Genomic DNA, 57671 nt, shown 5'->3' with positions numbered 1-57671 from the left:
CTTCGCGGCGTGATGCGGTGGCGGGATGCGGCGTTCCCCGGCGCTCAGGCAGGCGCAGCCGCCCGGGCGGCGTAGGCGCGGACGTCCGCGTCCGGGTCCAGGACCGCCGAGGCGAGCGCCGTGCGGGCGGCCTCGTGCGACGCGTGCCGGAGGAGGGCGAGGACCGCGGCCTTGCGGACGTCGGCGTTGGGGTCGGCGAGTGCCGTGGGCAGGGCGGGTACGGCGCTTTCGGGGTCGGCCGCGCCCAGCGCCGCCGCCGCGCCCGTGCGGACCTGCCAGGACGGGGCGGCCAGTGCGTCCACCGCCCTGACGTCGTACGGGGTGGGGCAGCCCACGGATGCCAGGGCGGTGAAGGCTGCCGCGCGGACCAGGACGTCCGCGTCGTCGAGCAGGGGGGCCAGTGCCTCCGGGGTGTCGAGGCCGCGTGCCACCGTGACGCGCACCTCGCGGGCCGGGTCGACGGCGGCGCGGGCGACCGTGGTGACGGCGCCGACCGAGACCAGGGCGCGTACCGACGCGATGCGGACCTCGATGTCCGGATCGGCGAGCGCGGGGGCGTACGCGGCGGCCTCACCGAGGCGCAGGGCGCGCAGGACGTCCAGCGCGGTCGCCCGGACCACGGCGTCTCCATGGCCGAGGGCGTTGAGCAGGCCCCGGGACAAGTCCGGCTCCGGGGGCAGGACTTCGACCAGTTCGCGCAGGGACGCGGCAGCGGCGCCGCGTACCCCCGGATCCGTGTCCGCCAGTGTCTCGGCGAGCGCCGGGCCCGTTCCCGTGGGGACGGTCTCGGTGAGCGCGGCCACGGCCGCACGGCGCACGGCGGGGTCCGGGTCGGTCAAGAAGGGCCTCAGCAGAGGGAGTTCGGGCTCGGTGTCGCTGAGAGCCAGCAGTTCCAGGATGCGTGGGGAGTGAGAGGCCGTGGTCTCCCGTGAGGGTGTGCTGGTGCGGGTGCCCGATCCGACCGGGGCCACGTCACGCTGCCCCGCGGTGGCCACCTGCTCCGGGTGCACCTCGCCCAGATGGCGCGACGCTCCGCCGCCCGGCGTGAACTCCGCGACCGGGACCAGGTAAGGCTCCACCGGTCGTGCCGTGAACTCCATCGCCCCGGATGGGGACTTGCGCAGATCCAGATGGTGCAGCCAGCCGTCGTCGTCGCGCTTCGGGTGATCCGTGCGTTCGTGGTAGAGACCCCAGCGTGACTCCGTGCGGGCCAGCGACGACCGGGCCGCCATCTCGGCGCAGTCCCGGATGAAGTGCACCTCGGCGCAGCGCATCAGCTCGTGCGGGGTCTGCGCGCCCATCTCGTCGATCTCGCCGCGCATCCGCTCGAAGTGGTCCACGGCCAGGGAGAGCCGGGCGCCCGACTTGGGCGGGGCGACGTAGTCGTTCACGAAGCGGCGCAGTTTGTACTCGACCTGTGGCTGCGGCGGTCCGTCCGGGTTGCGCAGCGGACGGTAGATCAGTTCGTGGGCGTCCCGCACTTGATGCTGCGGCAACTCACCCTCGTACGAAGGGAATTGGGCAGCGTCCGCGCCCGCCAGGTCGCCGAAGACGAACGCGCCGATCATGTAGTTGTGCGGTACGCAGGCCAGGTCCCCGGCGGCGTACAGACCGGGCACGGTCGTGCGGGCGTGGTCGTCCACGCGGACGCCCGATGCCGAGTGGCCGCCGCACAGGCCGATCTCGGAGATGTGCATCTCGATGTCGTGGGTGCGGTAGTCGTGGCCGCGGTTCGCGTGGAAGGTGCCCCGGGTCGGGCGCTCGGTGGAGTGCAGGATGTTCTCGAGCGAGCTGATGGACTCTTCCGGGAGATGGCTGAGCTTGAGATACACCGGACCGCGGTCGGAGGCGAGTTCGGCGGCGAACTCCGCCATCATCTGCCCCGACCAGTAGTCGGAGTCGACGAAGCGCTCGCCGTGCCGGTTGACCTGGTAGCCGCCGAAGGGGTTGGCGACGTAGGCGCAGGCCGGGCCGTTGTAGTCCTTCATCAGCGGGTTGATCTGGAAGCACTCGATGCCGGTGAGCTCGGCGCCCGCGTGGTAGGCCATCGCGTAGCCGTCGCCTGCGTTGGTGGGGTTCTCGTAGGTGCCGTAGAGGTAGCCGCTCGCCGGGAGGCCGAGGCGGCCGCACGCGCCCGTCGCGAGGATCACGGCTCCGGCGCGGACGGTCACGAACTCGCCCGTACGCGTGTTGAATCCGGCGGCGCCGACCGCCCTGCCGTCCGCCGTGAGCACCCGGACGGGCATCACGCGGTTCTCGATGCGGATGCGCTCGCGCATCTCGCGGCGGCGCAGCTGCCGGTAGAGGACCTTCTTCACGTCCTTGCCCTCGGGCATGGGCAGGACGTACGAACCGGAGCGGTGCACCTGGCGCACCGCGTACTCACCGTGCTCGTCCTTCTCGAACTTCACGCCGTACGACTCCAGGCGCTGCACCATCGAGAAGCCGCGGGTCGCCGTCTGGCGGACGGTGGACTGGTCGACGATGCCGTCGTTGGCGCGGGTGATCTCGGCGACGTAGTCGTCGGGTTCGGCGCGGCCGGGGATCACGGCGTTGTTGACGCCGTCCATGCCCATGGCGAGGGCGCCGGAGTGGCGGACGTGCGCCTTCTCCAGGAGCAGGACGTCCCGGCCCTGCTCGGCCGCGGTGAGCGCCGCCATCGTGCCGGCCGTTCCGCCGCCGATGACGAGGACGTCGCAGGAGAGCTCCTGGGCGTCGGTGACTGCGGGGATCTGCATGGTGGAAGGGCCTCTCAGGCGCAGAGGGATCAGGCGCCGATGGGATCAGGCGCCGAGGGACGTCAGTACGGTGCGGCGCAGCTCGACGGTGGCGGGGTCGCCGTGGGACGTGCGGTCACGCGGGCGCGGTACGTCGAGGACGCGGCCGGTGCCGGTGCCGGTGCCGGTGCCGAGCAGGGCGACGCGGTCGCCGAGGAAGAGTGCCTCGTCCACGTCGTGGGTGACGAAGACGACGGTCGCGCCCGTGCCGCGCAGCACATCGGCGAGGAGCTGCTGCATCCCGGCCCTGGTCTGCGCGTCAAGGGCGCCGAACGGCTCGTCCATGAGCACGGCGCGGGGCTCGCCCGCGAGGGCACGGGCGAGCTGCACACGCTGCCGCTGCCCACCCGAGACGCGGTGCGGCAGCTTCGCCCCGTGCCCGCCCAGGCCGACACGCTCCAGCCAGCCTTCGGCCTGCGCGCGACGCTCGCTCCGCCCCAACCCCTTGATCGCCAGCGGCAGTTCGACATTGGCGCGCAGCGTCCGCCAGGGCAGCAGCGCGTCGTCCTGGAAGATCAGCGCACGCTCGGCGTGCGGCGCGGTGATCGGCCTCCCGTCCTGCTCGACCTCCCCGCCCAGCGGGGGCAGCAGCCCGGCGAGGGTGCGAAGGAGGGTGGACTTCCCGCACCCGGAGGGGCCGACGACGGTGAGGATCTCGCCCGGCGCGACGTCGAGTTCGAGCCCGTCGAGGACGACGGCACCCTGCCGCCCGATCGACGCGTCGCGCAGCGTGAGCCGGGTGCCGCGCGGCGGGGCGAGGACGGGGGCGGGGCCGACGGTGGTCTCGGGGGGTGTGGTCATGGGGTCACGCCTCCTTGTGGACGCGGTCCGGCGTGCGTGACGCGGACACTCTGGGCACGGCCTCGTCGGCCTTCGGCCTGTCTGAGCCGGGGTGCGGAGCCGCCCGTGGATACCGGCGCGACGGCACCGGCGCCTCGCCGCGGAACTCCGTCCGTGGCAGCCACCGCGTCACACGGCGGCCGAGCACCTCCACCGCCGTCGACGTCATCCACCCGAGCGCGCCGATCGTCACCATGCCGACGAAGACGCCGGGGTAGTCGACCACCGTGTAGTCCTGCCAGGTGCGGTAGCCCACCCCGTACTCGCCGGAGATCATCTCCGCCGAGATCACGCAGATCCACGAGACGCCGATGCCCACGGAGAGCCCGCCGAGGATGCCGGGCAGCGCCCCCGGCAGGACCACCGAGCCGAGGACGCGCCACCGGCCGCCGCCCATCGTGAGGACCGCCTCCTCCCAGACCGGGGTCAGGGCGCGCACCGCGTGCCGGGTGGAGACCATGACGGGGAAGAACGCCGCGGTGAAGGTGATGAAGACGATCCCCTGTTCGTTGCTGGGGAAGAGCAGGATCGCCACCGGCACCAGGGCGATCGCCGGTATGGGCCGCAGCACTTCGAGGACGGGGCCGAGCAGGTCGGCGGCCAGGCGCGAGCGGGCGATCGCCGTGCCGACGGCCACCCCCGCGGCCGCCGCGAGCACGAAGCCGGTGACGATGCGGCTGAGGCTGTCGGTGAGGTCCTGCCAGTACGCCTCGCTGCCGATGCGCCGCCCGAACTCCCGCGTGACGTCGACGACCGTCGGGAACTGCTCGAAGCGCAGCCACAGGTTGACGTCGAGCGCGGTCAGGAGCTGCCACAGGCCGAGCGCTCCGGCGAGCGACAGAAGGCGCAGGAGGTGACGCACCGTCATGATGCCTGCTTCAGGGCCTGGTTGTACGAGATGGTGCGAGCGCCCGGATGCGCGGTGGTGTAGGCGGCGGCGGTGGCGGGAGTGACGAAGGGCAGCAGTTTCGTGCCGTCGGCCACCCACACGGCCTTGTCGGCGAACCAGGGCGTCCCGGTGGTGGCGTCGGGGACGTACGCGGCACGCACCCTGCCCTGCCGGGCGGCTGCCTGGCGCAGCATCTCGGCCGGGGTGGCGAAGGGCCGGGTCCTGTCCTCGCCCTTCAGCCAGAGTTCGCTGCGCGGCGGCTTGGGGGTGGCGGCCAGCGCGGTCGCGTATCCGTCGCCGTACGCCTTCTTCACGTACCGCTCGTCGACGAAACGGTCCACGTCCACGTCGCCCACCAGCTTCGCCGACTTCAGCACGGGCACGTCCTTCTTCAACGCGGCCACCAGAGCGGGTTTGACCGTGGTGTCGAACGTGGCGATGCCGTGCGCGCCGTTGTAGAGGTAGACGACCTCGGGCGGAAGACCGGTGGCCTTCGCCACCGACTCGGCGGCGGCGACAGGACGCTTGTTGAGGTAGTCGGTCGCCTTCGCCTGGGCGCGCAGAAAGTCCTCGAGGACCCCGGGCCTCTTCTTCGCGAAGTCCTCGCGTGCGGTGACCCCGTGGAAGGTCGGCAGGTTCAGCTCCGCGCCGTCGTACAGCGCTCGGGCCCGGCCCTGAAAGGCGAGAAGACCGGGCCACGCGACGAACTGCGACAGCGCGTCCGCGCTGCCCGCCTGGAGCGCCGAAGCACCCACCGCGGGCTGCTGGTTGAGCTTGCGGATGTCGTCCTCGGGGTCGATGCCCGCCTGTCGCAGCGCCCGTACGAGAGTGCCGTCGGCGGCCGAGCCGACACTCGTCGAGACTTTCTTGCCGCGCAGGTCCTTGATCGACGAAAGGTTCGAACCGGTGCCGGTGACCACGGTGTTGAGGCCGCCCCGGAGGTTGTAGCCGGTGACGGAGACGAGTTTCGTCGGCCGGTTCAGCTGTGTGCCGCGGGCGGCGTTGATCAGGAGGGGAAAGTCGCCCATCGAACCGATGTCGATCTTCCCTGCGGTCATCTGCGCGGTGATCGGCGCACCGGTGGCGTAGTCCTGCCACTTCACCTTGTAGGTGACGCCCTCACGTTTGCCGCGCTCGGCGAGCTCGCGCTCGAAGTAGCCGAGCGACCGCAGCAGCGTGCCCGCGGTGACGGTGTTGATCGTCTTGGACTGGTAGCCGATGGTGACGGTGACCGTGCCGGAGTCGTCCGCGCTCGCCCCGCCGCAGCCCGCCAGGGGGAGAACCAGCAGGGCGGCGAGGGCGGCGTTGAGTGCCGTGCGTTTCATGGGAGTGGGGAACCTCTCGGCCTTCGCCGGCTTCACCGGAGCAGATAGGGCATGTTGACCGTGACCGCACCCGTGGGACAGCGGGCCGCGCACGGGCCGCAGTACCAGCACTCGTCGACGTGCATGAAGGCCTTGCCGCTCTCCGGGTTGATCGCGAGCGAGTCGAGCGGACACATGTCGACGCAGAGGGTGCAGCCGTCGATGCACTTCGACTCGTCGATGGTCACGGGCACGTCGGCGCGCTGGGGGGCCAGAGGCATGGCTGTCTCCCGGAAAGAGGTGGCGGGTGAGGAATCAGAGGGCCCGGTGGAGCAGCCCGCTCATGGAGATGCGGTCACCGCGGAAGCGGATGAACTCCAGGTCCACGGGGCGCCCGTCGGACAACGAGGTGAGGCGTTCCAGCATGAGTACGGCGACACCGCGCGGGGCCTCGAGAACGGCGGCGGAGTGCACGTCGGCGTTGACGGCCTCCAGAGTGATCTCGGCCGTGCCGAGCGGCTGCCCGGTCAGGGTCTCCAGGAGCCGGAACACATCGGTGTTCTCCAGGTCGCAGCCGATGAGACCGGCGCCGATGTCCATCGGGACGTAGGTGAGATCGAGGGAGAGCGGCAGGCCGTTCAGCCGGCGCAGCCGCTCGATGTAGAGCACGTCGGTGTGCTCCACCAGGCCAAGGCGCCGGGCCACGGGTGCGGGCGCCGGGACGGGACCGACCGTACGGACTTCGTTGGTGACGTCGCCGTGTTCGTGCAGGGTCTCGGCGAGGCCCTGCAGCCGGTCGAGGCCGTGCGGATACTTCTCGGACACCACGACCGTGCCGACCCCGGGCTGCCGTTCGAGCAGCCCTTCCGTGCGGAGGAGGTCCAGCGCTTGCCGGACGGTGTTCCGGGAGACGTGGTAATCGCTGCCGATCGCACCCTCGAGCGGAAGGACGCCGCTGGGGAAGCCCCCCGTGCGCACCTGGTGGCGCAACAGGTCGGCGAGCTGCCGCGCCTGGTCCGCGCGCAGGCGGCGCCGTCGTGCGGCGGCGACCGGCACAGTGTGCTCGCGGATACGTTCGGCTGGCATGCGAGGGACCATACCGACGTGTTCACGGCCGTGGTGTTGCCGGAGTATTGCGCCACTCAACGCACCACGCGCACCGCCTCTGACCTGCGTGTTCGCGAGGCTTTCGGAGAGATCTGCCAGGGGGAGCCCTGGATTGCGCACCGTCGGCCGGGCGTGGGGCATCCCCCACGCCCGGCCGACGAGCCCGAGCGGCAGCTGCCGCTGCCGCTGCTAGTTCGAGCGCAGCCGGTCCCGGACCAGCGAGACCGCCACGACCAGCGCGGCCACCAGCATGGAGAGGATCACCTGATCGCGACCGGCGTCATCGGTGAGCATGTAGACCAGGACGAACGAGATCATCGCGATGGTCACCCACGTCAAGTACGGGAAGAGCCACATCCGCACGACCAGCTTCTCCGGCGACTCGCGCAGCAGGATGGGGCGCATCTTCAGCTGGGTGAAGCAGATGACCAGCCAGACGAACAGCGCGACGGCGCCGGAGGAGTTGAGCAGGAACAGGAAGACCGTGTCGGGCCACTGGTAGTTGAAGAAGACGGCGACGAACCCGAAGACGACCGAGCCGAGAATGGCGGCCTGCGGCACGCCCCGGCTGTTCGTGCGGGCGAAGGCCTTGGGCGCGTCGCCGCGCTCGCCGAGCGAGAAGGCCATGCGTGAGGCGGTGTACAGGCCGGAGTTGAGACAGGACAGCACGGCGGTGAGCACGATGACGTTCATGATCTGTCCGGCGTGCGGGATCCCGATGACGTCGAGCGCGGCGACGTACGAGCCCTTCTCGGCGATCGCGGGGTCGTCCCAGTCGAGCACGGACACCACGATCAGGATCGAGCCGAGGTAGAAGATGCCGATCCGCCAGATCACGCTGTTGGTGGCCTTGGTGACGGCGCGGCGCGGGTTCTCGGACTCACCGGCGGCGAGGGTGACGATCTCGCTGCCCATGAAGGAGAAGACGACCATCAGGATGCCGGTGAGGATCGCTCCGGAACCGTTGGGCAGGAAACCGCCGTGGCCGGTGAGATGGGTCAGGCCCACGGCTTCGTGGCCGGAGCCGGGCAGTACGCCGAAGACCGCGAGACCGCCGATCACGATGAAGGCGGCGATGGCGACGACCTTGATCCCGGCGAACCAGAACTCGAACTCGCCGTAGGAGGCGACCGAGGCGAGGTTGGTCGCCGTGAGGACGACCATGACGATGAGGGCCCAGCCCCACTGCGGGACCGCCGGGATCCACCCTTCGAGTATCTTCGCGCCGGCCGTGGCCTCGACGGCAAGGACCACGACCCAGAAGAACCAGTAAAGCCAGCCGATGGAGAAACCGGCCCAGCGGCCGAGCGCCCGGTCGGCGTAGGCGGAGAACGAGCCGGACGAGGGGCGGGCCGCCGCCATCTCGCCGAGCATCCGCATGACGAAGACGACCATCGTGCCGACCAGGGCGTACGACAGCAGGATGCCGGGCCCGGCGGCCGCGATGCCGGAGCCGGAACCGACGAACAGGCCGGCGCCGATGACACCGCCGATCGCGATCATCGACAGGTGGCGGTTCTTCAGTCCGGCGCGGAGGCCGTCATCGGAGGGCGTTCGGCCGGCGTCACGGGGTGGCGATGCCACGTCGGTGTTCGTGGGTTGCGCGCTCATGTTCAGTCCTTCTGGGGGGACGAAATGGGGCCATGGCCGGTCTGGTGGTGGGGGCTGTCCACGTGCCGAGCGCGGGTGGGACGACGGTGGGTGCGTGCACCAGCTGGGCCGATCCCCGATGGCAGGCCGTGGATCACCCGGCGTGCGGGATCGGGGTACGCAGAAGAGGTACGCAGAAGATAGGAGCGAAGGCGGCCGGGTCACCATGGACACATGTCACGCGCGACGGAGCGCTCTTCAGACACATGCTCAAACGCGGTCGAGGGCAGGCAGGATCTCGCGCTCCTGCGGGTGATCGCAGCGGTCCGCGAGCGGCCAGGGCACGAAGGCCCCGTCCGCGCGCTGCACCAGGAGCCGCTTGCCGTGGGTCACCACGCCTCGTGGCCGCAGCCCGCTCAGGCTCGCGGTCGTGTACGCGGCGGTCAGGCTGTTGAGGTCGTGCACGTGCCCGATCCGGAACAGGGAGCGGGTCTCCGCGATGGCCTCGTGCTCGCCCGCGCGCATGACCACCCGCAGTTCGGGCGCGACGGCCAGGGCCGCCACCGACACCGCGATGTTGTCCAGGTCGTCGGAGGCCACGGCGGCGAGTGCCTGCGCCTGTCCGAGGCCGAGCGTGCTCAGGACGAACCGGTCACTGGCCTCGGCGACGACCACGGGCACGCCGAGAGCCCTGGCCAGGCGCAGGTTCGGCGCCGCCGGGTCCCGCTCGACCGCGATCACGCCGATGCCCAGGGCCCGCAGCTGGGTGCACAGGCGCAGGCCGACCTGCCCGAGCCCGACGACGACCACGTGGCCGGACCGCGGCAGGGCGCGGGAGCCCACGATGCCGACCGCACGCGGTCCCAGCAGGCGTTCGACCATGCCCGCCGTGAAGACCGCGGTGAAGACAATGGTGACGAGCATGGCGACGGCGGAGAAGAACAGATAGGTGTGCGAGCCGTGGGCCGCGGCAGGGCCGACGGCGGACACCGTCCGCGCCGCCTCGAACAGTGCCTCGACGGGCGAGCGGTGGTGGAAGGCCACGGCCCAGGCCCAGTCGGCGAGCAGCACCGTGAGCAGCCCGGCCAGGCCCGTCAGCATGATCCGCGAACTCCCGTCGTGCGGTCTCAACTGCCCCTGGATCCTGCCGATTCGGGCCCGGTACCGCAGCGAGCGCGGTGGCCGCCACGCCTCCAGGCGCACCGCGTCGTCCTGCCAGCGGGCGCCCATGTGCCCCGTGGATGCCCGGGTGAGGCTCAGCAGACCGGGCTGGAGACAGGCGGCGAGGAGAACGGGCGCGGCGACATCGGCCGGCGAGGTGACCTGGCAGTTCGGGAGCACGCGCAGGAGCTGCTCGCTGACGGTGCGGTCGAAGACCGTCACGACCAGCTTGACGTTCGGGTGGATGTGCTCGACGGCCAGCGCGTAGCGCAGGGACTCGACGTCGTCGTCGAGGAGGACCGCGACACCGGCCACGTCGCGCCGCAGCGCCCGGCGCAGATCCTCGTCCGTGGGTCGGTCGAGATGACGCACCAGATGTCCGGCCGTTTGCAGCTGCCCGCAGACCCTGCGCGCCATGTCGCTGCCGATCACCACGAAGTACCGCTGCGGCGCTGAGTTCTCGGGCATCGCGTACGTGCTCCCTCGCCTCTCGGGTGGTGAGAACGCTAAGGGGGCCGACCGCCCGTGTACTCGAGCAGTTGTCTGACATCGAGAGCCGTCAGTCGTACGACTGCACAAGGCCGCGCATGCGACTGCACGAGGCCGTGCCCGGCGCCCGCCGCGATGCGGGAGGGATCAGCGTTCGGGGTCGAGCAGGGTGTGCGCGACGGCGCCGTCCAGGACCTGGCGGGCCACATCGGAGAGCTTGAGCTGCCGGTTGCGGGCATACGTCCGCATGCGGATCAAGGCCTGGTCCGCGGTGCAGCCGCGGGAGTTGGAGAGGAATCCCTTGGCCTGCTCGATGGCGATCCGGGATTCCAGGGAGCCCTGGAGCTGTGCGATCTGCGTGGTCTGTCCTTGCAGCACCTGCTGCTGGATCACGCACATGGCGGCGGTGTCCGCCAGCGCCTTGGCCAGCCGGAGCTGAACGTCGTCCAGCGGTCTCGGCCGGTCGTGGAGGAGGCTCAGGGCGCCGACCACCGTGTCCTGGCAGCGCAGCGGTACCGTCGCGACCGAGGTGAAGCCGAGGAGCAGGGCGCGTGGTGTGAACCGCGGCCACCGTGGACAGGCGTCGTCGGCGTCCAGCCGGGTCTCCGAGACGTGCGCCGGGGGGCGGCAGCAGTCCAGGCTCGGGCCTTCGTCCCATTCGAGGCCGAACAGCTCCAGTGCACGGGTGTACTCGTCGGAGGCCACGACCTCCACACCCGGGCCGTGCGGAACGTCGAGGAGGACCCCGGCCGCCGAGACGTCAAGGAGGTCCACGCAGTGCTGGGCCAGGGTGTGCAGGACGGCGGTCACGTTCACGTCCCGTACCAGTGGGCCGGCGAGATCCGTGAACGCGGACGCGAGCCGCTTCTCGTGCTGCCTCTCGGACATGGCGGTCATGCCGCTGCTCCCTTCGCCCGATGCCGGCAACAGAACTGGGTTCATGCTCCAGTTGGGGAATTCACGGAATCCTCTCCACGCTACCGCGATCGGTCGTCGCATGTCGGACACGGCACGATCCCATGTGGTCGTTTTATGGCAAGGATCGAAATTGGCCGACTGTCGCTCTTTCCCTCGGTTGAAAGCGGGATTGAATTCCCGTCAACCCCCGCCCCTTGCCGCGGCCCATTTAGGGCGCTCGTGGTGGCCTCGGAAAGAATCCGCTGGTGCGCTTCCGGTAGGCGGCGTAACCGGGCCGGTCCGCCATGTGCCGTTCGAGGAGCGCCTTGCCGCTGCCCCGTGTCAGCAGGTACGTCATCACCAGCGGGCCGATGACCGTGGCGGCGGCCGCCGCGGGTGCCTCGCAGGTGAGCAGGAAGAGGCCCCACCAGACACAGAAGTCACCGAAATAGTTCGGATGGCGCGTCCAGGACCACAGGCCGCGGTCCATGAGACGGCCCTTGTTGGCCGGGTCCGCCTTGAACCGGGCGAGTTGGAAGTCCCCGACCGACTCGAAGACCAGACCGACTAGCCACAGGAGTGCTCCGGCGGCGGCGAGCGCACCCACCGGTCCGGAGATGTAGGCGGCGGCCTGCACGGGCAGGGACACAAGCCAGACCAGACCGGCCTGCAGCAGATAGACCATGCGCAGGGCGTACGCGCCCTTGCTGCCCGGAGCCTTGGACAGCAGCCGCTCGTAGCGCGGATCCTCGCCGTGGCCCCGGGCACGCCAGGCGATGTGCCCCGCGAGCCGCAGGCCCCACACCACGGTCAGGGCCGTCACGAGGAGCCGTCGCCCCTCGTCGCCGTGCCCGGACGAGAGGGCGTACGTCATGAGGGCGACGGCCGCGAAGGCGATCCCCCAGGCGATGTCCACCACACGGTGCAGTCCACGGCGCAGCGCGAACGCGAAGGTGGCCAGGAGCATGGCGAGGGCGGTGAGCGCGGCGAAGGCGAGGTTGACGCCGAACGCGCCCCAGGCGAAACCGTTCACGACGCGCCCTCCCCGCGGTGCAGGGCGGCCGTCGTGGCCGGCATCCCCGACCAGCCCAGGTCACTGGTGCGTACGGCGAGAATCTGGTCGACGCCCATCCGCCGCTCCTCGAACGCGAGCGATCCGCCCACCAGGTACAGCCGCCAGGTCCTGGCCGCCTCCACGCCGACAAGACCGACGAACTCCTCCCAGCGCTCCTCCAGCGTGGCACGCCAGGCGGTGACGGTGCGCACGTAGTGCTCGCGCATCGACTCGGCCGAACGCACCTCGAAGCCCGCCCCCTCCCACAGGCCGATCGTCTCGCCGAGGGGGCGCATGTGCATGTCCGGCGCGATGTACGACTCGATGAAGGCGCCACCGCCGGGCGCCGTGGACCCGCGGGACATCTGCTGGACGAGTATCCGGCCCTGCGGCCGCAGCAGGCCGTGCAGTTGGGATGCGAACCCCGGATACTCCGCGTCCCCGACGTGCTCGCCCATCTCGATCACGCTGATCGCCTCGTACTGTCCGCTCTCGATGGCGCGGTAGTGCCGAAGCTGTACGTCGACCTGGTCGCCGAGGCCGTGCTCGCGCACCCGCGCCCGGACGACGTCCCGCTGCTCGCGCGACAGCGTCACGGCCGTGACCTGCGCCTTGTGCTCCTGTGCCGCGTACAGGGCGAGCGCTCCCCAGCCGCAGCCGACGTCGAGCAGCCGGGAGCCGGGGGCAAGGCCCAGCTTCCGGCAGACGAGTTCCAGCTTGGCGCGCTGGGCCCGCGCGAGGCCGTGGCGCGGATCCTCGCTCTCCCAGTAGGCGCAGGAGTACGCCATCGAGGGGTCGAGCAACAGCTCGTAGAAGCGGTGGGAGACGTCGTAGTGGTGGCTGATGGCCGCACGGTCCCGGGCGGTGCTGTGCCGCACGCCCCGCAGCCGGGCGCGGCCCGCGGGCGCCTTCGGAGGCGGCCCCACGGCGCCGAGCCGGACCGCGGTCGCCAGGGCGGACGCCCATTGCCCCGCGCCGGGTCGGACCGGTGCGAGCCGCTGCTCCCGGGCTCCGGCCCACATGGCCCGCAGCCCGTCTGCGAGGTCGCCCTCGATGTCGAGGTCACCGGTGATGTACGCCTCGGCCAGGCCGAGTTCGCCCGGCTGCCACAGCAGACGGCGCAGCGCCCGGCGGGAGCGGACGATCACGACCGGGGTGCCCGGCGGTCCGCACTCACTGCCGTCCCAGGCGCGCAGCCGAAGCGGCACGGGTCCGCCCAGCGCGTCGGCGAGGAGTCCGTTGAGTCGTTCGGCGGTCGAGGTCACTGTCCTGCTCCCTGTCCGGTCAGCTGGATCTGGTGCACGTCGAGGTAGCCGGAGCGGAAGCCCGCCTCGGAGTAGGCGAGGTAGAAGTCCCACATGCGCCGGAAGGTGGCGTCGAAGCCCAAGTCGCCCACGGCGACGTCCTGTTGGGCGAAGCGCTCGCGCCACAGCTCCAGCGTCTGCGCGTAGTGTGCGCCGAATCCGTCGCACGCGGTGACCCGCAGCCCGGTGTGGGCGCGTGCGGTCTCCTGGACGGCGCGGACGGAGGGCAGCTGACCACCGGGGAAGATGTACTTCTGCACCCAGGTGTAGGTGCTCCGGCTCGCGAGCATCCGGTCGTGCGGCATGGTGATCGCCTGGAGCGCCACCGAGCCGCCCGGCGCGAGCAGGGAGTCCAGGGTGCGGAAGAACGTGGGCCAGTACTCCGCCCCTACCGCCTCGATCATCTCCACGCTCGCGATCGCGTCGTATCTGCCGCGCACCTGGCGGTAGTCGCACAGCTCGATGCGGACCCGGTCCTCGTGGCCCGCCGCACGCACCCGTTCCCGGGCGAGGTCGCGCTGCTGGGCCGAGAGGGTGACCGAGTGGACGCTCGCTCCCCGCGCCGCCGCGCGGACGGCCAGGGCGCCCCAGCCCGTGCCGATCTCCAGCAGCCGCGTACCGGGTCCCACACCGCACAGGTCGAGCATGCGGTCGATCTTGCGGTGCTGGCCCGTCTCCAGATCGGACCAGGCCGCGGGCAAGTCGTCGAAGAGCGCGGAGGAGTAGCTCAGGGAGTCGTCGAGGAACAGGGCGAACAGGTCGTTCGACAGGTCGTAGTGGTGCTGGATGTTGGCCTGTGCGCCACGGGGGGTGTTGCGCTGCTCAGCCGGCTGCCTGGGGGCCCAAAGGGCGCGCAGCCGCTGCAGCGAGGGCGGTACCAGCGTGGCCGTGTGCTCGGCGAGCACGGTGAGCACCGCGACCAGCTCCCGAGCGTCCCACTCGTGCGCCATGTACGACTCGCCGAAGCCGACGAGCCCGTGCGTCGCGATGCGCCGCAGGAAGCTGTCGGGATCGCGCACCTCCAGCAACGGGCCGCCCCTGCCCAGGAGTTCACCGCCGCCCATCGCGACCTGGAGCGGCAGACCGTTCAGTGCGCGGCGCACGATGGCCCGGGTCAGTGCCTGCCGCGCCGCGGAACACCGCGGAACGGCCACGACATCGGGCCACCGCTCGGCGTCGACCGCGACCCGTGCACGGGAATCGCCGGGCACACCGGACGCGCCGGACGCACTGGACACACCGGTTGTGGACGTACTCACTTCAGGCCCTCCTGGGGACGATGACGGGGTCGCTTCTGCACGGGCAGACCACGCAGCCACAGCGCGATGCCGTGCCGCCGGATGGCCGCCGATACGGCGACCGTGGACCAGGGGTGGCGGACTGCAGCCCGCAGCAGCACACCGGTGGTCGCGGGGCGGCGCTCGCCGCGCACGGTCGCCGTGAACTTCCGGTGGCCGCCCTGGTCGAAGTGCAAGGTGACGGCGAGGCGTTCGCCCGGCGTGGGAAGCCGCATCCGGTACGCGCCGTCGACCGGGAAGAACGGCGAGACGTAGAACTCCTTGGGCACCTCGAACTCCTGGGGCGCGTCCGCGCTCCGCGCGGCGTCGGGGCCCAGGAGGTAGCAGTGCCGCTCGCCGTAGGTGTTGTGCACCTCGGCCACGACACAGCGCAGCTCACCGCCGGGTCCGTGACACCAGTACAGGGACAGCGGATTGAAGACGTGCCCGAGGACCCGGGCATGGGCGAGCATCAGCACGCGCCCGCCGTCCAGCGTGATCCCGCGCGTGGCGAGGAAGGCATCGAGCCCCGCCCTGATGCCGGTGGCCGTGCCGCCGAAGTGGTCGCGTCCGTCGAAACGGGCCAACGGGCGCAGCAGGAAGGGAAGTCGGGGAGGTGCGTCCAGGTCGATCAGCCACAGGTACGTGCGGTGCGTGAGCCGGTAGTGACGCGGGCTGGTGCGGACGTGGGTGATGACGCTCGGATACAGCGCGGGCACCTGGCCGGGGGAGGCGTTCACCAGCGCACCCCCATCGCCAGGGCCGCCTCGACCCCCGAGCGGCAGCCGTCCTCGTGGAAACCCCAGCCGTGATAGGCGCCCGCGAAGGCGGTGACGGGGCCGTTCAGGGAGGAGAGCCTGCGCTGTGCGGCGAGCGACTCCGGGGTGTAGACGGGGTGTTCGTACGCCATCTCGGCCAGCACCCGGTCGGGGCTGACCTCCTCCTCGCCGCCCAGGGTCACCACGTACGTCTCGGGGGCGTCGAGCCGCTGCAGACGGGTCATGTCGTAGCTGACCCGCACGTGGTCGGTCGTGGCGCCGCACGAGGGGAGCAGATAGTTCCACGAGGCGCGCGCGGCGCGGCTGCGCGGCAGCACCGTGGTGTCGGTGTGCAGCAGGGCCGGGTTGCGGGAGTACCGGAAGGCTCCCAGGATCTCGCGTTCCTCGGTGGACGCGTCCGCCAGCAGACGCAGCGCCTGGTCCGGGTGGACCGCGACGACCACGGAGTCGTACGTATCGGTCGTGCCGTCCACGGTGGTGAGGGCCACGCGGCCGTCACCACGGCGCACGGACCGCACCGGCATGGATGTGTGAACGGCCTGGAGCTGCTTGCCGATCCGCTCCACGTACTCCCTTGAGCCGCCCGCCACCGTGCGCCAGGCGGGAGATCCGGTGACCGTGAGCATCCCGTGGTGGTCCAGGAACCGGAACAGATAGCGGGCCGGATAGCGCAGGGCCGTGCCCGGCGGGCAGGACCACACCGCCGAGACGAGAGGCACCGCGAAGTGGCGCACGAAGTAGGGGGAGAAGCGGTGGCGCGTGAGGAACGCGCCGAACGTGTCGTCGCGTCCGGTGTCGTCCCCGCCGTCCGGGTTCTGTGTCAGGGACTCCGATGCCCTGCGGTGGAAGCGCGGTATCTCGGAGAGCATCCGCAGGTAGGGGCCGCGCAGCGCGTTGCGCGGCTGCGCGAACAGGCCGCGCGGGCCCCGCGCGCCCGCGTATTCGAGACCGCACCCCTCGCACCGCACGGACATGCTCATCTCCGTCGGCTGCGAGGTGACGGCCAGTTCCCGGAACAGGCGGAGCAGGTTCGGATAGGTGCGGTCGTTGTGCACGATGAAGCCGGAGTCCACGGCGCGTGTCCTGCCGTCCGACCCCGGGACGTCGTGGGTGTGCGCATGACCGCCTAGGCGGTCGTCCGCCTCGTAGAGGGTCACATCGTGTGCGGATCGCAGGATGTACGCGGCGGTGAGCCCCGCCACCCCGGATCCCACCACCGCCGTACGCCGTCGCTGTTCTCTCATGCCGTCCCATCTCCTCGTCCGGACCCGCCGGACGTGCTCTGGAGATGATTCGGAGCGGGACGTGCCGCGGCTTGGTCAAGAGCGCGACGATCTCCGGTACCGCGTCACAGCGTCACCGTGACGCACTGGCCGTCACCGCGACGTACTGGCAGTCACCGCGACGTGCTGGTGGGAGGAAACTGTTCGGAGATCACCGCGGGGAGCTCGGCGAGGCCCAGGAACCCGGCCACGGCCCTGCCGGTCAGGTCGTGCCACGCGGTGGCCCGGCTCAGCATGGCGTGGCCGCTGCCGTACATCAGCACGGTGGCCGCGTCTGCGCCCGCGGCGCCTGCCCGCGCCGCGAAGTCCAGGGACGACCTGGGATCGGTCGTACGGTCCTTGTCGCCGTGCAGCAGCACCACGCGCCGCCCGCGCAGGTGCGCCACGGGCTCCCCGGTGGGGCACCAGGGTGCGAGGCCGACCACCCCGCGTACCAGCGGGTCCCCGGCGGCCGCCAGTGCGGCGCGGGCCCCCATCGAATGCCCCACCAGGACGGTCGGCACCTCACCCGCGAGCAGTTCCAGCTCACGCAGGGCGCGGCGGGCATCCTGCGCCGCGTCCTGGCGCTCTCCATTCCAGCCCCGGACGCGATAGCGCACCCGCCCGAGGAGCACGGCGTCCTGCGACGTGGACCGCCGGATCGCGCCCCGGATCGCGCCCTCGAAGAGACGCAGGCGCGCACCCGGCAGATTCCACGGCGGCGGCGCGGTGGTCCCGTGCTCACGGCCGCCGTGCAGCAGGAGCACGGCGGCACGCGGCTTCTCGACCGGCCCGCTCAGTTCAAGGGCCGGGCGGTGGCCGTCGCGGATGGGCACGGGGACTCCTCGACATGTCGGTGACCGGCCGGAGCCGGTGGCCGGCCGAACGTGGCGGACACACGTGATTCGGAGCCGCGCCGGTGCCGGATGGGTCGTACGGCACGGCTGCCTCCGCCGCGGCCGCTCGTCGGCTCCGTGCGGTCCGCCTAGCGCGCGGGGCGCGAGCCGACCTCGTCCAGGGTCTCACCGTCGGTCAGGCGTGCCCGCACACTCACGCCGGGGTCCTTGGGAGCCTTGACGGCCAGTGTGCGCCCTCGCTCGGTCTCCTCGACCTCACCGGTCACCTCGATGCCGGTGACCTCGCGACTGCCCGCGGCGAGGAGGTAGTGGCGTCCGGAGCCCGCCGTCCAGGGGGTGCTGGCCACGATGTGCTGGCCGAACCGGCTGCAGGCAGCGGTCGAGCGTGCCTGCCCGACGACCTTCGCCGGAGCGGTGGCGGACGCCGTGGACGTGCGGAACTGCACGAGGACGTCGCCGGGGCCGCGCCAGGTGGAGGCACGGGTGCAGGACCACACCGCTCGGCCGCCTTGCTCGGGCAGGTCCTGCTCGGCGAAGTCCCACTGGTTGACGGACCGCACGCCGCCGCCCCGCATCTCGGGGAGCTGGCACGCGGTGCGGGCCCAACTCCGCAGCGCCGCGCTGCTGGTGGCCTCGCGGGGCTGCCGGGGAGGGGCTCCGGTGCCGGGCAGGGGCGTGTAGCTGAGATGCGCGGGAGTCAGGTCGCCCAGGTCGGTGACGAGGAAGGCGTGCTTCTCCACGATCTTGCTGGAGGAGCGCAGCTGCATGACCGGCAGGCTGTCGCACGCTCCCTTGCCCGGCGGCCGGCCGACGGCATCGGTGACGCCCTCGTCCGACACGCCGAGCGGACGGCCGGGGGAGTTGGGGGTCAGCAGATCGCGCGTCTGCGCCTCGGCGATCCAAGGGGCGGTCAGATAGCGGATCTTGCCCGCCCCGCGGCTGAGGACGAGTGCGGCCGCCGTGGTCACATCGGCCTCGTCGGAGCGGGTGATGTCCAGGGATGCGGCGCCCCGCGACGAGATCGGTTCGCCGTAGCGGACGACGCGCCGGCCGTCGTGGAACAGCACGACCGCCTCCCGGCCGACGACACCGGCGTACAGCAACTGGGTGTTCCTGGGCGGCGGTTCGGCGGTGGTGGCCTTCGCGACGCCGACCCTGGTGCCGCGTGGCGGGTCGGTCCACGTGGCGAGCGCTCGGTTGATCAGTTCGTCGTCGCCGGTACGTGCGCCGCGTGCGGGCCAGGCGGTGAAGTCCACGCGTGAGGTGTCGGCCCAGGTGTCGCCCGGGGTGCGGAGCAACTGGGCGGGGCTGATCGCGGGGCGGATGCCGGCAGTTCGGGAGGGCTCGGCCGGGGGCGTGGCCCAGATGCCGGTCAGCAGCACCGCACATGCGAGGGCGACGAGGCCCGCGCTCACCCAGGCGAGCTGGTACCGGCGTCTGCGGCGCAGCAGATCGGTCGGGCGGGTCTGTACGGAACAGGCGTCGAACTCCCGCGAACGCAGGAGCGTTTCCGTCGCCCCGGCCGCGGTCGCGCCGCCCGCTGCCGCCTCCACGTCGCAGGCGGTGCGCAGCGCGTGCTCCGGCTCGGGCACATCGGCGGCGGTGAGCAGCTCGACGACCTCGGAGCGGGACAGGCCCTCCAGCTGGAGCAGCACGAAGGCCGCACGGGCGGGTGCGGGGACCTCGGAGAGGACCTGGCCAAGGGCGATCTCCTCGCCTCCGCCGGCGCGCGGGAAGAGACGCAGCCCCCAGACCACCGGGAGCGTGGGGCGCAGCGTGCGGGGAGGCGGCAGGAAACCAGGCCAGCCGCGCGGGCGGCGGTCGTGGGCCAGCGCCGAGCGGACGACGCGCGCTCGCACGCTCGCCACCGCGGGGTCGGGCCTGCCCCGCTGTGCGGGCACCCGGGGTGTGGCCCGTCCTATGCGGAAGCCGGGCAGGGCGCGTTGTACCAGCGAATGGGCGACGAGAACCCGCTGGTGCCTGCTGAGGGTGTGGGGGAGCGTGAGGTAGGCGAGGCGTACGAGGCGGGTGTACTGGTCGACGATGACGGCTTCGGCCTGGTCAAGGGCCACCCGCCCGGACTCCGTGGCCGACCGCCGTTGCGATGTGCTCATCGATCAAGAAGCCTTCCAAAGGCTGACGACGTTGCGTCCTGACCAGGTTCAAACGAGTGAATCGTGCGATGGTCACAGCGAGGGCGAGGGCGAGGGCGAGGGCGAGGGCGAGGGCGAGGGCGAGGGCGGAGGCGAGGGCGAGGCGAAGGTGAGGCGGAGGTGGCGACGGCGGAGTCCGGGCGGAGGAGGCTCAGGCCTCGACACTCCGCCGGGACAACGTGCGCCCGTCACCACCTCCGTGCGTCCGGAAGGTCCCTCACAGCCCCGTCGGACATAGGCGATTCGTCGACGATCGCATGATGGATTGGCCTCGGTGGTGACGAAGTCGTGCTTGAGCCCGGCTCAGCGACCTCGACGCCGACGGAGAATGCAAGAGCGCCCCCCTGCACGCCCCCCATCGTGCCCTGAATTGCGCCCCCCGATGTTCATGGAACGCGCTTGCTGTGCAGGTCAGAACGCGCCTTCCAGGAGAAGGCGCCGCGGCGCGCGTCTCCCTCGCTTGGCTGATTACGCGCGGTTCCGCGCGTCCCCAATTCTGATCTCCGTCGAGCGGATGGAGGGGCGACGCGTGTATCCGGCACCTACGGGTGGCCAGGGGAGCGGCAACCCCTCTGATCGGCCACGGCGTCCCGGAACGCCCGACTCCGGGGAGTCATCTCCCGCCCCGTGCCTGTCATTTCGTACCGCTAAGGGTTCGCCAGCATTTTTCCGCCAGGTTTCACAGAATCCGCACAGACCCCACAGGTGGGACGCACTATGTGACGCGTCAGAGCGACACGGACACACACTGCGATGGTGTCCGTGTCGTTGGGGGGCGGGCCACGGGGTGGAGACATCCCCTGTGCCCGACCGCGGAGGGGACCACACACCGCATGAATCACACCGCGCGAGCGGCGGCTCTCGGCGCCGGCGCTCTGCTTCTCGCGCTCTCGCTGCCCGGCACTCCGGCCTCGGCCGCCGAGCTGCCGCGCATCGACCTGCGCGTCCTGGTGGTGACCGACGGAGGCCCTGCCACCGCCGCGCTCACCGCCGAACTCGACGGCCAGGGAACGCCGTACACGACCGTCGACCTGCGGCAGAGCGGCCGTCCAGTGATCAACGCCGCGTTCCTCGCGGACAGCGTGGACGGCAGGGCCCGCGCCAAGTTCCAGGCCGTCGTGCTGCCCAACGACAATCCGTTCGGCGCGGGATCCGCCGAAATGGCCGCCCTGGCCGCCTACGAGCAGACCTACGCCATCCCGCAAGTCGATGCCTACACCTACGCCAGGCCCGAAGCAGGCCTCCAGACACCGGAGTTCAGCGGATCCCTCGACGGGGTGCGGGCCCAGGTGACCGCATCGGGCAAGAGCGGCCCCTTCGGCTACCTCGCGGGGCAGGTGCCCTTCGAGGACAACTCGCCCGCGGCGAGCGAGAGCTACGGCTTCCTGTCCAAGCCGGCGCCCGGCGCCGACTTCACGAGCTACGTGGACGCGCCGATCCCCGGCGCGTCGGGCCGCGGCTCGCTCGTGGGCGAGTACCGCCACGACGGGCGCCGCGAGCTGGTGGTGACCTTCGTCTACAACCAGCATCAGCAGCAGTTCCGGCTGCTCGCCCGCGGCATCGTCGACTGGATGACCCAGGGCGTCCAACTCGGCTCCTCCCGCAACTACTTCGCCGTGCACGTCGACGACGTCTTCGGCGCCGACGACCGCTGGGACAGCGAACTCAACTGCACACCGGGCGACGTGGACTGCCCGCCGGGCCAGGGCACTCCCGACCCGATCCGGATGACGCCGGACGACGCGGCCTACGCGGCCCAGTGGTCCAAGGGGCGCAAGTTCCCGCTCGACATGGCCTTCAACGGCGGTGGCAGCGAGCTCTTCCGCGAGGAGAACGGCGGCGCGGACCCCTTGGCGGACCGGCTGATCGCCGACCGGAGCGAGCACCGCTGGATCAACCACACCTACAACCACCCCTTCCTCGGCTGCGTCCAGGACGTCAGCACCGTGCCGTGGACCTGCGCGAAGAACGCGGACGGCAGCACCCGCTACGTCTCCCGCACCGAGATCTCCCAGCAGATCTCCGACAACCGCAACTGGGGCCAGCGCGCCGGACTCCCGCTCGTGAACGGCGAGTTGGTCACCGGCGAGCACTCGGGGCTCAAGGTGCTTCCCCAGCAGCCCGACGACAACCCGAACCTGAGCACGGCGCTGCGGGACAACGGCGTGAGCTGGCTGGGCTCGGACAACTCCCGGGACAGGGGGCAGCGCCAGGTGGGCGCCGCCCTGACCGTGCCCCGCTACCCGATGAACGTCTTCTACAACGCGGGCCGCGCCAGCGAGCAGGTCGACGAGTACAACTGGATCTACACCCGCAAGGCGGACGGCGGCAGCGGCGTCTGCGAGAACTCCTCCGTCGCCACCTGCCTGGAGAGCCCCCTCGACACCACCACCGGCTACCAGGACCACATCGTGCCGGTCGAGTCGACGATCGCGCTCGGGCACGCCCTGGCGAACGACCCCCGGCCGCACTTCATCCACCAGTCGAACCTCGCCGAGGACCGCATCGCGTACCCCGTGCTCGGCTCCGTCCTGGACGCGTACGGCGCGCTGTTCGCGGACAACGCCCCCGTGGTCAACCTGCGGATGGCCGACATCGGCGGCGAGCTGCGCTCCCGCGCGGCCTGGGACACGGCCGTCAAGGCGGGCCGGGTCACCGCCTACCGGATCGGCGGCACGGTGACGGTCCAGGCCCCGTCAGGTGTGGCCGCCCGTGCCACCATGCCCACCGGTACGGTGCAGCAACTCCTCCTGGGAACCGACCCGTTCGGCTCGGCGTACGCCGGAAGAACCTCCGGCTGGGCATCCCCGTCGCTCCTCCAGAGCCGGGTCACGCTCAAGCTGCCGACCGCCCTCACGGCGGGCAGGGCGGCGGCCGAGCAGGCCGACGTCCCGAAGGCGGCCAAGAAACTGCCCGTCCCGTCCGGGGTCACCCGGTACCTGAAGCCAGGCACCGACGGCCACACGCCACGCGCGCTGCCCACCCGGCGCTGACCTTCCGGTCGCACCCGGTGGCCGGCCGGCCCCTCCCGGCCGGCCTCCGGGACCACGCCTCGCGCGGCACGCCCCTGCCGTCGCGCACCGCCCCCGCCACCCAGGGGCCCACACCGCACGACCATCCCCCCGCGCCAGTACGTCCCGCACTCCGCCGTTCACGGAACTCGCCGCACCCCGGTCCACGCCGGGGCGGGGCGCTGCCGTCGGCTCCCTCGCGTTCGTATCTCACCCGCGGAGCCCCACCATGTCCACCTCGCCCTCGCCCGTGCCGATACCGGCACCCTTCCCCATGCCGTCGCCCGGCCCCGCAAGGACCCGCGTCACCCTGCTGACCGAAGGGACCTACCCGCACAGCCACGGTGGTGTCAGCGTCTGGTGCGACCAACTCGTGCGCGGCATGCCCGACATCGACTTCGGCGTCCTCGCTGTCACCGGCACCGGCAGCGAGAGCCTCGCCTGGGAGCTCCCGCCGCACATCGACGAGCCCGTCTGTCTGCCCATGTGGGGACCGACCCCCGCCGGACACGCCCCGCGCGGCCGGCGTCGACGTCAACTCCTCGGCTCCTACGAGCAGTTCCTCACCGCACTGCTCGACCCGGCCGCCGAGGACGGCTTCGCCCCCGCGCTCCACGACCTCGCCCGGCACGCCCGCGACGGCGCCCTGTCACCGGCGCTGCGCACCGACCGCGCGGTGCACGTCCTGACCTCCGTATGGAATGTCCCCGGGCGCGCGACCGCCGAGGCGCGGCCGACGCTGCACGACGCGGTCACCGCCACCGGCCTGCTCGAACACGCGCTGCGGCCGCTCGCCGCCCGGCCGCCCGAGCGCGGCGTCGCGCACGCGGTCAGCGGCGGCATCGCGGCCCTGCCCGGCCTGATTGGGCGTCAACTCCACGGCGTTCCGCTGCTGTTGACCGAGCATGGCGTGTATCTGCGTGAGCGTTACCTCGGCTACCGCACGGGTCCGTACAGCTGGCCCGTGAAGGCCCTGCTGCTCGGCTTCTTCCGGTTGCTCGCCGAGGAGACGTACCGCCAGGCCTCCCTGATCACCCCGGGCAACCGCTACAACCGCCTCTGGGAGGAGCGCGGCGGCGCGCAGCCGTCCCTCATCCGCACCGTCTACAACGGCGTGGACCCCGAGGCCTTCCCGCCCGCGGGCCCCGAGCCGCAGAGCCCCACCCTGAGCTGGGCGGGCCGCGTCGACCCGATCAAGGACCTGGAGACCCTGATCCGCTGCTTCGCCCTGGTCAGGCAGGAGATACCGGACGCCAGACTCCGGCTGTTCGGCGGCACCCCGCGCGGCGGCGAGGCCTACCGCGAGCGCTGCGAGGCGCTGGCCGCCGAGCTCGGCCACGGCGACGCGGTGGTCTTCGAGGGCCGCGTCGAGCACATCAAGGACGCCTACTCCGCGGGCAACGTGGTGATGCTGTCCAGCATCAGCGAGGGCTTCCCGTTCACCCTGATCGAGGCGATGTCCTGCGGTCGCGCCACGGTCTCCACCGACGTCGGCGGGGTGCGGGAGGCGGTGGGCCCCACCGGCCTCGTGGTGCCGCCGCGCGCCCCGGAGGCCATGGCGCGGGCCGTCGTGGAACTGCTCCGCGACCCCGGGCGCCGCGCTGCGATGGGCGAGGCGGCCCGCCTTCGGGTGATCGAGCAGTTCACGCTCCGGCAGACGGTGGACGCGTTCCGCTCGATCTACGAGGAGTTGGCCACGCACGGTCAACAGGCTCTGAATCAGGACGAGTTGGAGAACCATCACCTCCCGGACGAGGTGGCGGGATGAGCGGACCGCTCCCTCTCAGGCCGCGCGGCGGGCACCCCCGCGGCACGGAGAACGACGACGCCTTCGGCGCGGACGACACCCTCGCCCTGCGTCTGGCACGTCCGCCCCGCACCGCCCCCGACGACGGCCGTCCCCGCATCCGCACGGGCGTCGCGCTGCGCCCCGCCCGCGCCGACGACCCCGTCGACCGCCTTGCCGCCGAACTCGCCGACGACGCGGGCGCGGCCGTCCACCCCTACGAAGTCGCCGCGCTCCTGGAGTCGCAGGGCCTGACCGGCGACCGGATCCAGGAGACGTATGGGCACCCCGATCTGTTCTCGCTGGCCGACGCCGTCTTCCGGAGGGTGCCGCGCAGCCATCCGAAGCCGCCTGTGCCGCCCGACCCTTGGCGGCCCGACCATCTGCGCTGCGCCCTGCGCGGGCTGCTCTTCGCGCTTCCGGGTACGGCCTATGTACTGGCGCAGGGCGCGTGGGGCTCCTCGGCCTCGGGGCTGTACGGGCTGATCGCCGCGGCCCTGATGTCCTGGGCCTGGTCCCAGGCGCTGAGCCACCGGGCGTACAGCCGGCTCGCGGCCGGGCGGCACGAGGCCGGGCGCACCCTGCTGCGCGGCGCGCCGCTGGGCGTCGTGGCCGCGTCGGTCACCGGCCTGCTGGTCGCGGGGCCGGGAGCCGCCGCGCTTTTCGCCGTCGGGCAGTCCTGCTATCTCGCCGCGGCCGGGCTGCTGCTCGTGCTCGGCCGCGAGAAGATCCTCGCGGCGGCGCTCCTTCCGGTCGTGCTGGCCGCGGCCGCCCAGCCGTGGTGGCAGCCGCCGCACCTCCTGCGGACCGGGCTGCCGCTGCTCACCGTGCTGTTGGCGACGGCCGCCGCCGCCCACGCACTGCGCTCGGCGCTTCGGGCGACCCCCGCGCCGGGACCCGCACCGCCCCTGGTGGGCTCGCTTCCGTACGGCCTTTTCGGACTCGCGGCCGGGACGCTGACCGCGGTGGCGGGACAGCAGGAGCCGTACGCCGTCATCGTGCTGACCCTGAGCATGGGCCCCGCCGAGTGGCTTCTCTACCGCTACCGCGGTCTCGCCGTGGCCGCCCTGCACGCCTCGACCACTCCCCGGGGCTTCCGGTTGCGCGCCGCGCGTGCGCTCACCGTGTGCGGCGCGGCCTATCTCGTGCCGCTCGCCCTGGGCGCCGTACTCGTCGGCGCGAGCGCGGCCCGGCTCCTGCTTCTCGGCGCCGTGCTGTGGATCGCCCTGCTCCTCCAGGCGTTCGGCGCGGCCTGGCCGTCCGCCGCGCCCTGCCTGGCCGCCGCGGCCACCGCCACGGCGCTTCCGCTCACCGGCACCGTCTCGGTTCCCACCGCGCAACTCATCGGCTGTACCGCCGCCGTCCTGGCGCTCCTCGCCGTCGCCGTCCACCGCTTGGGCCGGCCAACGGCGCACGCCTGACCCGGCCCCCGCCTCACCACTCGGCCCGGCCGCGCCCGCAGCGCACCACCTCCACTTCCATCACCGTCACCGTCACCGTCACGTGATCAGTCATCAGGAGCACTCATGGCATCCGCACCACTCGTCGCCGTCACCGGAGCCGAAGGCTTCATCGGCTCGCACCTCACCGAGGCGCTCGTCGCGTCGGGCCACCGGGTCCGCGCGATGGCGCAGTACAACTCCTTCTCCTCCTACGGCTGGCTGGAGACGCTCGCGCCCGAGGTGCTCGCCGAGGTCGAGATCGTCCTGGGCGACGTACGCGACCCGGGCTCGGTCCGCGGCCTGGTCACCGGCGCCGAGACGGTCTACCACCTGGCCGCACTCATCGCGATCCCGTACTCCTACCAGGCCCCGCACAGCTACGTGGACACGAATGTGACCGGCACGCTCAACGTCCTCGAAGCCGTACGCCACTTGGAGATCCCGCGCCTGGTGCACACCTCCACCAGCGAGACGTACGGCACCGCGCAGACCGTGCCGATCACCGAGGACCACCCCATCAACACCCAGTCCCCGTACGCCGCTTCGAAGGCGGGCGGCGACCGGCTCGCCGACAGCTATCACGCGAGCTTCGAGACGCCCGTGGTCACCCTGCGCCCCTTCAACACCTTCGGTCCGCGCCAGTCGATGCGGGCCGTCATCCCGACCGTCATCGGCCAAGTGGCCTCGGGATCACGGGAGATCACCCTCGGTGACCTGCGGCCCACCCGCGACTTCACCTTCGTCGCGGACACCGCGCAGGCCTTCATCGCCGTCGGCACGGCGCCCGCCGACGCCGTCGTGGGCCGCACCTTCAACGCGGGCACCGGCGGCGAGATCTCCGTCGGTGACCTGGTGCGGCTCATCGGCAAGGTGATGGAGGCCGACCTCGACGTGAGCGAGGACGAGCAGCGCATCCGCCCCGCGGCTTCCGAGGTGATGCGTCTGGTCGCCGACGCGAGCCGGCTGCGCGCGGCCACCGGCTGGGCACCGGGACACGACCTGGAGCAGGGCCTCGCCCGCACCGTCGAGTTCTTCCGCGACCCGGCCAACCTGGCCCGCTACAAGACGGACATCTACAACATCTGAGCCATCCCTGACCGAACGCCGACCGCCCGACCGTCAACCGATCTGCGCATCAGGCCACTTGACCACTTCGGGTCACTCACAGGGGAGACGAACCATGCACGCAGTCATTCTTGCCGGAGGCAAGGGTGTCCGGCTCCGGCCGTACACCACCGCGCTGCCCAAGCCGCTGGTTCCCATCGGCGACCAGCACGCGATCCTGGAGATCGTGCTGCGCCAGCTGGCGACCGCCGGATTCACCAGCTGCACCATCGCGATCGGCCACCTCGGCCACATCATCCGTGCCTACGTCGGCAACGGCGCACGCTGGGGCCTGCGCGTGGGCTACTCCACGGAGGAAAGCCCGCTGGGCACCATGGGCCCGCTCCTGACGATGATGGACCGGCTGCCCGAGCACTTCCTCGTGATGAACGGCGACATCCTCACCGACCTCGACTACGCGGACGTCCTGAACAGCCACAGCACGTCCGGGGCGCCGCTGACGATCGCGACGTACGCACGTGAGGTGCGCATCGACTTCGGGGTGCTCACCACCGAGTCGGACCGCGTGGTCGCCTTCACCGAGAAGCCGAGCGTGGACTACCGCGTCTCCATGGGGGTGTACGGGCTCTCGCGCGACACGCTCGCCTCCTACACCCCGGGCCTGCCGCTCGGCTTCGACGAGCTCGTGCTCGACCTGCTGAAGTCCGAGACCCCGCCGCACGCCTACGCGTTCGACGGCTACTGGCTCGACATCGGACGCCCGGACGACTACGACCGCGCGAACGCGGAGTTCACCACGCACCGCTCCCTTCTCCTCAAGGGAGCGTGACAAGGCCGTGCGCATTCTCGTCCTGGGCTCCACCGGATACCTGGGCGGGCACATCGCCGAGCGGCTGCACGCCCTGCCGGGCGTGCGGCTGCTCCGCGGCGGCCGCGCCCACGAGGACGACCTCCGGGTCGACCTCGCCGCCATGACGCCCGCCGCACTGGCCGAGCAGCTGGGCAGGGCCGAGCCCGACGCCGTGGTCAACTGCGTGGGCGCGGTCGGCGGCAGCGCGCTGACCCTCGCGGAGGTCAACTCCCGTGGGCCCGCCGCCCTGTGCGAGGCATTGCGGGTGGCGGCGCCCGCGGCACGTCTGGTGCACCTCGGCTCGGCGGCCGAGTACGGGCCGACCGGCATGGGCGAGCGGACGGCGGAGGAAGCCCCCGCCCGCCCGGTCGCCCCGTACGGAGCCACGAAGCTGGCCGGCACCCTCACCGTGCTCGACACGGAGCTCGACGCGCTCGTGCTGCGGGTCACGAACCCGGTGGGCCCCAGGGCTCCCCGGGCCGGGCTGCCCGGCCGGCTCACCGCCGAGCTCGTCCGTGCGGTGAGCCGTACGCCGCACGGCAGGGTCCAGGTCGGCGACCTGTCCGCCTACCGTGACTTCGTCGACGTACGCGATGTCGCGCAGGCCGTCGCGCTCGCGCTCGCCCTGCCGGGGCGGCTGCCGCGCCTGCTCAACATCGGCAGCGGCCGTGCCGTGCCGGTGCGCGACCTGGTGCACGGCCTGGTCGGCGCGGCGGGCTTCACCGGGCACGTGGAGGAATCGCTCGGCAAGGTGGGCCGATCCGTGGCCGTGCCCTGGCAGTGCGCCGACATCGGCGCCGCGGAACGGGAGTTGGGCTGGACGCCGACGCACTCCCTGCGGGATTCCGTGAGCGCGCTGTGGCTCGCCGACGGCGCGCCACGGACACGGCAGGCAGGCGCGGACGACGGCTCGCCGCGCCTCGCTCCGGCGGCAGGGGACACGCGATGACCCTGCTGGTGCCGTTGTACGTTCACCCGGCCGCGGACCCCGCGGCCTGGGAGGCGCTCGTGGCGGCCGCGCCCCAGCTGTACGGCATCGTCCTGAACGCCGCCGACGGCCCGGGCACGGCCCCCGACCCGGCGTTCACCGCCGCCTCGCGGACCCTGCGCGATGCGGGGGTGCGGGTGCTGGGATACGTCGACACGGCATACGGGGAGCGGCCGCTCGGTGACGTCACCGACGACCTGGCCCGGCACCGCGACTGGTACGGCGTGGACGGCTGCTTCCTCGACCGGGTCGCGCCAGGACGCCGCGAGCTGCGGCACTGCAGGCGCCTGGTCCGCTCGGCGCGGGAGAGGGGCGCCGACACGGTGGTCCTCAACCCGGGCGTGCATCCGGCGCCCGGGTACGCCCGCGCCGCCGACCTGCTCGTCACGTTCGAGGGGCACTGGACGACGTATCTGCGCTCGTTCACCGCCCCGTCCTGGACGGCCAGGCATCCCCCCGAGCACTTCTGCCATCTCGTCTACGGAGTTCCGCCCGCGCTGACCCGCCTCGCGGGGCGCACCGCCGTGCGGCGGGGCGCGGGGGTGCACTGCGCGGTGCCCGGCGCGGGGCCCAACCCGTGGACGCAGCCGCCGCCCCTGGCCACGGCCGGAGGCAGCCCGTGAGGCACCGCAGCCGCCTTGGCCTGTTCCTCGTCACCGTCCTGCTGCTCGCCGGCTGCTCGTCGGCGCAGCGGCAGGACGGCAGTTCGGACCGGTGGCGGCCCCGCCCCGGCACCACATGGCAGTGGCAGCTCAACGGCCGCGTCGACCCGGGCGTGAACGTCCCCGTCTACGACATCGACGGGTTCGAGAACCGCGCGTCCGACGTGGTCCGCCTGCACCGCGACGGGCGCCGCGTCATCTGTTACATCAACGCCGGTGCCTGGGAGTCCTTCCGCCCGGACAGCGATGACTACCCCGCATCCGTCCTCGGCCGCCCCAACGGCTGGAAGGGGGAGCGCTGGCTCGACATCCGGCGCCTCGACGTGCTGCGCCCGCTGCTCGCCGAGCGCTTCGACATGTGCCGCCGCAAGGGGTTCGACGCGGTCGAGCCCGACCTTCTCGACAGCTATCTCAACCGCACCGGGTTCCCCCTGAAGGCACACCACCAACTGGCCTTCAACCGCATGGTCGCCCGCCTCGCGCACGACCGCGGCATGTCCGTCGGTCTGAAGAACGACCTGCCGCAGATCCCGCAGCTCGTGAAGGACTTCGACTTCGCCGTCAACGAGGAGTGCGCCCAGTACGACGAGTGCGCGTCGCTCACCCCCTTCATCAAGGCGGGCAAGGCGGTGCTGCACGTCGAGTACGCCGTGCCCAACTCGGAGTTCTGTGCCCAGGCGCGCCGCCTCGGCCTGTCCTCGATGAGCAAGAAGCTGGACCTGGACGAGTGGCGCAGGCCCTGCTGAGGCGATCGGGGGAAGCCGCGTAACTGATGATCTTGCCCGCGCGTTGGTGTGCCGCAAGTACCGGCAGAACCCGCGCCTGGACGCGCGGGGCGATGAAGAAGGCTTGAGGGTCACTCATCATGCTCGACATCACCAGGAAGACCGTCGCGGCGATCGCCACCTTGGCCGCGGCGCTCGGCTGCGTCATCGTCACCGGGCCGTCGGCGGCTGCCGACGGCGAGTGGTGCAACCACTCGGTGTGCATCAGGACCTACGACAGCGGCACGTATCTCGGCCGGGTCGAGGTGTCGGTCACCAACACCAACCAGCCGAACCGCATCAGTGCGCGTGTGTGGACCACCAACGGCTGGAGCGCCAACACCAAGGTGGAGGACGTCGAGAAGTTCAGGACCTACCGGGACCAGGCCTACCCGCAGCGGCACTTCCCCGCGGGCACCCGGCTCTGCGCGGAGGGCTTCCGTGGCGGGGCCAGCGTGGGCCTTCCCTGCGTCACCATCACCGACTGACCCCGCCTGAGGTCATCCGTACTGGCGGCAGCGGCCGGAGAAGACGGCCCGGACGCGTGCGGTGACGAGGCCGAGGGCGGCCCGCGATTCGGCGGACGCCTGCGATGCGGTGATGTCGGGGTCGGCGCCGAGCTGCAGGGCCAAGCCCTCGGTCAGGCAGTGGAGTTCGAGTGCGGCGAGGTCCGGGTCGGTGTCGGCCGGGACCTCGCCGCACTCCTTTCCGTTGTGGACGGCCGTGGCGAGCATCGAGCGGATGAGCCGGCCTGTCTCGGCGTGGGAACGGGCCAGGCGGGGGTTGTCGACCGTGCGGCCCAGGAAGGCGAGCACCACCCGGTGCGCGGAGCGGCGGCGCGGGTCGGCAGGGAGCCATTCGCTGAGCCCCTCGACGACCACGTCACGGATCGGAAGGCGCCGGCGCGTGGCGCGTTCCCCCAGGGTGGAGACCCGGTCGAGGATCTTCTGGACGACGCGTTCGTGGGTGAACAGCAGCATTTCGTCCTTGGTCGGGAAGTAGTGCTGTACGTGTCCCACGGAGAAGCCCGCCGTCGCGGCGGTCCGCGCCACGGTGACCCGGTCGAGCCCCTCTTCGGTGACCAACTTCTGTACGGCGTCGGCGACCTGGATGCGCCTGGCTTGGTGATCGACGACCTTCGGCATGCCGTCAGGGTATCCGTCCGAGGTCCTTGCGGAACGTTTTCACCATATGCTCATATGGTGAAAACGACGGGGTGCCGACCAAGGGATGGCCGCGGACATGGCAGCACTGGCAGGGGCAGCGAAGGCACAAGGGCGCCAACGGCGGGCGCGATTAGGGCTGTTGACTCGCTCGGTTCTCGTCGGGGCGGTGGTGGTGGCGGGCCTCGCGACGCCCGCAGCGGCAGCCGACGCGGGGGACTGGTCGGAAGTGGACGCGTTCGTCGGCGGCCGGCTCCACGCGACGGGCACGCCCGGTGCCGCGCTCGTGGTGATCGAGGACGGCCGCGTGGTGCACGAACGGGGCTTCGGCGAGGACGGCCGGGGCCGGGCGGTCACGCCCGACACCCCCTTCCTGTGGGGCTCGGTGTCCAAGCCCGTCACCGGACTCGCCGTGATGCAGCAGGCGGAGGCGGGCCGCGTGGACCTCGACGCACCGGTGCGCACGTACCTGCCGTGGTTCCGGCTCGCCGACCCGGAGGTGTCCGACCGCATCACCGTCCGGCACCTGCTCACCCACACCAGCGGCATCCCCGCCTCCGCGTCCGGCGAGATCGGGGACCGCTACGACAACGCGCCCGGCGCCCTCGCCGACGCGGCCCGTGACCTGGCGCGGATCGAGCCGGAAGGCCGGCCCGGCAGCTCCTTCGCCTACTCCAGCGCGGGTTACGCCGTACTCGGCGCGCTGGTCGAAGAGGTGTCGGGCCGGCCGTTCGGGACCTACCTGCACGAGAAGATCCTCGACCCGCTCGGCATGGAGCACGCGGTCGCCACGGAACGGGACTTCGCGCGCGAGCGGGTGGCACCCGGCCACCGCTCCGTCTTCGGCACGCCTGTCCCGTTCGACGCGCCCTACGACACCTCGGGCGTCCCGTACGGCCATGTGGGCGGCAGCGCAAGGGACTTGGCGCGTCTCGCCCTCGCCGAGCTGGAAGGCGGCACGCTGCACGGCCGGCGTCTGCTGTCGGCGAAGGGCATCGCCGAGACCCAGCGGGGGCACGTCGACAGCAGCGCCGACCGGTACGGCCTCGGCTGGTCGGTCGGCACGCTCAAGGGCACGGGCGAACGCATGGTCTGGCACGACGGGGCGCTGCCCGGCCACCAGGCCATGGTGGTCATGCTGCCCGACAGCGACCGGGCGGCGATCGTCCTGCAGAACGCCTACCACCAGCTGCGGGCCAAGGAGTTCGCCGACGCCGCGTTCGGCACGGCGCAGCTGCTGTCCGGCGCGGAGCCCCGCACCACGCCGGTCGACCCCCTCGCCGTTGCCCTGCCCTGGGCGACGGCCGCCCTCGCCGGAGCGCTGCTCCTGTGCGTGGCCGCCCCGGCCCTGCGCCGCCTGCCCGGACGGCGCGCCGCGGTCCGGGCCCGCTCCCGCCGCAGGATCGCCGTGACCACCACCGCGTCGGTCGCCGCGGCGCTGGGCATCGCGGCACTCCTGTGGTGGCTGCCCTCGACCCTCGGCGGCACACTGCCGATGACGCTGCTGTGGATGCCCGACGTGGGATGGGGCCTGGCCGCGGCCATCGCGCTCGCCTTGCTGCTGGCGGTGGAGCGTACGGTCCTGGCGGCCGTGGACCTGCGGCGACGGGCCAGCCGGCCCGAAGTGGATGCCGGGGTCATCGCCTGCGGGACCGGGCTGGTGAGCCCGGCCCCGCGGTAGACCTCTCAGGCAGGTTCCCGCGCCGGATCGGGCGCGGTGCGCGCGTCGTTCTCGGCCCTGATGTCCTCGTCCCGGCGCAGGTCGTGGAAGAGGCGGCCGGGCCACCAGAACCAGCGGCCGAGGTCCAGGGCGAGGGCGGGCACCAGGACCGTGCGGACGAGGAAGGTGTCGAGCAGGACGCCGATGCCCACCAGCACGCCCATCTGAGCCATCGTCACCAGAGGCAGCCCGGCGAAGACCGCGAACGTCGCGGCAAGGACGATGCCCGCCGAGGTGATCACTCCGCCGGTGCTCGTCAGGCCCTCCAGGACGCCGCGCCCGTGGCCGAGGCGTGCGGCCTCCTCCTTGACGCGGTGCATCAGGAAGATGTTGTAGTCGATGCCGAGCGCGACCAGGAAGACGAAGCCCATCAGGGGGATCGACCAGTCGACGCCCGCGAAGCCGAGCACGCTCTCGAAGAGCACGTTCGACGCGCCCAGGGCCGCGAAGAAGGACAGGACCACCGTCGCCAGGAGGAGGAGCGGGGCCACCAGCGACCGCAGCAGCCAGATCAGGACGCCCAGCACGACCAGGAGGACGATCGGGATGACCGTCCGCAGATCGCGGTCGGCGGCGCGCTGGGTGTCGAGGGTCTGTGCGGTCGTGCCGCCGACGAGTGCGTCAGCGCCGTCGACCGCGTGCACCGCGTCCCGGAGCGCGTCGACGGTGTCCTTGGCCGCCCGGCTGTCCGGGGTGTCCTTCAACACCACGGAGAGCTGGGTGAGTTCGCCGCCGGGGGAGCGGTCGCCGTTCTCGATGCGGGCCACCCCGTCGACCTGTGACGCGGCCGAACGGACCTGCGCGGCCTGCCCGGTGTTCGTGACGATCTTCGCGGGGTCGGAGGCGCCCGACGGGTAGTGGGCGGAGATCTTCTCCTGGGCCACGACCGACTCGGGCTTGTCCTGGAACATCTCGGACTGCGTCAGGCCCATGTTGATGCCGAAGGCGCTGAGCGCCAGGACACCGGTGACGGCGACGGACATCATCCACGACCAGCGGGGCCGCCGTGCGACGGCGGCGCCGATGCGCGACCAGACCGTGTGTTCCTTGCGTGCGGGCGTGCCGTGCCTCGGCACGAACGGCCAGAAGACCCAGCGGCCCGCCACGACAAGGAGCGCGGGCAGGACCGTGATCATCGCGAGGAGCGCGCAGACCACCCCCACGGCACCGACCAGACCCAGGGAGCGCGAGGAGTTGATGTCGGCGAAGGCCAGACAGGCAAGGCCGGCCGCGATGGTCCCGGCCGACGCGAGGATCGCAGGACCCGAGCGCCGCAGCGCGGTTCCCATCGCCCTGTGCCGGTCCTCCTGTCGGTGCAGTTCCTCGCGGTAGCGGGCGATGAGCAGCAGGGCGTAGTCGGTGCCGACGCCGAAGACGAGCACCATCAGGACGCCCGCGCTCTGCGGATCCACGGGCAGGTCCGCGTACTTGGCGAGGACATAAGTGCCGACCTGCGTGAGCACCGCGGCGAAGCCGACGGAGATCAGCGGGAACAGCCACAGGATCGGACTGCGGTACGTGATCAGGAGCAGCACGGCGACGACGATGCCGGTGGCGATCATCAGCGTCGAGTCGAGGGTGTCGAAGACGGCGACCTGGTCGGTCAGGGAGGCCGCGGGACCGCCGACCTCGACGTCCACGCCGGGTGGCGCGTTGGCCCCGGCGATCTCGCGCAGCTCGTCGACCTTGGAGGTCACGTCGTCATCGGTGGACATCGGGACCAGGAGGAGCTGGGCCCTGCCGTCGTCCGACGGCATCGGCCGCGAGACCTGCTCGCCCTCGGCGGTGAACTGGGCGAAGGGAGCCCGGTCGGCGGCGGCCACGCGCTCGTCGGCGCCCTCGCCGGTGTAGACGACGACGGCCGGCATGACGGCGTCGTCACGGAACTTCTCCAGCTCCGTGTTGACCCGCGCGGACTCGGCGCCGCGCGGCAGGAAGGCGTTGGCGCTCGTGTCCTCGACGTCGCCGAGCTTCCCGGCCAGCGGGCCGAGGGCCACGGCGAGGATCAGCCAGGCGGCGAGGACCAGCCATTTGGAGCGCCGGCCTGCGGGCGCACCGGCGACGCGCTGGAGCAGCGGACGCATGGGTAATCTCCTTCGGTGTGGGGCGCGCCGCCGGTCGATGACCGGCACAGGGCGCACGGGGCCCGCACCACGGCGCTTGAGGTGTGACGACCTGCCGTGGCGTACGGGTGGGTGTGAGTCCGGGCCGCTGAGGCCCGGGGTGCGTGCCGCATCGGCACGGCCGGGAGTTGCCGCTCCCGGCCGTGCCCGTCGCCGGCTGCCGGTGCTATTCGATCTCGCGCATCATCTTCTCCATGGAACCGACGGAGTGCCGCGTCTGCGCCAGCTCCTCCCGGGTCTGCTTCATCTCGTCGATGGAGCGCCGGTGCAGTTCGACGTTGTCCTCGAGCAGTTGTGCGTACTTGGAGGCCAGCGCCTTGTACTGCTCCTCGCGGGCGGCGAGCATCCGGGCCCGCCAGGTGGCGGCCACCTGCCAGACGATCACGATCAGCAGAAGGAAGAAGCCGGCCGCGCCGACGCCACCGACCCATGCGCCCACGGCGTCACCTCCGTCCGCCAGCGTCACCAGTTGTCCGTTCACTTCGCTTCCTCTTTCGTGGCTTCCGCGGTCTCTTTGGGGCGGGTCTCGGAGAGGGTCGAGACCGCCCTGGCGAACAGCTGTGGCGTCAACTCGTAGAGAAACGGCGCCACTTCGAAGTACTTCATGGACTTGCCGTCCTCGGCGACCTCCAGCGACCCGATGACGAGACCCGCGGCCTCGAGCAGTTTCAGGTGCATGTGCAGCAGTGGACGGCCCATGCCGATCTCGCGGGCGAGCGCGCTGACGTAATTGCGGCGCCCGGTGAGCGCGGCGACGATCCGCATGCGGTGCGGATTGCCCAGCGCGCTGAGTGCCTTCAGCAGCTCGTCGCCCGTCGGTTCCGGGGTCGGGACCTCGGCCATGGCGGCCTCTCTCTCGTGCCTGTCAAGAAAAGCTGACATGAGGCTGGGCTACCTGTCAAAGATTTCTGACACATCTCAGGGTTGGATTCAGGGTTATATGGGGGATCCGCTGAGGGGAGCCTCGGGGTACTGCCGATCTCGGGGTACTCCCGCTGTCGTACGCGCCCTTCGCGCGCGGCTCCTATCGTGAGTTCCGTGACCCCCACCTCCCGCTCCTGGCAGCGGTGCCTCACGTGGCCCTTGCCCCCGCAGCTCACGGACCTGTCCGTGGCCGCGGTCGTCGCGCTTCTCACGGGCCTGGACGCGGCGGTCAACGACTCCGGTCACCGGCAGGCCGACTGGCTGACGTGGCTCCTGTACGCCGTGTCGGTCGGCGCGCTCCTGGTGCGCAGTCGGTGGCCGGTCGCCGTCAGCGTCGTCACCGGGGCCGCCTGCGCGGGCTGGGCGCTCTACGGGCACATCGGGGAGCTGCTCAATCTGCCGGTGATGGTCGCGCTGTACGCCCTCGCGGCGCAGGGCGACCGGCGCCGCACGGTGCGCACCGCCGTGATCGCCGCCCTCGTCTCGGGGGTGGTGTCGGTCATCGCGGGCAAGGACGTGGCGCAGCCCCAGGGTGCCCCGCTCCTGGAGATGCTCTGGCCCCTCGTGCCGCTGCTCCTGGGTGAAGTGGTGCGCGGACGGCGGGAGTTGATGAAGGAGTACGCCGACCGGGCCGAGCGCGCCGAGGCCGACCGGGAGCGGGAGGCGCGGCGCAAGGTCGACCAGGAGAGGGTGCGCATCGCGCGCGAGCTGCACGACGTGGTGGCCCACACGGTGTCGGCGATGACCGTGCAGGCGGGCCTCGCCCTGGACGCGCTCGACAGCAGGCCGGAGGTGGCGCGCACGGCGATGCGGCAGGTGCGCACCTCGGGCAAGGAGGCGGTGCGCGAGCTGCGGGCCACGGTGGGCGTGCTGCGCGAGGGGCGCCGGGTGGCCTCCGTCGACCCGGCGCCCCGCCTCGCGCAGCTCGGTGAACTGGTGGAGGGGGTACGCGGCACGGGCCTGCGGGTGTCCCTGCACACCGACACCGACACCGGCACCGACACGGACACGGCCACCGGTGGCCGGGAGCTGCCGCAGCTGGTGGAGTTGGCGGCGTACCGCATCGTCCAGGAGGCGCTGACCAACGTGATCAAGCATGCGGACGCCCGACACGTGGCGGTGTCGGTGGCCACGGCGGGCGGTCGCCTCGCGGTGGAGATCACCGACGACGGACCGCTGACCACCACGGCTGCGGCTACGACCTCGGGGGAGGGGTACGGCCTGATCGGCATGCGGGAGCGGGCCACAGCGGTGGGCGGCACCCTCGAAGCGGGCCCGCTGCCCGGCGGCGGGTGGCGGGTGCGTGCCGTGATTCCTGTGGAGGAGGGGGTGGCGTGAGCGGCCGGGGCGGGGAGGGGGCGGCACGGGCGCGCGGGCCGAGGGGGGATCGGCGTGAGCGGGTGGGGCAAGGAGAGGCTGACATGAGGCGGGTGGGTCGAGGAGGGTCGGCATGAGCGGTCGGGGCGAGGAGCGGACGCTGTGGGCTGGCCGAGGAGCGGACGGCATGGGCGGAGCTGGCCGAGGAAGGGCCAGCGGCGTGTGGCCGGATCCAGGGGGATCGGCATGGGTGAGCGGGTGAGGAGCGGGTGGCATGGGCGGGCTGGCCGAGGAAGGGGAGGCGGCGTGAGTGGCCGGGTCCAGGGGGAATCGGCATGTGGATCGGCCTGGGTGAGCGGGTGGCATGGGTGGCCGGGTGAGGAGCGGACGGTAGGGCGAGCGGGTCGAGAGGGGACGGTGTGGTTGGTCGGATCCAGGGCGGGAACGGCGTGAGCGGGCGGATCGAGGAGCGGGCGGCGTGAGAGAGCGGGGCGAGGAGTGGGCGGTATGAGTGGCCGGAGTGAGGAGAGCGCGGCGTGAGCGGGCGGATCAGGGTGCTTCTTGCCGACGATCAGACCGTCGTCCGCGCGGGCTTCCGTGCCCTGCTCGACCTCACCGACGACCTGGCGGTGGTCGGCGAGGCGGCGGACGGTCTCGCGGCGGTGGAGTTGACCCGCACCACACGCCCCGACATCGTCCTGATGGACATCCGCATGCCGCGGGCCGACGGCCTCGAAGCCACCCGCCGCATCGTCGCCGACCGCACGCTCGATGCCGTACGCGTCCTGGTCCTGACGACCTTCGAGGCCGACGAGTACGTCTTCGAGGCGCTGCGCTCCGGGGCCGCGGGCTTCCTGCTCAAGGACATCGAGCCGGACGACCTGCGCACCGCGATCCGCACCGTCGCCGCCGGGCAGAGCCTCCTGTCGCCCGGCGTCACCCGGCGGGTGATCGAGGAGTTCGCCCGGCTCAAGGCGCCCGAGGCCGAGGCGATGAGGCTCCTCGATCCGCTGACCGACCGCGAGCGCGAGGTGCTCGCGCTGGTGGGCCACGGCCTGGCGAACGACGAGATCGGCGCGCGTCTGCTCATGTCGCCGCTCACCGCGAAGACGCACGTCAGCCGGGCGATGACGAAGCTCGGGGCGCGGGACAGGGCACAGCTGGTGGTGCTCGCCTACGAGACCGGCCTGGTGCGCGCGGGCGAGGGCTGACCCGGCGGGTGGCTACTCCCCAGGGAGTAGCGGCCGACTCCCGTCGGCAGATGTCCGGTGACGGTCGCCCTCCGTAGCGTCGACGGCATGATCGAAGCACGGGAACTCACCAAGCGGTACGGCGGCAAGGCTGCCGTCGACCGGCTCAGCTTCACCGTCAGGCCCGGCCGCGTGACGGGCTTCCTCGGCCCGAACGGCGCCGGCAAGTCGACCACCATGCGCATGATCCTCGGCCTCGACGCGCCGAGCGGCGGCGCGGTCACGGTCAACGGGCGACGCTACGACCGCATCGCCGCGCCCCTGCGCGAGGTCGGCTCGCTCCTGGACGCCACGTCGGTGCACGGCGGGCGCACCGCGCGACAGCACCTCCTCGGCCTGGCCCGCAGCAACGGAATCGGCGGAAGCCGGGTCGACGAGGTCCTCGAAGCGGTGGGCCTCACACGCGTCGCGGGCAAGCGGGCCAAAGGGCTCTCCCTGGGGATGGGCCAGCGCCTGGGCATCGCGGCGGCGCTGCTCGGCGACCCCGGCGTGCTCATCCTCGACGAGCCGGTCAACGGCCTGGACACCGAGGGCATCCGCTGGATCCGCGACCTGCTCAAGTCCCTTGCCGCGGACGGCAGAACGGTGTTCCTCTCCAGTCACCTCATGAGCGAGATGGAACTGACCGCCGACCACCTGATCGTGATCGGCCGCGGCCGGCTGCTCGCGGACACGGACATGAGGGACTTCATCGAGACCAACTCCCAGGGCGCCACCCTCCTGCGCACACCCGCCGCCGAGGCGCAGCGGATGCGGGCCCTGCTGGAGACGGCGGGGGCGTCCGTGCGTCTGGACGCGCGCGGCGGCTGGCGGGTCGGCGGTCTGACGCCCGCCGAGATCGGCGAGCTTGCGCGCACGCAAGGCCTGGCGATCCATGAACTCACCCCGGTCTTCTCCTCCTTGGAGGAGGTCTACACCGACATGACGCGGTCCTCGGTGGAGTACCGGGGCACGGCTGCGACGTACGAAGCCGAGGACGCCGAGGGTGCCGAGGACGCCGAGGACGCCGAGAACAAGGAGCCGGTCCGATGACGACGACAGCGACAACTGCAACGACGGCGAATGCGGCCACAGCGACAGCGGCCCGCGCCACTCCCGGCTTCCGTACGGCCCTCGCCTTCGAGTGGACCAAGTTCGCAAGCCTGCGCTCCACCCGCTGGACACTCCTGGTCACCGGCGCACTGACCGTGGTCGGCGCGGTGTTCGTCGGCCTGAGCGGCAGCCTGCAGCCCGACGACACGGTGCTCGGCGGCAGCCTCACGCTCAGCGTCATCTCGCTGATGGTCGCGGGCGCGGTGGGCGCGCTGACCGTGTGCGGCGAGTACGCGAGCGGCACCATCACCGCCACGCTCACCGCCGTACCGCGCCGCGGCCGTCTGCTCGCCGCGAAGGCGGCCCTGCTTGCCTGCCTCCTGTACGTCACCGGGCTCGTCTGCTGCACGGCGGCGTATCTCATCGGCGGCGCGGTCCTGGAGGACGGCAAGTACGCCCGAGGGGATCCGCTGCCCGCGCTGTTCGGCATCGCAGGTCTCTTCGCGCTCGTCGGACTCATCGGCCTCGCGGTCGGCACCCTCATGAAGCACTCGGCGGGGGCCGTCGTCACGGTGGTCGGCGTCCTGCTGCTGCCGTCCCTGTTCGGCCCGCTGCTCGGTGATCTCCAGCGCTGGGTCGCAGGGGCGACGCCGACGGCCGCCCTGGAGAAGCTCACGCAGACGTCGGACGCGAGCCCGGAGACGGTCGGCAGCCTCGGCGCCTGGCCCTCGCTCGCCCTGGTCGCGGCGTACACCCTGTTGCTCCTCGGCGTGGCCGCGTGGCGCCTGCGCCGACGCGACGCATGACAGGCGCAGCCTCAACCCCGGTGACATCGCGCCCTCAACCCCGGTGACATCGCGCCCTCAACCCCAGATCCCGGGCCCGAATCCCGGGCCCGACGGAGGAACACCATGCGGACCTTGCGACCCTTGCGACTGCTCCTCACCCTCACGACGGTGCTCACGACCGCACTCCTCGCTCCCCAATGGGCGCCGGCAGCCACGGACGACGGCACCGACGGCCGCCGCCCCGAGGCGGTGCGCGAGAAGCGCCTCGCCCCCCGCCTGGTCGAACTCACCGTGGATTCACCGGCGTTGGGGCGCGAGGCCAAGGTGCGCCTGCTCACCCCCGACGGCTGGGAGCGGCGGACCTCGGACGACCGCTGGCCGGTGCTCTATCTCCTCGCCGGCGGCCATGGCGACCCCGAGGCCTGGACCCAGGACTACGCGGTCCACGAGCTGCCCCAGCTGCGTGACGTCCTCGTGGTGATGCCGGAGATGCCGGTGTTCGGCTTCTACAGCGACTGGTGGAACCAGGGCGCGGGCGGCCCGCCCGGCGTGGAGTCCTTCCATCTCGACGAGGTGCGGCCGCTGCTGGAGAGCCGCTACGGCGCCGGAACCCGCCGGGTGGCCGCGGGGGAGTCGCAGGGCGGTTTCGGCGCCATTTCCTATGCCGCGCGCCACCGGGGTCTGTTCCGGGCCGTGGCCAGCTACAGCGGCTTCGTCCATCCGCTCCAGCACCCGCACGCGGTCAAGGCGGGCCTCGACTACATGGGCATGGACTGGCGGGCGCTCTGGGGCGACCCCGTCGCACAGCGCGCCAACTGGCAGGCGCGTGACCCCTATTACCTCGCCGAACACCTCCGGGGCACTCCCGTCCACCTGTCGAGCGGTGACGGCGCGGCGGGCGCCCTCGACCCGCCGGACGTGGAACCGGACCCGCATGTGCCGGGTCTCGAGGATCCGGCTGACCCCTTCCCCGAGGATGTCGTCTCCCCGACCGAAGCGATCATGGGGGAGGAGTCCCGGACCCTCGCCACCCGCCTGGCTGCGGCAGGCGTCCCGGTGACCACGCACTTCTACGCAGGGACGCACTCCCCGCCCTACTGGAGCAGGGAGCTGCGCGGCTCCCTGCCCGGCCTCCTGCACGCGCTCGGGGTTCCGTCCTTGTAGTGGCTCAGGACGGGCACTTTGCGATTCTTTTACAGTGGGTGTAGAAGTTAGCCGTACTTCTACACCCACTGTCGTCGTGCGGGTGGGGTGCTTCGTCCGACATGGCGAGATGCCGCGGCCGCACCGAGAATGACCGGCACGCCCCTCATCGGAACGGAGCCACCGTTGCTGTCCGCCGTACTCGGCCTGCTCGCCGTCCTCGTCCTGACCGCGGGCACCGGCTACTTCGTCGCGCAGGAGTTCGCGTACGTGGCCGCGGACCGCCTCGCGCTCGCCCGTGAGGCGGAAGCGGGCGACCGGCGGGCGGCCCGCGCCGTGCAGGTCCTCGGGCGGCTCTCATTCATGCTTTCGGGCGCCCAGCTGGGCATCACCGTCACCGGTCTGGTCGTCGGCTTCCTCGCCGAGCCCTCCGTGTCCGGGCTCCTGAAGCCCGCCCTGGACGGCACCGGCCTCTCCGACGGCGCCGTCTCCGCCCTCTCCGTGGTCCTCGGCTTCGTCGTCGCCACCGTGCTCCAGATGGTCCTCGGGGAGCTCGCCCCCAAGAACCTCGCGCTGGCCGTCCCCGAGCGGCTCGCGAAGTCCCTTGCCGCCTCCACGCTGGCGTACCTGAAGGTCGTCGGCCCTGTCGTCCGCGTCTTCGACAGCGCGGCCAACCGGCTGCTGCGCCGGATCGGCATCGAGCCCGTCGAGGAACTGCACCACGGCGCCACGCTCGAAGAGCTCAGCCACCTCATCGGCGAGTCCCACGAACACGGCAGGCTGCCGCGGGAGAGCGCCGAACTCCTGGACCACGCCCTGGAGTTCTCCGAGCGCACCCTCGACGAGGTGATGGTGCCCCGGGCGGACGTCACCTTCGTGCGCAAGGACGCCACGGCGGACGAGGCCGTGCGGCTCATCGCCGAACACGGACACTCGAACTACCCCGTGATGGGCGACCACCCGGACGACGTCGCGGGCGTCCTCGGGGTGCGCGAACTGATGCGGCTGCCCGCAGGACGCTTCGGCCGCACCACGGCGGGAGAAGAGGCCCGGCGTCCCCTGCTGCTGCCCGACACCCTGCCGCTGCCGGGCGCGGTGGCGCAGATGCGCGAGCGGGACGACGAGTTCGCGGTCGTCCTCGACGAGCACGGGGGAGTGGCGGGCATCGTGACGTACGAGGACCTCGCCGAGGAACTCGTCGGGGACATCGCCGACGAGTCCGACACCGTCGTCGAGCTCGCGGTCGCGGACGGCGGCGGCTGGTTCGTCGACGCGGGCCGCCGCCTGGACGAGGTGGCCGACGCGACCGGCATCGACCTGCCCGAGGAGGACGACTACGACACCGTGGCCGGACTGATCGTCGACCGGCTCGGCCGCTTCCCGGCCATCGGCGACCGCCTGACCGTGGAGCTGTCCGACGGCAGCCGCGTCGCCCTCGCCGTACTCGGCCTCGACCGCCACGTGCCCGAACGCGTACGGATCGAGCGCCTGCCGGTGGCGGACGTGCCGAGCGTCGAGGAGACCACCGCATGAGCTTCCCCCTGGCCCTCTTCGTCACCGTCCTGCTGCTGATCGCCAGCGGCTTCTTCGTGGCCGCCGAGTTCGCGCTGGTCGCCGCCAAGCGCCACCGCATGGAGCGCGCCGTCGCCGCCGGACAGCGCGGCGCCAGGTCCGCGCTCGCGGGCATGCGGGAGCTGTCCCTGATGCTCGCCGGGGCCCAACTCGGCATCACCGTATGCACCTTGGGCCTCGGCTCGGTCTCCAAGCCCGCCATCTCCCACGAAGTCGACCCGCTCCTGGAGAAGCTGGGCCTGCCCGCCGGGCTCAGCTACGGCATCGCCTTCGCGCTCGCCATGGTCGTCGTGGTGTTCCTGCACATGGTCGTCGGTGAGATGGCGCCCAAGTCCTGGGCCATCGCCCACCCCGAGCGCTCGGCGATGCTGCTCACCCCGCCCTTCCGGGCCGTGGTCAAGGCCGTACGCCCCCTGCTCACCCTCCTCAACAGGGTCAGCAACGCGCTCGTCCGCCTGTGCAAGGTCACCCCGCGCGACGAGCTCACCTCGGTCCACAACCGCGAGCAACTCGGGCACCTGGTCGAGGAGTCGTGGCGCCTCGGCCTGATCAGCGAGGTCGACTCGGGCCTCATCACCACCTCGCTCACCGCACCGCTGACCGCGGTCGGCGACCTCCAGACGGCCGCCGCGCAGATCACGTCCGTCCCGGCCGACGCGAGCGTCGACGAGGTCCTCGAGGTGGCCGCGGCGAGCGACCGCACCCGGCTGCTCGTCAGGGACGGCGCCACCGTCCTCGGCTCGGTCCACGCCCGTGACGCCCTGGTGGCCCGCGCCCGGAGCCGCGCTCTCACCGCACGCGAACTGGCCCGCCCCGTACCGGAACTCGCCGCCGACGACACCCTCGCCCACGCCGTCGAGGAACTGCGCAGGCGCCGCGCCTCGCTCGCCGTGCTCTGCGACGAATCGGGCCGCCTCACCGGCCTGGTCAGCCTGGACGACCTGCTGGCCTGCCTGATGGAACCGCGGCAGCCGGTGTGACGGCCGCCCGATGCCGCCTCTCCGGGCTCTCCTGCTCTTCCGGGCGCGAAATGCCACCCCGTACGGGGATATACGGGTGTCGTGTCCTGTGGCTACTGTGCTCGCAATGTCCCGTGCCGACGACGTCACGCATCGTCACCCGGCTGCCCGCGTGAGGGCGGCACCGCGGTGAAGCTCCGCAGGCCGCCTCCCCCCTGCCCGCAGGCGGTCACCTACCGGTCCGCCCCGGCAGCGGTGGCGGCGGGCCGCCAGGTCATCACGCTCCTGGACGGCAGGGGCCGCGACATCGGACACCTCGACTACCAGGTGTGCCATCCCTGCGGCGCCGCACACGTCAACACGATCGCGATCGCCGGGCCCTGGCAGGGCGTAGGCCTGGGCCGCGAGGTGCTCCACCGCGCCACCTACTCCTGGTCCGCGTACGCGTGGACCACCTCCCGGCAGTCCGCCGACGGCCGGAAGTTCTTCGCCGCGATGGCGGAGGAGACCGGCGTGGATTTCGTGCCGGGTGCCGGGGGATGCCCCCACATCACCGCACCGCCACGGGGATCCAGGTCCGGCGGGGCGCTGCTCTGAGACGTCTGCCGCCCGGCGCCCGATGCGTGCCGTCGGCCGCCTGTCGCCCGGCGATCCGCGCGCGATAGCGTCACCGCCGTGACGATCAACGCTCGTGGGACCACCACCGACCCGGCCGGAACCGCGGCGGTGTCCGCAGGACAAGGACGCACGGCGCGTCGCGCAGCCGACACCGTCGTCTTCCTGACGCCGCCCCTTCTCCTCGTCGTACCGTCCCTGCTGATCCGCGCCCGGCTGATCGACGACGCATTCCTCTTCCTCAACCTGGTCTCGCTCTTCATCAGCGGCCTGGTGGCGGCCTACGCCCACATGGGCTGGCGCGCCCGCCCGCACGACGGTGACCTGCTGTCCGCCCACACCCTGACCGGGCGGCACACCGTCGACCTCGCCCGGCTCACCAAGGTCGGCCGCCTGGAGGTACCGGGGCAGACCCGGAACGACGACCGGCTGATCCTCACCGACGAGCACGGGGTGCGGCTCATCCTCGACAAGCTCGCGGGCGGCGACGAGAAGGTCGACACCCTGGTGCGCAGGGCCCTTCTGCGCAGGCCGCAGGGCGCGGGAGTGGTCGTGTCCGACCGCGCGGCCGAACGCCTCGACCTGCGGACGGAAGTCAGCCGCCCGCACGGCCGCCTCACGGCGGGCCGGACCGTCCGCGAGGGACTCATCGGCTGGGTTCCCCTGCTGTCGTTCTTCGTGGTCGCGCCGGTGGGCTTCGGCCTGTTGATCGCCGGCTTCCTGCTCTCGGGCGTCACCTGAGGTTCCGGCAGCGGCAAGGGCCGCCAGGCATGGTCTGCCGCTGACCGGGGCACTCGGGGACCGGGCGCGTACCGCGCGCCCACGTTTCTGGGGAGGACACGATGACGCCGTCTCTCGCGCACCCACGCGGCCGGACCAAGAGGGCCGCCGCCCGCCGCTCGGCGGAGAACGAATCGCTGACGGCGGCGGGCAGGGCGGGCTTCGTCGCCCGTGGCGTCGTGTACGTCCTCATAGGTGTGCTCGCCCTTCGGATAGCCCTCGGCAGCGGAGGCAAAGAGGCCGACCGCCAGGGCGCGTTGGCCGAGGTCGCCGAGCAGCCCTTCGGTGAGGTGATGCTGTGGGCACTGGTCGTCGGGTTCGGCTGCATGGCGCTGTGGCGGGGCTCCCGCGCGGCGGGCAGGCGAGGCCCGCGCCGCAAGGCCGCGTCGCGTGCGCTCGACGGCGGCAGGGCGGCCTTCTACGCCTTCGTCTGCTGGGCGACCGCCACGTACGCGGCCGGGGGGAGCCAGGGGTCGAGCGGCGACGCCAAATCGCAGGACTACACGAAGACCACGCTGGAACTCCCCTACGGCCGCTACCTGGTGGGTGCCGCGGGCTGCATCCTGATCGGCGTCGGGGTCGTGCTCGCCGTACGGGCCATGATGCGCCGCTTCCTGAAGCAGCTGGATCTCGGCTCCCTCAAGGGCCGCACACGGAAGGTCGTCACCGTCCTGGGTGTGACCGGCGGTACCGCGCGCGGCGCCGTCTTCGCCGCCGCGGGCGTCTTCATCGTGACGGCGGCCGTCCAGTTCGACCCCGACGAGGCCAAGGGCGTGGACGCGACGCTCCGCAGCTTCGCGCACACCCCCGCGGGACCCTGGCTCCTGGCCGCCGTCGCGGCCGGGCTCATCCTCTTCGGGGTCTTCTCCTTCGCCTCCGCGCGCTGGCGGAAGCTGTGAGCACGCCGCGTGTCGGGGCCTGCGGCCCGGCGCCTAGAGCGGCGCCGATTCATCGGCCTTGAACGCACCGCCGTGACCCGGCACGATCACATCCGCGGCGGCGAGCACCCGCTGCCGTGACGTCCGAAGGACGGTGTGGTCCGGGGCGACCGGGTCGTCCACCGGGCCGTTCGGCCGCCACCACAGGTCGCCCACGAAGGCCACCGTGCCCTCGGCCGTCCCCGCGAGCAGGGTGATGTCCTCGCGGCTGTGTCCCGGAGTGCGGATCAGCCGCAGCGACGGGGCGAGTTCATGTCCCTCGGCGTCCCGGTCGGTCCACTGGTCGTTCTCGTAGATCGCCTTGTGGTCGTGGACCCTGGCCCGGCCGAACAGACCCACGTTCATGGTGTTGTCCGGATGGTGGTGGCTGAGCACCACGTCGGTGATGTCGTCCGGGCCGAGCCCGAGCTCCGCGAGCGGGTCCAGGATCCGGCTCCGGCTCGCCACCATGCCCGGGTCGACGATCACGTGCCGGTCACCGTCGCGGACGTAGGAGACGGTGGCGGCGACTCCGGGGCCGGTGGAGCCCGTGTAGCCGGTGGTCAGAATCGTGTACACGGCGCTGCGGCCGAGCGGGGCGTCTGTCGGTGCGTCGACCTGGGCTTCTGCCTGTGTGTCGAGCTGTGCGTCTGCCTGGGCGATTGCCTGTGTGTTCGTCATGCCGATGAGTCTTCCGGGCGGGGTGTCCCGCGACGAGTGGCCCTTCTGCCACTGATCGCAGGAAACGTGCCACACTCCCGTATGCCGCCTTTCGTGACCATCGCCGCCTACGCCCCGACGGGCGTCGGCATCCTCGGCGCCGGCATCGTCTCCGAGGTGTTCGACGAGCGGGGCCCCGGACTGCCCCGCTTCGACTTCGCCCTGTGCACCGACCGGCCGGGGCAGGTCCGCACCGACGCCGGGCTGCCCATCACCGTGGAGCACGGCGTGGAGCGGCTCGCCGCCGCCGACCTCGTGATCGCCCTGCCCTGGGCCGACTTCCGTACGCCGCCTGCGCCCGCCGTGCTCGACGCGTTCACCGCGGCGCACGAGCGGGGCGCGCTGGTCGCGGGGCACTGCGTCGGCGCGTTCGCCCTGGCCGCCGCGGGACTCCTGGACGGGCGGCGCGCCACCACCCACTGGCGGTTCGCCGAGCTCCTTGCCCGGCGCCACCCGGACGTCACCGTCGAGGCCGAGGCCCTGTACATCGACGAGGGGCAGATCGTCACCGGCGCGGGAGCGGCAGCGGGCTTCGACCTCACCCTGCATCTGCTCAGACGCGAGTACGGGGCGGCCACCGCCAACACCATCGCGCGGGACCTGGTCCTGCCCTCCCACCGTGACGGCGGCCAGGCCCAGTACCTCGCGGCTCCCGTACCGGAGGACTGCCAGGACGACCGCCTGGCCGACGTGCTCGCCTGGGCCCGCGAGCATCTGCACGAGCCGCTGCCGGTCGCGGAGCTGGCCCGCCGCGCCCTGATGAGCAGGCGCTCCTTCGCCCGCCGCTTCACCGCGGCGACCGGCACCACTCCGCACGCCTGGCTGGTCAACCTGCGGCTGAGCGGCGCCGAGGAACTCCTGGAGACCACGGACCTCCCCGTGGAGGAGATCGCCCGCAGGGTCGGGTACGGCAGCGCGGCCGTCCTGCGCGAGCAGTTCGTACGCCGCCGGGGCGTGCCGCCGCGCTCCTACCGCCGTGCGTTCACGCGGACGCCGTAGACGCGGGGAGCCCTAGGTGAACGAGGGCATCTCGCCCTCCGTGGTCGTCAGGTCGATGATGCTGAAGGTGGCGCCCTGCTGGTCGGCGACCGTGGCGAAGCGCCCGAAGGGGCTGTCCATCGGGCCGAAGAGCAGGTGGCCGCCGAGCTTGGCGACGGTGACGATCGTGGCGTCACAGTTGTCCACGGCGAAGTGCACGTTGAGGAACGGCGGCACGTCGGGCGGGAAGTCCTCGGTCATCTTGAGCCGGCCGAGCACCGGCTGCCCACCGGCCTCGAAGACGCTGAAGTCGACATCGTCGACGTCCATCTTCTTCACCTCGAAGGGGAAGACGGAGGGCAGGAACGCGTCCGCCGCGGCGGGGTCCCGTGTGGTGAGCTCCGCCCAGCAGTACGCGCCGGCCTCGCCTGTCTTCTCGAAGCCCTCGTGGGTGCCCGGCTGCCAGACGCTGAAGTACGCGCCGCTGGGCTCCTGGGCCGTGGCCATGGTGCCGAAGTCGCCGACCTGCACCGGCTCCATGGCGAGCGTTCCGCCGTTGTCACGGATCTTCGCGGCCGTCGCCGCGGCGTCGGGCGAGGCGAAGTAGAGGTTCCAGGCGGCGGGGCCGCCCGAGCCGCCCATCTGCGGGACCACCGCGGCCACGGCCTTGCCGTCCGAGCGGGCCTGGGTGTAGCCGCCGAACTCCTCCGAGCCGCTGTCGAACGTCCAGCCGAGCACCTCGCCGTAGAAGCTCTTCGCGGCCTCCACGTCGGGGAACATCGCATCCGCCCAGCAGGGCGTGCCTTCCGGGTACGCGGGCATCGCGAGGGCCTCCTTCCGGGGGAATCCTGTCGATTTCACGCTATTCGAACGCGGGCCCCCGCGCCCCTCGGACGACGAAGAGTCCGAGGCGCAGCCGCTCACTGCTCACTGCTCACCGCTCGCCGCTCACCTCGCGCCGAAGTTCTGCGTCCACCAGGGGCCTCCGCTGCCCTGCCGGTAGCCGATGCCGATCTCCTTGAAGGAACAGTTGAGGATGTTGGCACGGTGGCCGGAGCTGTTCATCCAGGAGTCCATCACCGCGGCCGGGGTGCGCTGGCCCGCGGCGATGTTCTCGCCGTAGGTGCTCCACTGGTAGCCCGCCGCCGTGACCCGGTCGCCGGGGTCCTTGCCGTCGGGGTTCGTGTGGTCGAAGAAGTCGCGCTCCGCCATGTCGTCGGAGTGGCCCTGCGCCGCGTTGCCCAGCTTGCTGTTGAGGGTCAGCGGGCCGCAGCCGCTCTTGGCGCGCTCGGCATTGGCGAGCCGGGTGACCTCTGCGCTGTACGAGGAGCTGCCCGCCGGGGCCTGCGGCGCCTGGGGAGCGCTGGTGGAGCGGGTGGGCTTCGGGGTGGTCGCCTTCGGCTTCGGCGTCTTCGTCTTCGACGGCGTGGGCTTGGGGGACGGCTTCTTCGTCCGGCTCGGGGACGCGGAGGGGGACTTGCTGCGCTTGGGTGCCGTGGTGGAGGGGGCCGCGGATGAGGGCGGCTGCGAGGCGGTGAGCGGCTGTGCCTCGGTCTGTTCGTCGTCCGAGGGGCGCGTGGCCGAGTAGATGACCCCGGTCGCGATGACGAGCACGGCGACGCCCGCTGCCACGGTGCGGCCCTTGCGCGGCATCCGGTGGCTGCGCTGTGCGGCATGTCTCGCCGGAGCGCTGCGGGAGCCGGATATCTCGTACGTGTTCGGGGCCGTGGTGTGCGCGTCGTTCGGTATGTGCGGTGGGCCGGCCGCCAGGTGGTGCGCGTCGGCCGCGCTCACCGCCCGTATCGCGCCGGGGGCGGCAAGGGCTGCGGTCGGCGGCACCAGGGCGACGCCCACAAGGAGACGCTCGGCGAGCACAAGGCCCGCGCCGTGGCCCGAGCACATCGCGCAGTCACGGACATGCCGGGCCAGGCGCTTGCGCCAGAGGCCGGAGGGAGTGCCGTCCCACGGGGCCACCACGTCGCTCAGGTACGGGCACCGGGGCTCCGCGGCCAGCGCCCGGACCACGATCCGGGCCGTCTCCAGCTGGGTCTTCATCCGCTGCACACGGACCGTGGCGTGCTGCGTCGGCAGCTCCATGGCGGAGGCGACCTCCGCACGGGTGAGCTCGCCGGAGACCTCAAGCCACCACAGCGACAGGAGCGCGCGGTCGTCGGTGTCCAGCCAGCGGGTGGCCTCGGCCACCTCGCGGCGCTGGCCCACCAGGCCGAGCCGGATGATGGTCAGGTCGACGAAGTCCGCGCCCGGGTCCACGACGTCGTGCGCCTCGTGGAGCGGGCTCGGGCTCTTCTGCCCGGACGCGCGCTGCTGCCAGTGCCTGCGGATCTCGTTCATGGCGATGGCGACGAGCCAGGACCGGAAGCTCGCCGGGTCGCGGAGCGAGGCCAGGCCCGCGAGCGCCCGCAGCATGGTCTCCTGCACCACGTCGTCGACGTCGGCATGCCCGTCGAGCGCCCGCCCGACGATGTTGTAGACCAGCGGCAGATATCCGGCCACCAGCTCGTCCTGCGCCTGCTGGTCCCCGGTCTGCGCCGCCGTCACCAGAGGATCGTGTTCACCGATCATGGACTGCCTCACTCGCTTTCTTCGTCGGCACGTTGTGGCCTTACACCTGGGAGATCGCGTGAGCGCACGGAGATAACAGAAATCCGCGAACGGAAATCTGCGGTGAGCATACGCACCCGGTGGACGAGAGCGGAGTGTGTGGCCATCCGTCTGGACTACCCAGATATGTGCGGTTATGACGTGTCTGGCGGGAGGGTCACACCCCCGGCAAGCACTCCTTCACCGCCTCGATGAGCCGCGCGGACCGCGCGTCGCCATGGCCGATCATCCGGTTCGCGGTATAGGCGAAGCCCACGCCGAACTCGTCGTCGCCGAAGGCGAACTGACCGCCCGCGCCGTCGTTGCCGAAGCTGCGTGCGCCCAGCATCGGCCGGAACCGCGGTGCGTCGAGCAGGAAGCCCGAACCCCAGCGGGCGCCCAGGTCGGGGAAGCCCGACCAGGACGGGCCCTCTGTGAGTTCGCGCACGGCGTCGGTGACGGTTTCCCGGGTGAGCAGCCGTGCCGAGCCGTCGACTCCCGTCGCCGCTGCCGCGTACAGCGTCGCCAGTGAGCGCGCCGAGGACACCGCGCCCGCGCCCGGAATCTCGGCGCGCAGCAGCGCCGGGTCGTTCCAGCCGTGCGGCGCGTCGAGGCCGGGGAAGGCGAAGGCCCCGTTCATCGTCACGATCCGCATGACCAGGGACTCGGGATCGGGGTTCCCCGGCCTGCCCGCCGCCTCGGCGAGCCGGGCCAGGTGGGCCACCTCTTCCTCGGGCAGGCCGATCCAGGTCCGCAGGCCGAGCCGGTCGCCGACGGCCTCGCGGAAGTACGCGCCCGGGGTGAGGCCGGTGACGCGGCGGATCAGCTCGCCGAGGACGAAGCCGAAGGTGTGCCCGTGGTACTCGTGGGCGGCGCCCGGCTCCCAGAGCGGCGCCTGCTCCTCGATCGCGCGGGCCACCGGCGTCCACCCGGCGATCTCGTCGAAGCTCAGGGTGCGGTCGAGGACGGGAATCCCGGCCCGGTGCGCGAGGACCATGCGCGGTGTGATCGCCTCCTTGCCCGCGCGTGCGAACTCCGGCCAGTACCGGGCCACCGGGGCGTCGAGGTCCAGGCGCCCCTCCTGGGCGAGGAGATGGACACAGACACTGACGACACCCTTGGCGCAGGAGAAGACCGGCACGACCGTGTCCTCGTCCCACGGGCGCCCGGTCCGCTCGTCCGCGACACCGCCCCACAGATCGACGACCTTGCGGCCGCCGACGAACACCGCTACGGACGCGCCGAGTTCACCGAACTCCGTGAAATTCCGCGAGAAGACGTCCGCGACCGCCCCGAACCGCTCGTCGGCCCATCCGTTGTGCTCCACCGTGACTTCTCCTCTTCCCGTGATCGACCGGGGAACGGTATGTGGTGGGGGCATTCATCTCCAACGCATTTACGCGGGAAGGGAGATCAGGAGCGATTCAGCGGGAGAGGAGATCCCGCAGGGCCCCGGCGATCTCGGCGGGCGCCTCCTCGGCCATGAAGTGGCCGCAGGTGACGGGCGTGTGCCGCAGGTCCGGTGCCCACGCGCCCCACAGGGCCGCCGCGTCGAACCCGAGCGCGGAACCCCAGTCCTGCTGGAGCACGGCGACCGGCATCCGCAGCCGGTTGCCGGTGTCCCGGTCGGCCCGGTCGTGCTCGACGTCGACACCGGCGGAGGCGCGGTAGTCGGCCACGATCGAGGGCACCGAGGCGCGGCAGGCATCCAGATAGGCGCCGCGTACGTCGGCGGGGATCGCCCGGGGGTCGTTCGTCCAGATGTCGAGGAAGTGGCCGAAGAAAGCGTCCGGAGCTGCGGCGATCAACTGCTCGGGCAGGCCCGGGGGTTGGGCCATCAGATAGAGGTGGAAGCCGACGGCGGCGGTGACGCCGTGCATCACGTCCCACATGTCCAGCGTGGGCAGCACGTCGAGGCAGGCCAGGTGCGAGATGGCGCCGGGGTGGTCGAGCCCGGCGCGGAACGCGACCAGGGCGCCGCGGTCGTGCCCCGCGAGCGCGAAGCGGTCGTGGCCGAGGGCGCGGGCCACGGCGACGACGTCGGCGGCCATGGTGCGCTTGGAGTACGTGGTGCCGTCCGTCTCCGCGGGTTTGTCGCTCGCCCCGTATCCCCGCAGGTCGGGGCAGATCACCGTGTGGTCGGCCGCGAGGTCGGCGGCCACGTGCCGCCACATCAGATGGGTCTGCGGGAAGCCGTGAAGGAGCACGAGCGGCGGGCCCGAGCCGCCGACGGCCACGTGCAGGGAGACGCCGTCCGCGACGGGTACGCGCCGGTGGGTGAAGTTCTCGATGGCAGGGGTCATGGGTGGTCGCGTCCTTCGCGGTGGCGGCACAGGTGCCGGAAAGGTGCCGGAACAGGTGCGGAACAGGTGCCTCCAAGCCTGCGGGGCGCCGATGAGCATCCGATGAGCGCGCTACCGTGACCAGGAACGATGGTCACGGAAGGGTGGTTCGGGGTGCCGGTCGAGTTCGGCGTGCTCGGGCCGGTGACGGCCTGGGACGGCGCCGGCGCCGCAGTCGCGCTGAAGGGGCCGCGGCACCGCGCGGTGCTCGGCCGGCTGATCGTCGCCCGCCGCCGCGTCGTCCCGGTCGCCCGCCTGGTCGACGACCTGTGGGCGGATCCGCCCCAGGACGCGGTCGGGGCGGTACGTACCTTCGTGGCCGCACTGCGCCGCGCCCTGGAACCGGAGCGCCCGCCGCGCGCGCCCGCCCGGCTGCTCGTCACCGAGGGCCCGGGATACGCCCTGCGCGCCGAGCCCGGCGCGGTCGACGCCTGGCGGTTCGAGCAGACGCTGACCGAGGCCGCGACCCTGCCGCCGCAGGACGCCCTCGACCGCCTGGAGGAGGCCCTCGGCTGGTGGCGCGGACCCGCTTACGCCGGGTTCGCCGAGGAGACCTGGGCCCGCGCCGAGCGCACCCGCCTCGGCGAGCTGCGCCTGCACGCCGTAGAGCGCCGGGCCGAGGCCCGCCTCGACCTGGGCCGGGCCGCCGACGCGGTGCCTGACCTGGACGCGCACGTGGCCGACCACCCCTGGCGCGAGGACGCCTGGCGGCTCCTGGCCCTCGCGCTCTACCGCACCGGCCGCCAGGGCGACGCGCTCGCCGTCCTGCGCCGGGCCCGCGTGCTCCTGATCGAGCAGCTGGGCGTCGACCCGGGCCCGGGGCTCCGCCGCCTGGAGACGGACATCCTCGGCCAGGCCCGCCACCTCGACCCCGCGCCGCCCCCGCCCGGTGACGCGGCGGAACGCGTGTGGGCCGAGGCCGCCTCCGCCTACGACCGGACCGTGGCGTCGGGCGCCCGCGCCAGGCTCGACTCGACGGTGAGCCTGCTGCGCAACCTGGCGGTGACCGGAGGCGGCGGCCTCGAAGCCGCCCGCGAGCACCGCCTGGCGGCCGTCGAGGCGGCCGAGGAGACGGGCGACGCGGAGCTCACCGCCCGCGTGATCGGCGCCTACGACGTCCCGGCGATCTGGACTCGCGTCGACGACCCCCGGCAGGCCGCGCAGGTCGTGGCGGCGGCCGAACGCACCCTGGCCGCGCTCCGGCCGGACGCGCACCCGGCGGCACGGGCCCGCCTGCTCGCCACGATCGCCCTGGAGTCACGCGGCACCCGATCGGCGCGCGGACCCCAGGCGGCCCGGCAGGCCGAGGAGATCGCTCGCGGCCTCGACGACCCCGCGCTCCTCGCGTTCGCCCTCAACGGCCTTTTCATGCAGACCTTCCACCGCGCCGGTCTCGCCGCGCACCGGGACGCGATCGGCGCCGAGCTCGTCGCCGTGTCCGCCCGGCACGGCCTGGCCACCTACGAGGTCCTCGGCCACCTCATCCGCCTTCAGGCCCGCAGCGCGCTCGCGGACTTCCCCGGAGCCGACGGCCATGCCGCAGCCGCGGACCTCCTGGCGGAACGTCACGAGCTGCCGCTGGTGGGCGTGTTCACCCGGTGGTACGAGGCACTGCGGCTCACCGAGACGGGTCGGACACCGGCAGCCGATGCCTCGTACGCGGAGGCAGCCGCGCGACTGGACGGCGCGGCCATGCCCGGCCTGGAGCGGGGACTGCTGCCGCTCGCCCTGCTGTGCCTGCGCCTGCGGCACGGACGGCCCGACGCGACCCACGTGACCGATGTGACCGACGCACGGATCGGCCGGATACTGGACGAGAGCACGGACTGGGGACCCTACGAGCCCTGGGCCCGCCCCCTGGTGCTGCTGTCCCAGGGCCGCCGCGGCGAGGCGGCCGAAGCACTGCGCCGACTCCCGGACCCACCCCGCGACCTGCTGCTTGAAGCCATGTGGTGCCTGGCAGCCCGAGCCGCGATCGCCGTCGGCGACCGCGAGACGATGAAGCGCGCCCATGCCGAACTGACCCCAGCAGCAGGGGAGTTGGCGGGCGCGGGCAGCGGCCTGCTCACCCTGGGCCCGGTGGCACAGCACCTGGATGACCTTGCCGCCGCGCTTAAGGGTGGCCCTCGCTGAGCCTGTGACGCGGCGAGGCCCTCACTCCGCGCTGCGGGGTGAGGGCCTCGTTCTGCTTCAAGTGGGTCAGCCCTTGAGGGTGTTGACCTCTTGGGTCAGGGCCGGGACGACGTCGAAGAGGTCGCCGACCACGCCGTAGTCGACGAGGTCGAAGATCGGGGCCTCGGCGTCCTTGTTGATCGCCACGATCGTCTTGGAGGTCTGCATGCCCGCCCGGTGCTGGATCGCACCCGAGATGCCCGAGGCGATGTACAGCTGCGGCGAGACACTCTTGCCGGTCTGGCCGACCTGGTTGGAGTGCGGGTACCAGCCCGCGTCCACCGCGGCACGCGAGGCACCCACAGCGGCACCCAGCGAGTCGGCGAGGGACTCGATGAGGTGGAAGTTCTCCGCGCCGTTCACCCCGCGCCCGCCGGAGACGACGATGGCGGCCTCGGTCAGCTCCGGGCGGCCGGTCGACTCACGCGGCGTGCGCGCAACGACCTTGGTGCCGGTGGCCTGCTCGGAGAAGGAGACCGTCAGGGCCTCCACGGCGCCCGCGGCCGGGGCGGCCTCCACGGCGGCACTGTTGGGCTTGACCGTGATGACCGGAGCGCCCTGGGAGACCCGGGACTTGGTGGAATAGGAGGCGGCGAACGCGGACTGCGTGGCCACCACACCCTCACCGTCGGCCTCCAGGTCGACGGCGTCGGTGATGATGCCGGACTTGATACGGACCGCGAGGCGCGCCGCGATCTCCTTGCCCTCCGCGGAGGAGGGCACCAGCACCGCGGCCGGGGACACGGCGTCGTAGGCGGCCTGCAGCGCGTCCACCTTCGGCACCACCAGGTAGTCGGCGAACTCGGCGGCGTCACTGGTGAGGACCTTGACCGCGCCGTGCTCGGCCAGCGCGGCCGCCGTGTCAGCGGCGCCGTTGCCGAGCGCCACGGCCACCGGCTCACCGATACGGCGGGCCAGCGTCAACAGCTCCAGGGTGGGCTTGCGGACGGCACCGTCCACGTGGTCGACATAGACGAGAACTTCAGCCATGGGACTTCAATCTCCTGCGGTTACGAAGAAGTTGGGCAGATTTCAGGGGTGGCTGAAGCTCAGATGAACTTCTGGCCCGCGAGGAACTCAGCGAGCTGCTTGCCGCCCTCGCCCTCGTCCTTGACGATCGTGCCCGCGGTGCGCGCGGGACGCTCGGTGGCGGAATCGACCTTCGTCCAGGCACCCTCCAGGCCCACGTCCCCGGCCTCCAGGTCCAGGTCGGACAGGTCCCAGGCCTCGACCGGCTTCTTCTTGGCGGCCATGATCCCCTTGAAGGAGGGGTAGCGCGCCTCGCCCGACTGGTCGGTGACCGACACCACCGCGGGCAGCGAGGCCTCCAGCTGCTCGGAGGCGGCGTCGCCGTCACGGCGACCCTTGACGACACCGTCCTCGACCGAGACCTCGGACAGCAGCGTCACCTGCGGCACACCCAGACGCTCCGCAAGCAGCGCCGGAACCACACCCGCGGTGCCGTCGGTGGACGCCATACCGGAGATCACCAGGTCGTAACCGGCCTTCTCGATCGCCTTCGCCAGCACCAGCGACGTACCGATGATGTCGGTGCCGTGCAGATCGTCGTCCTCCACATGGATCGCCTTGTCCGCACCCATCGACAGCGCCTTGCGCAACGCGTCCTTGGCATCCTCCGGACCCACCGTCAACACAGTGATCTCCGCGTCGTCCGCCTCGTCCGCGATCTGCAACGCCTGCTCGACCGCATACTCGTCCAGCTCCGACAGCAGGCCATCGACGTCATCCCGGTCGACGGTCAGGTCATCGGCGAAGTGCCGGTCGCCGGTGGCGTCAGGCACGTACTTCACGGTGACAACGATCCTCAAGCTCACGCCGGCTCTCCTACCTGGTGCGGTTCGTTATGACGACGGTATGGCACTCAGTACCCCCTGTAAAGGTACGTAGTGCCAGATAGGCCTTCACGATGCTACGTTCCCCGCATGACTGAGGCGCGCGGAGCAGCGAAGAAGGCCCCCATGCGGGAGGTGCTCGCCAAGGCGGCGTTCCAGTTGTTCCTGGAGCGCGGCTTCGAGCAGACCACGGTGGACGACATCGTCGCGCGGGCCGGGGTGGGGCGCCGCTCCTTCTTCCGGTACTTCCCGTCGAAAGAGGACGCGGTCTTCCCCGACCACGAGAGCTGCCTGGCCGACATGACGGCGTTCCTGGACGCGGCCGACGGCGCCGATCCCGTGGACGCCGTGTGCGACGCGGCCCGGATCGTGCTCCGGATGTACGCCACGAACC

50 protein-coding genes (1 of these 50 cut by a window edge) are annotated in these 57671 nt (G+C 72.0%); 23 read left to right on the top strand and 27 right to left on the bottom strand.

The window, feature by feature from the left end; genetic code table 11:
• Window positions 1-44 precede the first annotated feature (44 nt).
• The 16 genes from ABZ833_RS05225 to ABZ833_RS05150 form a co-directional block, all read right to left on the bottom strand.
• Complete coding sequence (locus ABZ833_RS05225) at window positions 45-2738, bottom strand: fumarate reductase/succinate dehydrogenase flavoprotein subunit (RefSeq protein WP_361041142.1); 2694 nt, start codon at window positions 2736-2738, stop codon at window positions 45-47.
• Between the two features lie 45 nt (window positions 2739-2783).
• Complete coding sequence (locus tag ABZ833_RS05220; protein ID WP_361041139.1) at window positions 2784-3578, bottom strand: ABC transporter ATP-binding protein; 795 nt, start codon at window positions 3576-3578, stop codon at window positions 2784-2786.
• A 4-nt stretch (window positions 3579-3582) separates the two neighbouring features.
• Window positions 3583-4485, bottom strand: a complete 903-nt coding sequence (locus ABZ833_RS05215) for an ABC transporter permease (protein WP_361041137.1) — start codon at window positions 4483-4485, stop codon at window positions 3583-3585.
• On the bottom strand, window positions 4482-5831 hold the full coding sequence (locus ABZ833_RS05210) for an ABC transporter substrate-binding protein (protein WP_361041135.1): 1350 nt from the start codon (window positions 5829-5831) through the stop codon (window positions 4482-4484). Before ABZ833_RS05210 ends, ABZ833_RS05215 begins: the two co-directional genes overlap by 4 nt.
• A 32-nt stretch (window positions 5832-5863) precedes the next feature.
• Window positions 5864-6091 (bottom strand): ferredoxin family protein, encoded by a 228-nt coding sequence (locus ABZ833_RS05205; RefSeq protein ID WP_249586246.1) that lies wholly within the window; start codon window positions 6089-6091, stop codon window positions 5864-5866.
• A 34-nt stretch (window positions 6092-6125) separates the two neighbouring features.
• On the bottom strand, window positions 6126-6896 hold the full coding sequence (locus tag ABZ833_RS05200; protein ID WP_361041131.1) for a GntR family transcriptional regulator: 771 nt from the start codon (window positions 6894-6896) through the stop codon (window positions 6126-6128).
• A gap of 210 nt (window positions 6897-7106) precedes the next feature.
• Window positions 7107-8528 carry an amino acid permease gene (locus ABZ833_RS05195; protein WP_361041128.1) on the bottom strand — a complete coding sequence of 474 codons (1422 nt, stop codon included), beginning with the start codon at window positions 8526-8528 and terminating at the stop codon, window positions 7107-7109.
• Window positions 8529-8777: 249 nt separating this feature from the next.
• A complete protein-coding gene (locus tag ABZ833_RS05190) occupies window positions 8778-10136 on the bottom strand; it encodes an NAD-binding protein (RefSeq protein ID WP_361041125.1) in 1359 nt (452 codons plus the stop codon).
• Between the two features lie 168 nt (window positions 10137-10304).
• The gene (locus tag ABZ833_RS05185) at window positions 10305-11054 is read right to left on the bottom strand and encodes a GAF and ANTAR domain-containing protein (protein ID WP_361041123.1); all 750 of its coding nucleotides are present in this window, start codon (window positions 11052-11054) and stop codon (window positions 10305-10307) included.
• Window positions 11055-11283: 229 nt separating this feature from the next.
• Window positions 11284-12087, bottom strand: coding sequence for a DUF1295 domain-containing protein (locus ABZ833_RS05180; RefSeq protein ID WP_361041120.1), 804 nt, complete (start codon window positions 12085-12087; stop codon window positions 11284-11286).
• Window positions 12084-13373, bottom strand: a complete 1290-nt coding sequence (locus ABZ833_RS05175) for a cyclopropane-fatty-acyl-phospholipid synthase family protein (protein ID WP_361041118.1) — start codon at window positions 13371-13373, stop codon at window positions 12084-12086. The genes ABZ833_RS05180 and ABZ833_RS05175 overlap by 4 nt, the downstream gene beginning before the upstream one ends.
• On the bottom strand, window positions 13370-14623 hold the full coding sequence (locus tag ABZ833_RS05170; RefSeq protein ID WP_361041406.1) for a cyclopropane-fatty-acyl-phospholipid synthase family protein: 1254 nt from the start codon (window positions 14621-14623) through the stop codon (window positions 13370-13372). Before ABZ833_RS05170 ends, ABZ833_RS05175 begins: the two co-directional genes overlap by 4 nt.
• 44 nt (window positions 14624-14667) lie before the next feature.
• Window positions 14668-15429: a DUF1365 domain-containing protein gene (locus tag ABZ833_RS05165; protein WP_361041115.1), complete on the bottom strand. Its 762-nt coding sequence runs from the start codon at window positions 15427-15429 to the stop codon at window positions 14668-14670.
• On the bottom strand, window positions 15426-16712 hold the full coding sequence (locus ABZ833_RS05160) for an FAD-dependent oxidoreductase (RefSeq protein ID WP_361041113.1): 1287 nt from the start codon (window positions 16710-16712) through the stop codon (window positions 15426-15428). Before ABZ833_RS05160 ends, ABZ833_RS05165 begins: the two co-directional genes overlap by 4 nt.
• Window positions 16713-16864: 152 nt before the next feature.
• Entirely contained in the window at window positions 16865-17566 is a 702-nt protein-coding gene (locus ABZ833_RS05155; protein WP_361041111.1) for an alpha/beta fold hydrolase, read from the bottom strand.
• A gap of 149 nt (window positions 17567-17715) precedes the next feature.
• Complete coding sequence (locus ABZ833_RS05150) at window positions 17716-19701, bottom strand: hypothetical protein (protein WP_361041109.1); 1986 nt, start codon at window positions 19699-19701, stop codon at window positions 17716-17718.
• A gap of 872 nt (window positions 19702-20573) precedes the next feature.
• On the opposite strand from ABZ833_RS05150, the gene ABZ833_RS05145 reads away from it, so the two are divergent.
• The 9 genes from ABZ833_RS05145 to ABZ833_RS05105 all read left to right on the top strand — a co-directional run bounded on the left by ABZ833_RS05145 (window position 20574) and on the right by ABZ833_RS05105 (window position 30796).
• On the top strand, window positions 20574-22733 hold the full coding sequence (locus ABZ833_RS05145; RefSeq protein WP_361041107.1) for a hypothetical protein: 2160 nt from the start codon (window positions 20574-20576) through the stop codon (window positions 22731-22733).
• Between the two features lie 292 nt (window positions 22734-23025).
• Window positions 23026-24519, top strand: coding sequence for a GT4 family glycosyltransferase PelF (gene pelF / locus ABZ833_RS05140; RefSeq protein ID WP_361041403.1), 1494 nt, complete (start codon window positions 23026-23028; stop codon window positions 24517-24519).
• The gene (locus tag ABZ833_RS05135) at window positions 24516-25958 is read left to right on the top strand and encodes a hypothetical protein (protein WP_361041104.1); all 1443 of its coding nucleotides are present in this window, start codon (window positions 24516-24518) and stop codon (window positions 25956-25958) included. Before pelF ends, ABZ833_RS05135 begins: the two co-directional genes overlap by 4 nt.
• Before the next feature lie 105 nt (window positions 25959-26063).
• On the top strand, window positions 26064-27065 hold the full coding sequence (locus ABZ833_RS05130) for a GDP-mannose 4,6-dehydratase (protein ID WP_249586235.1): 1002 nt from the start codon (window positions 26064-26066) through the stop codon (window positions 27063-27065).
• Window positions 27066-27159: 94 nt separating this feature from the next.
• Window positions 27160-27873 (top strand): sugar phosphate nucleotidyltransferase, encoded by a 714-nt coding sequence (locus ABZ833_RS05125; RefSeq protein ID WP_249586234.1) that lies wholly within the window; start codon window positions 27160-27162, stop codon window positions 27871-27873.
• Window positions 27874-27880: 7 nt separating this feature from the next.
• Complete coding sequence (locus ABZ833_RS05120) at window positions 27881-28843, top strand: NAD(P)-dependent oxidoreductase (RefSeq protein ID WP_361041101.1); 963 nt, start codon at window positions 27881-27883, stop codon at window positions 28841-28843.
• Entirely contained in the window at window positions 28840-29505 is a 666-nt protein-coding gene (locus ABZ833_RS05115) for a spherulation-specific family 4 protein (protein ID WP_361041099.1), read from the top strand. The genes ABZ833_RS05120 and ABZ833_RS05115 overlap by 4 nt, the downstream gene beginning before the upstream one ends.
• Before the next feature lie 38 nt (window positions 29506-29543).
• The gene (locus ABZ833_RS05110) at window positions 29544-30290 is read left to right on the top strand and encodes an endo alpha-1,4 polygalactosaminidase (protein WP_361041399.1); all 747 of its coding nucleotides are present in this window, start codon (window positions 29544-29546) and stop codon (window positions 30288-30290) included.
• 119 nt (window positions 30291-30409) lie between these two features.
• Window positions 30410-30796 carry a hypothetical protein gene (locus ABZ833_RS05105; protein ID WP_361041097.1) on the top strand — a complete coding sequence of 129 codons (387 nt, stop codon included), beginning with the start codon at window positions 30410-30412 and terminating at the stop codon, window positions 30794-30796.
• A 12-nt stretch (window positions 30797-30808) separates the two neighbouring features.
• Here the strand turns inward: ABZ833_RS05105 and ABZ833_RS05100 are convergent, their stop codons facing one another.
• Window positions 30809-31453: a TetR family transcriptional regulator C-terminal domain-containing protein gene (locus ABZ833_RS05100; RefSeq protein WP_361041095.1), complete on the bottom strand. Its 645-nt coding sequence runs from the start codon at window positions 31451-31453 to the stop codon at window positions 30809-30811.
• A 97-nt stretch (window positions 31454-31550) separates the two neighbouring features.
• Between ABZ833_RS05100 and ABZ833_RS05095 the strand changes: the two genes are divergently transcribed.
• The gene (locus ABZ833_RS05095; protein ID WP_361041093.1) at window positions 31551-33152 is read left to right on the top strand and encodes a serine hydrolase domain-containing protein; all 1602 of its coding nucleotides are present in this window, start codon (window positions 31551-31553) and stop codon (window positions 33150-33152) included.
• Window positions 33153-33157: 5 nt separating this feature from the next.
• Here ABZ833_RS05095 and ABZ833_RS05090 read toward each other — a convergent pair whose 3' ends face one another.
• From ABZ833_RS05090 to ABZ833_RS05080, 3 genes are all read right to left on the bottom strand, one after another.
• Window positions 33158-35275: an MMPL family transporter gene (locus ABZ833_RS05090; RefSeq protein ID WP_361041090.1), complete on the bottom strand. Its 2118-nt coding sequence runs from the start codon at window positions 35273-35275 to the stop codon at window positions 33158-33160.
• 205 nt (window positions 35276-35480) lie between these two features.
• Complete coding sequence (locus tag ABZ833_RS05085) at window positions 35481-35795, bottom strand: hypothetical protein (protein WP_361041087.1); 315 nt, start codon at window positions 35793-35795, stop codon at window positions 35481-35483.
• On the bottom strand, window positions 35792-36157 hold the full coding sequence (locus tag ABZ833_RS05080; RefSeq protein ID WP_361041084.1) for a winged helix-turn-helix domain-containing protein: 366 nt from the start codon (window positions 36155-36157) through the stop codon (window positions 35792-35794). The genes ABZ833_RS05085 and ABZ833_RS05080 overlap by 4 nt, the downstream gene beginning before the upstream one ends.
• A 195-nt stretch (window positions 36158-36352) precedes the next feature.
• Between ABZ833_RS05080 and ABZ833_RS05075 the strand changes: the two genes are divergently transcribed.
• The 10 genes from ABZ833_RS05075 (at window position 36353) to ABZ833_RS05030 (ending at window position 46593) form a co-directional block, all read left to right on the top strand.
• The gene (locus ABZ833_RS05075; RefSeq protein WP_361041081.1) at window positions 36353-37576 is read left to right on the top strand and encodes a sensor histidine kinase; all 1224 of its coding nucleotides are present in this window, start codon (window positions 36353-36355) and stop codon (window positions 37574-37576) included.
• Between the two features lie 515 nt (window positions 37577-38091).
• A complete protein-coding gene (locus ABZ833_RS05070; protein ID WP_361041079.1) occupies window positions 38092-38766 on the top strand; it encodes a response regulator transcription factor in 675 nt (224 codons plus the stop codon).
• Between the two features lie 87 nt (window positions 38767-38853).
• Window positions 38854-39837, top strand: a complete 984-nt coding sequence (locus tag ABZ833_RS05065; protein ID WP_361041077.1) for an ATP-binding cassette domain-containing protein — start codon at window positions 38854-38856, stop codon at window positions 39835-39837.
• Window positions 39834-40643 carry an ABC transporter permease subunit gene (locus ABZ833_RS05060; protein WP_361041074.1) on the top strand — a complete coding sequence of 270 codons (810 nt, stop codon included), beginning with the start codon at window positions 39834-39836 and terminating at the stop codon, window positions 40641-40643. The genes ABZ833_RS05065 and ABZ833_RS05060 overlap by 4 nt, the downstream gene beginning before the upstream one ends.
• A 105-nt stretch (window positions 40644-40748) precedes the next feature.
• Window positions 40749-41789, top strand: a complete 1041-nt coding sequence (locus tag ABZ833_RS05055) for an alpha/beta hydrolase family protein (protein ID WP_361041072.1) — start codon at window positions 40749-40751, stop codon at window positions 41787-41789.
• Between the two features lie 168 nt (window positions 41790-41957).
• Window positions 41958-43301 (top strand): hemolysin family protein, encoded by a 1344-nt coding sequence (locus ABZ833_RS05050; RefSeq protein ID WP_361041396.1) that lies wholly within the window; start codon window positions 41958-41960, stop codon window positions 43299-43301.
• Window positions 43298-44320 (top strand): hemolysin family protein, encoded by a 1023-nt coding sequence (locus ABZ833_RS05045; RefSeq protein WP_361041070.1) that lies wholly within the window; start codon window positions 43298-43300, stop codon window positions 44318-44320. Before ABZ833_RS05050 ends, ABZ833_RS05045 begins: the two co-directional genes overlap by 4 nt.
• Window positions 44321-44488: 168 nt before the next feature.
• A complete protein-coding gene (locus tag ABZ833_RS05040; RefSeq protein WP_361041067.1) occupies window positions 44489-44896 on the top strand; it encodes an N-acetyltransferase in 408 nt (135 codons plus the stop codon).
• Window positions 44897-44974: 78 nt separating this feature from the next.
• Window positions 44975-45655: a hypothetical protein gene (locus ABZ833_RS05035; protein ID WP_361041065.1), complete on the top strand. Its 681-nt coding sequence runs from the start codon at window positions 44975-44977 to the stop codon at window positions 45653-45655.
• Window positions 45656-45756: 101 nt separating this feature from the next.
• Complete coding sequence (locus tag ABZ833_RS05030) at window positions 45757-46593, top strand: DUF1206 domain-containing protein (protein ID WP_361041063.1); 837 nt, start codon at window positions 45757-45759, stop codon at window positions 46591-46593.
• A 33-nt stretch (window positions 46594-46626) separates the two neighbouring features.
• Here ABZ833_RS05030 and ABZ833_RS05025 read toward each other — a convergent pair whose 3' ends face one another.
• Window positions 46627-47292 carry an MBL fold metallo-hydrolase gene (locus ABZ833_RS05025; protein ID WP_361041061.1) on the bottom strand — a complete coding sequence of 222 codons (666 nt, stop codon included), beginning with the start codon at window positions 47290-47292 and terminating at the stop codon, window positions 46627-46629.
• Window positions 47293-47373: 81 nt separating this feature from the next.
• On the opposite strand from ABZ833_RS05025, the gene ABZ833_RS05020 reads away from it, so the two are divergent.
• Window positions 47374-48330 carry a helix-turn-helix domain-containing protein gene (locus ABZ833_RS05020; protein ID WP_361041058.1) on the top strand — a complete coding sequence of 319 codons (957 nt, stop codon included), beginning with the start codon at window positions 47374-47376 and terminating at the stop codon, window positions 48328-48330.
• A 12-nt stretch (window positions 48331-48342) separates the two neighbouring features.
• On the opposite strand, the gene ABZ833_RS05015 is transcribed toward ABZ833_RS05020, so the two are convergent.
• The 4 genes from ABZ833_RS05015 to ABZ833_RS05000 form a co-directional block, all read right to left on the bottom strand.
• On the bottom strand, window positions 48343-49131 hold the full coding sequence (locus tag ABZ833_RS05015) for a VOC family protein (RefSeq protein WP_361041055.1): 789 nt from the start codon (window positions 49129-49131) through the stop codon (window positions 48343-48345).
• A 126-nt stretch (window positions 49132-49257) separates the two neighbouring features.
• Window positions 49258-50892 carry a sigma-70 family RNA polymerase sigma factor gene (locus tag ABZ833_RS05010; protein ID WP_361041052.1) on the bottom strand — a complete coding sequence of 545 codons (1635 nt, stop codon included), beginning with the start codon at window positions 50890-50892 and terminating at the stop codon, window positions 49258-49260.
• A gap of 196 nt (window positions 50893-51088) precedes the next feature.
• Window positions 51089-52237, bottom strand: a complete 1149-nt coding sequence (locus ABZ833_RS05005) for a serine hydrolase domain-containing protein (protein WP_361041049.1) — start codon at window positions 52235-52237, stop codon at window positions 51089-51091.
• A gap of 97 nt (window positions 52238-52334) precedes the next feature.
• On the bottom strand, window positions 52335-53213 hold the full coding sequence (locus tag ABZ833_RS05000; RefSeq protein ID WP_361041046.1) for an alpha/beta hydrolase: 879 nt from the start codon (window positions 53211-53213) through the stop codon (window positions 52335-52337).
• Between the two features lie 153 nt (window positions 53214-53366).
• On the opposite strand from ABZ833_RS05000, the gene ABZ833_RS04995 reads away from it, so the two are divergent.
• Complete coding sequence (locus tag ABZ833_RS04995) at window positions 53367-55385, top strand: BTAD domain-containing putative transcriptional regulator (RefSeq protein WP_361041393.1); 2019 nt, start codon at window positions 53367-53369, stop codon at window positions 55383-55385.
• A gap of 66 nt (window positions 55386-55451) precedes the next feature.
• On the opposite strand, the gene ABZ833_RS04990 is transcribed toward ABZ833_RS04995, so the two are convergent.
• Entirely contained in the window at window positions 55452-56414 is a 963-nt protein-coding gene (locus ABZ833_RS04990) for an electron transfer flavoprotein subunit alpha/FixB family protein (protein WP_361041044.1), read from the bottom strand.
• A 59-nt stretch (window positions 56415-56473) separates the two neighbouring features.
• A complete protein-coding gene (locus ABZ833_RS04985; RefSeq protein ID WP_361041041.1) occupies window positions 56474-57259 on the bottom strand; it encodes an electron transfer flavoprotein subunit beta/FixA family protein in 786 nt (261 codons plus the stop codon).
• 108 nt (window positions 57260-57367) lie between these two features.
• On the opposite strand from ABZ833_RS04985, the gene ABZ833_RS04980 reads away from it, so the two are divergent.
• Window positions 57368-57671 carry the start of a TetR family transcriptional regulator gene (locus tag ABZ833_RS04980; protein WP_249586211.1) on the top strand. Its footprint extends 404 nt past the window's final position, so the window shows 304 of its 708 coding nt (coding positions 1-304); its start codon is at window positions 57368-57370; its stop codon lies off the right edge, out of view.

It is taken from the genome of Streptomyces sp. NPDC047525, from assembly GCF_040643025.1.
GTDB classification, from domain to species: domain Bacteria; phylum Actinomycetota; class Actinomycetes; order Streptomycetales; family Streptomycetaceae; genus Streptomyces; species Streptomyces durmitorensis.
This window is presented reverse-complemented; position numbering and strand designations above follow the sequence as displayed.

What these genes read in the sequence shown, in the direction of transcription:
- ABZ833_RS04990 (WP_361041044.1), bottom strand. Translation starts at nt 56,414, where the DNA reads ATGGCTGAAGTTCTCGTCTATGTCGACCACGTGGACGGTGCCGTCCGC.
- ABZ833_RS05060 (WP_361041074.1), top strand. Translation starts at nt 39,834, where the DNA reads ATGACGACGACAGCGACAACTGCAACGACGGCGAATGCGGCCACAGCG.
- ABZ833_RS05000 (WP_361041046.1), bottom strand. Translation starts at nt 53,213, where the DNA reads ATGACCCCTGCCATCGAGAACTTCACCCACCGGCGCGTACCCGTCGCG.
- ABZ833_RS05125 (WP_249586234.1), top strand. Translation starts at nt 27,160, where the DNA reads ATGCACGCAGTCATTCTTGCCGGAGGCAAGGGTGTCCGGCTCCGGCCG.
- ABZ833_RS05015 (WP_361041055.1), bottom strand. Translation starts at nt 49,131, where the DNA reads ATGCCCGCGTACCCGGAAGGCACGCCCTGCTGGGCGGATGCGATGTTC.
- ABZ833_RS05080 (WP_361041084.1), bottom strand. Translation starts at nt 36,157, where the DNA reads ATGGCCGAGGTCCCGACCCCGGAACCGACGGGCGACGAGCTGCTGAAG.
- ABZ833_RS05145 (WP_361041107.1), top strand. Translation starts at nt 20,574, where the DNA reads ATGAATCACACCGCGCGAGCGGCGGCTCTCGGCGCCGGCGCTCTGCTT.
- ABZ833_RS05210 (WP_361041135.1), bottom strand. Translation starts at nt 5,831, where the DNA reads ATGAAACGCACGGCACTCAACGCCGCCCTCGCCGCCCTGCTGGTTCTC.
- ABZ833_RS05200 (WP_361041131.1), bottom strand. Translation starts at nt 6,896, where the DNA reads ATGCCAGCCGAACGTATCCGCGAGCACACTGTGCCGGTCGCCGCCGCA.
- pelF (WP_361041403.1), top strand. Translation starts at nt 23,026, where the DNA reads ATGCCGTCGCCCGGCCCCGCAAGGACCCGCGTCACCCTGCTGACCGAA.
- ABZ833_RS05185 (WP_361041123.1), bottom strand. Translation starts at nt 11,054, where the DNA reads ATGACCGCCATGTCCGAGAGGCAGCACGAGAAGCGGCTCGCGTCCGCG.
- ABZ833_RS05090 (WP_361041090.1), bottom strand. Translation starts at nt 35,275, where the DNA reads ATGCGTCCGCTGCTCCAGCGCGTCGCCGGTGCGCCCGCAGGCCGGCGC.
- ABZ833_RS05105 (WP_361041097.1), top strand. Translation starts at nt 30,410, where the DNA reads ATGCTCGACATCACCAGGAAGACCGTCGCGGCGATCGCCACCTTGGCC.
- ABZ833_RS05190 (WP_361041125.1), bottom strand. Translation starts at nt 10,136, where the DNA reads ATGCCCGAGAACTCAGCGCCGCAGCGGTACTTCGTGGTGATCGGCAGC.
- ABZ833_RS05135 (WP_361041104.1), top strand. Translation starts at nt 24,516, where the DNA reads ATGAGCGGACCGCTCCCTCTCAGGCCGCGCGGCGGGCACCCCCGCGGC.
- ABZ833_RS05160 (WP_361041113.1), bottom strand. Translation starts at nt 16,712, where the DNA reads ATGAGAGAACAGCGACGGCGTACGGCGGTGGTGGGATCCGGGGTGGCG.
- ABZ833_RS05225 (WP_361041142.1), bottom strand. Translation starts at nt 2,738, where the DNA reads ATGCAGATCCCCGCAGTCACCGACGCCCAGGAGCTCTCCTGCGACGTC.
- ABZ833_RS05115 (WP_361041099.1), top strand. Translation starts at nt 28,840, where the DNA reads ATGACCCTGCTGGTGCCGTTGTACGTTCACCCGGCCGCGGACCCCGCG.
- ABZ833_RS05025 (WP_361041061.1), bottom strand. Translation starts at nt 47,292, where the DNA reads ATGACGAACACACAGGCAATCGCCCAGGCAGACGCACAGCTCGACACA.
- ABZ833_RS05065 (WP_361041077.1), top strand. Translation starts at nt 38,854, where the DNA reads ATGATCGAAGCACGGGAACTCACCAAGCGGTACGGCGGCAAGGCTGCC.
- ABZ833_RS05095 (WP_361041093.1), top strand. Translation starts at nt 31,551, where the DNA reads ATGGCAGCACTGGCAGGGGCAGCGAAGGCACAAGGGCGCCAACGGCGG.
- ABZ833_RS05150 (WP_361041109.1), bottom strand. Translation starts at nt 19,701, where the DNA reads ATGAGCACATCGCAACGGCGGTCGGCCACGGAGTCCGGGCGGGTGGCC.
- ABZ833_RS05205 (WP_249586246.1), bottom strand. Translation starts at nt 6,091, where the DNA reads ATGCCTCTGGCCCCCCAGCGCGCCGACGTGCCCGTGACCATCGACGAG.
- ABZ833_RS05020 (WP_361041058.1), top strand. Translation starts at nt 47,374, where the DNA reads ATGCCGCCTTTCGTGACCATCGCCGCCTACGCCCCGACGGGCGTCGGC.
- ABZ833_RS05010 (WP_361041052.1), bottom strand. Translation starts at nt 50,892, where the DNA reads ATGATCGGTGAACACGATCCTCTGGTGACGGCGGCGCAGACCGGGGAC.
- ABZ833_RS05220 (WP_361041139.1), bottom strand. Translation starts at nt 3,578, where the DNA reads ATGACCACACCCCCCGAGACCACCGTCGGCCCCGCCCCCGTCCTCGCC.
- ABZ833_RS05195 (WP_361041128.1), bottom strand. Translation starts at nt 8,528, where the DNA reads ATGAGCGCGCAACCCACGAACACCGACGTGGCATCGCCACCCCGTGAC.
- ABZ833_RS05045 (WP_361041070.1), top strand. Translation starts at nt 43,298, where the DNA reads ATGAGCTTCCCCCTGGCCCTCTTCGTCACCGTCCTGCTGCTGATCGCC.
- ABZ833_RS05130 (WP_249586235.1), top strand. Translation starts at nt 26,064, where the DNA reads ATGGCATCCGCACCACTCGTCGCCGTCACCGGAGCCGAAGGCTTCATC.
- ABZ833_RS05215 (WP_361041137.1), bottom strand. Translation starts at nt 4,485, where the DNA reads ATGACGGTGCGTCACCTCCTGCGCCTTCTGTCGCTCGCCGGAGCGCTC.
- ABZ833_RS05100 (WP_361041095.1), bottom strand. Translation starts at nt 31,453, where the DNA reads ATGCCGAAGGTCGTCGATCACCAAGCCAGGCGCATCCAGGTCGCCGAC.
- ABZ833_RS05055 (WP_361041072.1), top strand. Translation starts at nt 40,749, where the DNA reads ATGCGGACCTTGCGACCCTTGCGACTGCTCCTCACCCTCACGACGGTG.
- ABZ833_RS05030 (WP_361041063.1), top strand. Translation starts at nt 45,757, where the DNA reads ATGACGCCGTCTCTCGCGCACCCACGCGGCCGGACCAAGAGGGCCGCC.